The 57671-nt window shown below is 61.8% G+C and carries 55 protein-coding genes and 1 pseudogene (2 of these 56 cut by a window edge); 37 read left to right on the top strand and 19 right to left on the bottom strand.

The genetic code is table 11. The features are described from left to right. Positions 1–371, top strand: partial view of an amidohydrolase family protein gene (locus BGO80_RS07115; protein WP_286720422.1) — the end only. Its footprint begins 670 nt before the window's first position; 371 of the gene's 1041 nt are visible here — the last part of the coding sequence; its start codon lies beyond the left edge, outside the window; the stop codon is at positions 369–371. On the opposite strand, the gene BGO80_RS07110 is transcribed toward BGO80_RS07115, so the two are convergent. From BGO80_RS07110 to BGO80_RS07080, 7 genes are all read right to left on the bottom strand, one after another. Next, the gene (locus BGO80_RS07110) at positions 368–1291 is read right to left on the bottom strand and encodes a dihydrodipicolinate synthase family protein (RefSeq protein ID WP_286720420.1); all 924 of its coding nucleotides are present in this window, start codon (positions 1289–1291) and stop codon (positions 368–370) included. The genes BGO80_RS07115 and BGO80_RS07110 overlap by 4 nt on opposite strands. A gap of 21 nt (positions 1292–1312) precedes the next feature. Then, positions 1313–2353 carry an ABC transporter ATP-binding protein gene (locus tag BGO80_RS07105; protein ID WP_286720418.1) on the bottom strand — a complete coding sequence of 347 codons (1041 nt, stop codon included), beginning with the start codon at positions 2351–2353 and terminating at the stop codon, positions 1313–1315. Beyond that, on the bottom strand, positions 2346–3356 hold the full coding sequence (locus BGO80_RS07100) for an ABC transporter ATP-binding protein (protein WP_126148677.1): 1011 nt from the start codon (positions 3354–3356) through the stop codon (positions 2346–2348). Before BGO80_RS07100 ends, BGO80_RS07105 begins: the two co-directional genes overlap by 8 nt. 4 nt (positions 3357–3360) lie before the next feature. After that, on the bottom strand, positions 3361–4302 hold the full coding sequence (locus BGO80_RS07095; protein WP_286720415.1) for an ABC transporter permease: 942 nt from the start codon (positions 4300–4302) through the stop codon (positions 3361–3363). Positions 4303–4305: 3 nt separating this feature from the next. Further along, on the bottom strand, positions 4306–5268 hold the full coding sequence (locus tag BGO80_RS07090) for an ABC transporter permease (RefSeq protein WP_286720412.1): 963 nt from the start codon (positions 5266–5268) through the stop codon (positions 4306–4308). 81 nt (positions 5269–5349) lie between these two features. Further along, on the bottom strand, positions 5350–6981 hold the full coding sequence (locus BGO80_RS07085) for an ABC transporter substrate-binding protein (RefSeq protein WP_286720410.1): 1632 nt from the start codon (positions 6979–6981) through the stop codon (positions 5350–5352). A gap of 107 nt (positions 6982–7088) precedes the next feature. Continuing rightward, complete coding sequence (locus BGO80_RS07080; RefSeq protein WP_126148673.1) at positions 7089–7949, bottom strand: FCD domain-containing protein; 861 nt, start codon at positions 7947–7949, stop codon at positions 7089–7091. Positions 7950–8167: 218 nt separating this feature from the next. Here BGO80_RS07080 and BGO80_RS07075 point away from each other — a divergent pair, with 218 nt between their 5' ends. From BGO80_RS07075 to BGO80_RS07045, 7 genes are read left to right on the top strand one after another with little or no spacing between them, the layout of a single operon-like run. Continuing rightward, complete coding sequence (locus tag BGO80_RS07075) at positions 8168–9175, top strand: Gfo/Idh/MocA family protein (protein ID WP_286720407.1); 1008 nt, start codon at positions 8168–8170, stop codon at positions 9173–9175. Positions 9176–9183: 8 nt separating this feature from the next. Continuing rightward, entirely contained in the window at positions 9184–9960 is a 777-nt protein-coding gene (locus BGO80_RS07070) for an SDR family NAD(P)-dependent oxidoreductase (protein ID WP_286720405.1), read from the top strand. A 5-nt stretch (positions 9961–9965) separates the two neighbouring features. Then, positions 9966–10925 carry a Gfo/Idh/MocA family oxidoreductase gene (locus tag BGO80_RS07065; RefSeq protein ID WP_206437758.1) on the top strand — a complete coding sequence of 320 codons (960 nt, stop codon included), beginning with the start codon at positions 9966–9968 and terminating at the stop codon, positions 10923–10925. Between the two features lie 3 nt (positions 10926–10928). Further along, positions 10929–11714, top strand: a complete 786-nt coding sequence (locus BGO80_RS07060) for an SDR family oxidoreductase (protein ID WP_286720402.1) — start codon at positions 10929–10931, stop codon at positions 11712–11714. 5 nt (positions 11715–11719) lie between these two features. Then, positions 11720–12532, top strand: a complete 813-nt coding sequence (locus BGO80_RS07055) for an HpcH/HpaI aldolase family protein (RefSeq protein WP_286720400.1) — start codon at positions 11720–11722, stop codon at positions 12530–12532. A 9-nt stretch (positions 12533–12541) separates the two neighbouring features. Beyond that, positions 12542–13822, top strand: coding sequence for an amino acid deaminase (locus tag BGO80_RS07050; protein WP_286720398.1), 1281 nt, complete (start codon positions 12542–12544; stop codon positions 13820–13822). Between the two features lie 15 nt (positions 13823–13837). Beyond that, a complete protein-coding gene (locus BGO80_RS07045; RefSeq protein ID WP_286720396.1) occupies positions 13838–15337 on the top strand; it encodes a M81 family metallopeptidase in 1500 nt (499 codons plus the stop codon). A gap of 68 nt (positions 15338–15405) precedes the next feature. Here BGO80_RS07045 and BGO80_RS07040 read toward each other — a convergent pair whose 3' ends face one another. Further along, entirely contained in the window at positions 15406–16182 is a 777-nt protein-coding gene (locus tag BGO80_RS07040) for a phytanoyl-CoA dioxygenase family protein (RefSeq protein ID WP_206437757.1), read from the bottom strand. A gap of 149 nt (positions 16183–16331) precedes the next feature. Between BGO80_RS07040 and BGO80_RS07035 the strand changes: the two genes are divergently transcribed. Genes BGO80_RS07035 through BGO80_RS07025 form a run of 3 tightly spaced genes read left to right on the top strand, consistent with a single transcriptional unit; the run spans position 16332 to position 20468 of the window. Beyond that, complete coding sequence (locus tag BGO80_RS07035) at positions 16332–17123, top strand: helix-turn-helix transcriptional regulator (protein WP_126148666.1); 792 nt, start codon at positions 16332–16334, stop codon at positions 17121–17123. Between the two features lie 8 nt (positions 17124–17131). Further along, on the top strand, positions 17132–18205 hold the full coding sequence (locus BGO80_RS07030; RefSeq protein WP_286720393.1) for a sialidase family protein: 1074 nt from the start codon (positions 17132–17134) through the stop codon (positions 18203–18205). Positions 18206–18212: 7 nt separating this feature from the next. Further along, complete coding sequence (locus BGO80_RS07025; protein ID WP_286720390.1) at positions 18213–20468, top strand: MFS transporter; 2256 nt, start codon at positions 18213–18215, stop codon at positions 20466–20468. A gap of 2 nt (positions 20469–20470) precedes the next feature. Here BGO80_RS07025 and BGO80_RS07020 read toward each other — a convergent pair whose 3' ends face one another. The 3 genes from BGO80_RS07020 to BGO80_RS07010 are packed head-to-tail and all read right to left on the bottom strand — an operon-like array spanning position 20471 to position 22588. Continuing rightward, positions 20471–20956 (bottom strand): hypothetical protein, encoded by a 486-nt coding sequence (locus BGO80_RS07020; RefSeq protein WP_286720387.1) that lies wholly within the window; start codon positions 20954–20956, stop codon positions 20471–20473. After that, positions 20953–21414: a hypothetical protein gene (locus BGO80_RS07015; protein WP_286720384.1), complete on the bottom strand. Its 462-nt coding sequence runs from the start codon at positions 21412–21414 to the stop codon at positions 20953–20955. The genes BGO80_RS07020 and BGO80_RS07015 overlap by 4 nt, the downstream gene beginning before the upstream one ends. Beyond that, the gene (locus BGO80_RS07010; protein WP_286720382.1) at positions 21398–22588 is read right to left on the bottom strand and encodes an N-acetylglucosamine-6-phosphate deacetylase; all 1191 of its coding nucleotides are present in this window, start codon (positions 22586–22588) and stop codon (positions 21398–21400) included. The genes BGO80_RS07015 and BGO80_RS07010 overlap by 17 nt, the downstream gene beginning before the upstream one ends. Positions 22589–22652: 64 nt before the next feature. Here BGO80_RS07010 and BGO80_RS07005 point away from each other — a divergent pair, with 64 nt between their 5' ends. From BGO80_RS07005 to BGO80_RS06995, 3 genes are read left to right on the top strand one after another with little or no spacing between them, the layout of a single operon-like run. Continuing rightward, positions 22653–23423, top strand: a complete 771-nt coding sequence (locus BGO80_RS07005; RefSeq protein ID WP_286720379.1) for an SDR family NAD(P)-dependent oxidoreductase — start codon at positions 22653–22655, stop codon at positions 23421–23423. After that, complete coding sequence (locus tag BGO80_RS07000) at positions 23420–24415, top strand: GntR family transcriptional regulator (RefSeq protein ID WP_286720377.1); 996 nt, start codon at positions 23420–23422, stop codon at positions 24413–24415. Before BGO80_RS07005 ends, BGO80_RS07000 begins: the two co-directional genes overlap by 4 nt. Positions 24416–24428: 13 nt before the next feature. Further along, a complete protein-coding gene (locus tag BGO80_RS06995; protein WP_286720375.1) occupies positions 24429–24830 on the top strand; it encodes a RidA family protein in 402 nt (133 codons plus the stop codon). 3 nt (positions 24831–24833) lie between these two features. Here the strand turns inward: BGO80_RS06995 and BGO80_RS06990 are convergent, their stop codons facing one another. After that, positions 24834–25619 carry an IclR family transcriptional regulator gene (locus BGO80_RS06990; protein ID WP_286720373.1) on the bottom strand — a complete coding sequence of 262 codons (786 nt, stop codon included), beginning with the start codon at positions 25617–25619 and terminating at the stop codon, positions 24834–24836. A gap of 159 nt (positions 25620–25778) precedes the next feature. Here BGO80_RS06990 and BGO80_RS06985 point away from each other — a divergent pair, with 159 nt between their 5' ends. From BGO80_RS06985 to BGO80_RS06910, 16 genes are all read left to right on the top strand, one after another. Beyond that, entirely contained in the window at positions 25779–27083 is a 1305-nt protein-coding gene (locus tag BGO80_RS06985; RefSeq protein ID WP_286720370.1) for an aspartate aminotransferase family protein, read from the top strand. 1102 nt (positions 27084–28185) lie between these two features. Then, positions 28186–29019: a DUF2189 domain-containing protein gene (locus tag BGO80_RS06980; RefSeq protein ID WP_286720367.1), complete on the top strand. Its 834-nt coding sequence runs from the start codon at positions 28186–28188 to the stop codon at positions 29017–29019. A 152-nt stretch (positions 29020–29171) separates the two neighbouring features. After that, entirely contained in the window at positions 29172–29555 is a 384-nt protein-coding gene (locus BGO80_RS06975) for a hypothetical protein (protein WP_126148653.1), read from the top strand. A gap of 181 nt (positions 29556–29736) precedes the next feature. Continuing rightward, entirely contained in the window at positions 29737–31179 is a 1443-nt protein-coding gene (gene ccoN / locus BGO80_RS06970; protein ID WP_286720363.1) for a cytochrome-c oxidase, cbb3-type subunit I, read from the top strand. 9 nt (positions 31180–31188) lie between these two features. Continuing rightward, positions 31189–31923, top strand: coding sequence for a cytochrome-c oxidase, cbb3-type subunit II (gene ccoO, locus BGO80_RS06965; protein ID WP_126148651.1), 735 nt, complete (start codon positions 31189–31191; stop codon positions 31921–31923). Continuing rightward, on the top strand, positions 31920–32084 hold the full coding sequence (locus BGO80_RS06960) for a cbb3-type cytochrome oxidase subunit 3 (RefSeq protein ID WP_164550188.1): 165 nt from the start codon (positions 31920–31922) through the stop codon (positions 32082–32084). The genes ccoO and BGO80_RS06960 overlap by 4 nt, the downstream gene beginning before the upstream one ends. Further along, positions 32071–32958 carry a cytochrome-c oxidase, cbb3-type subunit III gene (gene ccoP / locus BGO80_RS06955; protein WP_286720358.1) on the top strand — a complete coding sequence of 296 codons (888 nt, stop codon included), beginning with the start codon at positions 32071–32073 and terminating at the stop codon, positions 32956–32958. Before BGO80_RS06960 ends, ccoP begins: the two co-directional genes overlap by 14 nt. Next, a complete protein-coding gene (gene ccoG, locus BGO80_RS06950) occupies positions 32955–34361 on the top strand; it encodes a cytochrome c oxidase accessory protein CcoG (protein WP_286720356.1) in 1407 nt (468 codons plus the stop codon). The genes ccoP and ccoG overlap by 4 nt, the downstream gene beginning before the upstream one ends. Then, the gene (locus tag BGO80_RS06945) at positions 34358–34864 is read left to right on the top strand and encodes a FixH family protein (protein ID WP_286720354.1); all 507 of its coding nucleotides are present in this window, start codon (positions 34358–34360) and stop codon (positions 34862–34864) included. The genes ccoG and BGO80_RS06945 overlap by 4 nt, the downstream gene beginning before the upstream one ends. Then, the gene (locus tag BGO80_RS06940) at positions 34861–37074 is read left to right on the top strand and encodes a heavy metal translocating P-type ATPase (RefSeq protein WP_286720351.1); all 2214 of its coding nucleotides are present in this window, start codon (positions 34861–34863) and stop codon (positions 37072–37074) included. The genes BGO80_RS06945 and BGO80_RS06940 overlap by 4 nt, the downstream gene beginning before the upstream one ends. Continuing rightward, positions 37074–37235, top strand: a complete 162-nt coding sequence (gene ccoS, locus BGO80_RS06935; protein WP_126148646.1) for a cbb3-type cytochrome oxidase assembly protein CcoS — start codon at positions 37074–37076, stop codon at positions 37233–37235. Before BGO80_RS06940 ends, ccoS begins: the two co-directional genes overlap by 1 nt. Beyond that, a complete protein-coding gene (locus tag BGO80_RS06930; protein ID WP_286720346.1) occupies positions 37219–37854 on the top strand; it encodes a hypothetical protein in 636 nt (211 codons plus the stop codon). Before ccoS ends, BGO80_RS06930 begins: the two co-directional genes overlap by 17 nt. Next, positions 37851–38555, top strand: coding sequence for a sulfite exporter TauE/SafE family protein (locus BGO80_RS06925; protein ID WP_286720344.1), 705 nt, complete (start codon positions 37851–37853; stop codon positions 38553–38555). Before BGO80_RS06930 ends, BGO80_RS06925 begins: the two co-directional genes overlap by 4 nt. 14 nt (positions 38556–38569) lie before the next feature. Continuing rightward, positions 38570–39262, top strand: coding sequence for a Crp/Fnr family transcriptional regulator (locus BGO80_RS06920; protein ID WP_126148643.1), 693 nt, complete (start codon positions 38570–38572; stop codon positions 39260–39262). A 32-nt stretch (positions 39263–39294) separates the two neighbouring features. Continuing rightward, entirely contained in the window at positions 39295–39504 is a 210-nt protein-coding gene (locus tag BGO80_RS06915; RefSeq protein ID WP_286720336.1) for a hypothetical protein, read from the top strand. 751 nt (positions 39505–40255) lie between these two features. Further along, positions 40256–41053, top strand: coding sequence for a Crp/Fnr family transcriptional regulator (locus BGO80_RS06910; protein ID WP_286720333.1), 798 nt, complete (start codon positions 40256–40258; stop codon positions 41051–41053). Positions 41054–41108: 55 nt separating this feature from the next. Here the strand turns inward: BGO80_RS06910 and BGO80_RS06905 are convergent, their stop codons facing one another. The 5 genes from BGO80_RS06905 to BGO80_RS06885 form a co-directional block, all read right to left on the bottom strand. Next, a complete protein-coding gene (locus BGO80_RS06905; protein ID WP_286720330.1) occupies positions 41109–41564 on the bottom strand; it encodes a copper chaperone PCu(A)C in 456 nt (151 codons plus the stop codon). A gap of 18 nt (positions 41565–41582) precedes the next feature. Then, positions 41583–42404: a copper uptake system-associated protein gene (locus BGO80_RS06900; RefSeq protein WP_286720327.1), complete on the bottom strand. Its 822-nt coding sequence runs from the start codon at positions 42402–42404 to the stop codon at positions 41583–41585. Beyond that, positions 42401–43426: a methanobactin export MATE transporter MbnM gene (locus tag BGO80_RS06895; protein WP_286720324.1), complete on the bottom strand. Its 1026-nt coding sequence runs from the start codon at positions 43424–43426 to the stop codon at positions 42401–42403. The genes BGO80_RS06900 and BGO80_RS06895 overlap by 4 nt, the downstream gene beginning before the upstream one ends. 136 nt (positions 43427–43562) lie before the next feature. After that, a complete protein-coding gene (locus tag BGO80_RS06890; protein ID WP_286720321.1) occupies positions 43563–44504 on the bottom strand; it encodes an MbnP family copper-binding protein in 942 nt (313 codons plus the stop codon). A gap of 14 nt (positions 44505–44518) precedes the next feature. Next, entirely contained in the window at positions 44519–44920 is a 402-nt protein-coding gene (locus BGO80_RS06885; protein WP_164550186.1) for a c-type cytochrome, read from the bottom strand. Between the two features lie 977 nt (positions 44921–45897). On the opposite strand from BGO80_RS06885, the pseudogene BGO80_RS06880 reads away from it, so the two are divergent. Next, positions 45898–47122, top strand: a pseudogene (locus tag BGO80_RS06880) (IS3 family transposase). On the opposite strand, the gene BGO80_RS06875 reads toward BGO80_RS06880, so the two are convergent. Beyond that, positions 47119–47397 (bottom strand): hypothetical protein, encoded by a 279-nt coding sequence (locus tag BGO80_RS06875; protein ID WP_126148636.1) that lies wholly within the window; start codon positions 47395–47397, stop codon positions 47119–47121. The pseudogene BGO80_RS06880 and the gene BGO80_RS06875 overlap by 4 nt on opposite strands. A 543-nt stretch (positions 47398–47940) precedes the next feature. On the opposite strand from BGO80_RS06875, the gene BGO80_RS06870 reads away from it, so the two are divergent. Continuing rightward, positions 47941–48147 carry a cold-shock protein gene (locus BGO80_RS06870; RefSeq protein WP_126148611.1) on the top strand — a complete coding sequence of 69 codons (207 nt, stop codon included), beginning with the start codon at positions 47941–47943 and terminating at the stop codon, positions 48145–48147. Between the two features lie 77 nt (positions 48148–48224). Then, positions 48225–48473 (top strand): hypothetical protein, encoded by a 249-nt coding sequence (locus tag BGO80_RS06865; RefSeq protein WP_286720314.1) that lies wholly within the window; start codon positions 48225–48227, stop codon positions 48471–48473. Positions 48474–48562: 89 nt separating this feature from the next. Here the strand turns inward: BGO80_RS06865 and BGO80_RS06860 are convergent, their stop codons facing one another. Beyond that, positions 48563–48688, bottom strand: a complete 126-nt coding sequence (locus tag BGO80_RS06860) for a hypothetical protein (protein ID WP_286720311.1) — start codon at positions 48686–48688, stop codon at positions 48563–48565. Between the two features lie 198 nt (positions 48689–48886). Here BGO80_RS06860 and BGO80_RS06855 point away from each other — a divergent pair, with 198 nt between their 5' ends. The 4 genes from BGO80_RS06855 to BGO80_RS06840 form a co-directional block, all read left to right on the top strand. Next, entirely contained in the window at positions 48887–49153 is a 267-nt protein-coding gene (locus BGO80_RS06855) for a hypothetical protein (protein ID WP_286720308.1), read from the top strand. A 193-nt stretch (positions 49154–49346) separates the two neighbouring features. Beyond that, positions 49347–49580: a hypothetical protein gene (locus BGO80_RS06850; protein ID WP_126148614.1), complete on the top strand. Its 234-nt coding sequence runs from the start codon at positions 49347–49349 to the stop codon at positions 49578–49580. A 116-nt stretch (positions 49581–49696) separates the two neighbouring features. Continuing rightward, positions 49697–49831, top strand: a complete 135-nt coding sequence (locus BGO80_RS06845; protein WP_268907369.1) for a hypothetical protein — start codon at positions 49697–49699, stop codon at positions 49829–49831. After that, on the top strand, positions 49828–57671 hold the 5' portion of the coding sequence (locus BGO80_RS06840) for a glycoside hydrolase family 94 protein (protein ID WP_286720302.1). Its footprint extends 634 nt past the window's final position; 7844 of the gene's 8478 nt are visible here — the first part of the coding sequence; it begins with the start codon at positions 49828–49830; its stop codon lies beyond the right edge, outside the window. Before BGO80_RS06845 ends, BGO80_RS06840 begins: the two co-directional genes overlap by 4 nt.

The raw sequence follows: 57671 nt of genomic DNA, 5'->3' as shown, positions 1-57671 counted from the left end.
GCCTGCGCGGCCTGCCCAATGTCTGGTACGACACCTCCACCGTCTGCGAAGCCGATGCGCTCGATGCGCTTTACAATGGCGTCGGCGTCGACCGCGTCATGTATGGCAGCGACGATATGATCGGCCCAATGCGCGGCAAATACATCGCCTTCGGCTTTGCCTGGGCTTTCCTCGCCGAAACCAATCACCAGCTTTCGCTCGGCCATTGCGACGGCCGCATGACCTATATCCGCTACGAACAATTGCGCGCCATGAAGCGCGGTGCCCGCCAGTTGGGCCTCAGCACCGCACAGCGCGAAGCCCTCTTCCACGACACGGCGCGAAGCCTTGTGGATGCGGCGCGAACCGAAGTCCGCGCCGCCCTCAGCTAGATGGCGTCGAGGAAGTTGACGCCGGTAAGGCCGCGTTCCGCCTTGAAGGCACGGAATTCGGCCTTGAGGCTTTCTTCCTCGGCGGCGCTGTAGAAATTGCCGAAGGGCTTGCGGCAATAGCCGGCATCGGCGCCCTGCCAGGCCATGGCCCGCTTGATCGCCGCAATCGGACTGCGCGGCAGGGTGAAGAAGATGATGGCATTGCCCACTTCCTGCAGCGCCTTGGCCTTGGCCATGTCGCCCGCCTTAACCGCCGCATAGAGCGCCAGGTAGATCTCGGGAATGGCGTTGTAGAAGCTGCCGATAATGCCATCCGCACCGAAGGCCAGGCCGGACATGGCCATCTCGTCGGCACCAGAATAGATGACGAAGTCGCTGCCGATCTCGGCCTTGATCCGCATGATGTCGTGATGGGTGGGCGCAGTATACTTGATGCCTTCGACGCCCGGGATCTCGGCCAGCCGCTTGATCATGTCGAAGCCGAACAAGCCTGCCAGCGGCACGTTATAGGCGCACATCGGAAGGCCGGTCGAAGCCGTGATGTCGGTGTAGTAGGAGACGACCTGGTCCTGCGAAAAGCCCCAATAGAAGGGCGGCACCGAGGACAGGGCATCGGCGCCCACCTTTTCGGCGTGCCGGGCGAGGTCGATAGACAGATGCGTGCTGATCGCGCCGATATGGGCGATCACAGGCACCCGGCCCTTGACCTCATCGGTCACCACCTCGAGCACCCGCTTGCGCTCATCGGGAGACATCATGAAGGCTTCGCCGGTGCTGCCGGTCACATAGAGCCCGTCGACGCCCCGCCCGATGAGAAAATCGACGATGGCGCGCATGCGCCCCTCGTCAAAATTCTCGTTTTCGTCGAACGGCGTGACAAGCGCGGGCAACACGCCCTTGATGGTGGAAAGTGCGGACAATTCCGTCTCCGGGTTGAAAGGTCAGGCCGAAAGAGCGGCGGGCTCTTCCGTCGCTTCCGGCAAGTCGATGAGGTGGCAGGCGGCAAAATGCTCGTGCCCGGCAGTGTGATAGCGCTTGAGCGGCGGCACCACGGACTTGCAAACGTCCTTGGCGTAGCGGCAGCGCGGATGAAACGGACAGCCCGAGGGCGGATTGACCGGGCTGGGCACGTCTCCCTGCAACACGATGCGCTCAGATTTCTTGTCGAGGTCAGCCACCGGAATGGCCGAGAGCAGGGCTTCGGTATAGGGGTGGAGATTCTTGGCAAACAGGTCCTCGGAGCGGCACAGCTCCACCACCTTGCCCAGATACATCACCGCCACCCGGTCACAGATATATTCGGTGACCGAGAGGTCATGGGTGATGAAGATATAGGTCAGCTTACGCTCGTCCTTGAGCTTCATCAGCAGTTGCAGAACCTGCGCCTGGATCGACACGTCGAGCGCCGATACCGCCTCGTCGCAGACGATCAGTTCGGGATCGATGCTCAGCGCCCGGGCAATGCCGATGCGCTGCCGCTGCCCGCCGGAAAATTCATGCGGATAGCGATCCATATATTCGCGCCGCATGTTCACCGCTTCGAGCAGATCACCGATGATTTTCCGGCGCTCTTCCCTTGATTTAACGCCATACTTCTTCAGCGGATCTTCCAGCGATCCGAAAATCGTAAAAGCAGGATTGAGCGAGGAATGGGGGTCCTGAAACACGATCTGCAGGCGTTTGCGGAACGGCACCAAACCGTCATTGTCGAGCTTGCTGAGATCGGCCTCTTCATTGTCAGGCGAGCGATAGACGATCTCACCTTCGGTCGAGCGCACCAGCTGTAAAATGGTTTTGCCCAGCGTGGTCTTGCCACAGCCACTCTCGCCTACGAGCCCCAGCACTTCCCCGCGATAGACGTCGATATCGACGCCGTCGACAGCCCGTACATGGCCCACCGTTCGTTTGAACACGCCTGCCTTGACCGGAAAATGCGCCTTCACCCCGCGCAGGCGCAGGATAACGTCCTTGTTCTCAGCCATTGGGGACCAGCTCCTTGTAGCGCCAGCACATGACCCGATGGGTCGGCGTGATATGGGTTTCCTCGGGCATGGTCTGACACTGCGCCACCGCGAAATCGCAGCGGTCGGCAAACTGGCAGCCCTTGGGGCGGTTGAGTGGATCGGGCGTCGAGCCGCGAATGGCCTTGATGTCCTGGTTCTTGCCCTTGCCGAGCACCGGCACCGAGGCGAGCAGCGCCTTGGTATAAGGATGGGTCGGCTGACGCAGAACCTCGTCCACCGTCCCGGCCTCGACGATATTGCCCATATACATCACGGCCACATCGTCAGCGAGTTCGGCCACGACGCCCATATCATGGGTGATCAGCATGATGCCGGTGCCGTGTTCGCGTTTGAGCTTGTCCATCAGCTCAAAGATCTGCGCCTGGATGGTCACGTCGAGCGCCGTCGTCGGCTCGTCGGCAATCAGCACCTTTGGGTTGCAGGCCATGGCCATGGCGATCATGGCGCGCTGCCGCATGCCGCCCGAATAGCGGTGCGGAAAGTCGTTGACCCGCTTTTCCGGCAGGGCGATGCCCATTTCCTTAAGTAGCGAGATCGCTTTGTCATGCGCCGCTCGGCCCACCATCCTCATATGATATTTGAGGCTTTCCTTGATCTGGAAACCCACCGAATAGACCGGGTTCAGCGCCGTCATCGGGTCCTGGAAGATCATGGCGATCTCGGCCCCGCGAATGCGCCGCATGTGCCGCCCATTCTTTTCGAGCGCGTGGAGCGGAATATCGCCGCGGTCAGCGTGATAGATGATCTCGCCCTGCTCGATCCGCGACAGCGTCGGCAGGAGTTGCATGATCGAGGCGGCGGTCACGGATTTCCCGCAGCCGCTCTCCCCCACGATGCATAGCGTCTTGCCCTTCTTGATATCGAAGGACACGCCGTTGAGCGCCTTGTTGCAGCGGTTGTTCGTATAGAAGAACGTCTTGAGATCGCGCACGCTGATGGCGATGTCTTGTGTGGTGCTCATCGCCTCACCCCTGCTGGCTCGGATCGGTCGCATCGCGCAAACCATCGCCGATGAAATTGACGCTGAGGACGAAGAGCGAGATCACCGTGCCCACCGGCAGCCAGATCCACCAATTGTTCTGCAGCACGCGAATATCCTGCGCCACGTTGAGAATGTTGCCCCAGGTGGGAATGGAAAGCGGCACGCCAAGCCCGAGGAAGCTCAACCCCGCTTCCTGAAGAATAAAGGCCGCAGTCGAGAGCGTGATATTGACCATGATCGGCCCAAGGGCATTGGGCAGCATGTGCTTGTAGGCGATCAGCGGCCGGCTGAGCCCGAAACTGCGCAGCGCCAGAACATATTCTTCCTCGCGCAGGCTCAGCATCCGCGCTCGGGCCATGCGGTAGATGCCGCCCCAGCCGGTCAGCGTGAAAATCAGCATCAGGTTGACCAGCGACTGGCCCATGATCGAGACCAGCATGAGCACAAGGATGATCTGCGGAAACGACATGAAGATTTCCGAGACGCGCATGGCAAGCGCATCGAGCCACCCGCCGACATAGCCGGTATAGACGCCGATCAGCACGCCGATGATCGCAGCCAGAATGGCGCTGCCAAGGCCCACCAGAATGGAAATCCGGCCGCCATAGAGCACACGGGCAAAGAGATCGCGCCCCGTCCGGTCCGTACCGAACCAGTGCTCCCAACTCGGCGCCTGCAACATGCCACGCAAATCGATCTTGTTGGGATCGTAGGGGGTCAACAGCGGCGCGAAGACCGAAGCCAGGATAATGATGGCAAAGACGATAAGGCCGAAGAGTGCCAGGCGGTTGTTGAGGAATTTCTTGACGGCGCGCGAACCGCCACCGGACTTGGCCAGACCTGCTTCTTCACGGGAACGAATGCGGTCGAACTGCGCGTCGAGCCGGGTGCGGCGGCGGGTGTTCGGATAGTTGGGGCCTGACATGAACTATTCTCCCAGCCGCACGCGCGGATCGATCACCGCGGTCAGAATATCGACGATGAGGCTGGCAATGAGCACCGCCATGACCGAGAGCAGTGCGATGGTCATCACCACCGGATAGTCCTGCGAACGGACGGCGGAGATGAACTCATTGCCGATACCCGGCCACTGAAAGACCTGCTCGATGATCACCGACCCACCGATCAGCACTGGCAGGCGGAAGCCGATCAAAACCACGACCGGGGTCAGCGCCACGCGAAACCCATGCAGCAGGTTGACCCGCCATTCCGGCAGCCCCTTGGAGCGGGCAGTCTTGATGAAATCGCGGCTCAAGGCATCGAGCATGGACGAGCGTGCATAGCGCATGACGCCCGCCGTGAGCATGATCGAGAGCACCATGGCCGGCATCACCATATGCGGCAGCCGGTCCCAAAGCGTCACATAGCCGGGCATGGAACGCCCACCGACCGGAAACCACCCCAGGTTCAGCGCAAAAATGGAAATGGCGACGAGGCCGAAGAAGAATTCGGGGATCGACACGCCCAGCATGCCGACCACCGTCAGCGCGCTATCGGTCTTGCTGCCGCGCTTGAGGGCGCTGACGACGCCCAGAAGACTGCCGACGACGGTGGAAAAGACCAGCGCCACGGCAGCCAGTTCCAGTGTCGCCGGAAGGCGCGTTGCGATGATGTTGGAAATGGGCACTCCGCCACTCATCGAGTAGCCGAAATTGCCCTGCAAGAGATTGGTGAACCACGCCCAGAACCGCACATGAAACGGCTGCCCAAGCCCCAGCGATTGACGCAGGGCTTCGAGCTGGGCCGGATTCATGCTGCCCGCGGCATCGGGATTGATCATGTGGGAGACGGCGTCTCCCGGCGTGAGTTCAAGTCCCAGATAGACCAGGAAGCAGATGACAAAAGCCATCGGGATCAGGATCAGGACGCGCCTGATGATGTAGGTCAGCATGGTGTCTGGCCAATCCCCGTCGATAAATGGAAAAGAGCCGCGGGAGCATCGGCAGTGCTGCCAATGCCCCCGCAGTTGGGGTCAGTTCGTCGGATGCGGGAACTGGTTGATCCAGAGCATGCGGGTATAGGGAATGTCGATCGGGTGGACATGCATGTAGTCGAGGGCTTCGAGACCCGGCACGTCGCCTGCCGCCTTTGTATAGCCGAAGTCCGCCTTGCGGGCCTGGGCATTGACCAAGAGGTTACCGTCATTATCGCTCGAGGGACGGGCGATGATCTGTTCGATCTTCGGCGCGCCCTTGTGGTAGCTCTCGAAGGGGACCAGCGTGGTGTAGTCGTTCATCACCACTTCATCGATCTTGAACGGGCCCGAACCGATTGGCTTCTGCCAGAACGGCGCCTGCTGCAGCGTCACCGGGTCGACACCCTCGAAATACTTGGCCGGAAGCGGGGCGAACTGGCTGAAGGTCAGCAGCACATTGGGATCGATCGTGCTGAACTTGATGGTGACCGTGTTGCCCTCTGCCGAGACACCGGCCAGCGAATCCGCCTCGCCCTTGATGAAGGCATCGGCGCCCTCGATCTTGTTCAAGGTGGTCTTGACCACCGGATGGGTGACGGGGAACTTGGCTGCGGCACCGATCGACCACACGACATCCGCTGCCGTGATCGGCTCGCCGTCATGCCAGGTCAGCCCATCCTTGAGGGTGAAGCTGAAGGTCAGGCCATCTTCGCTGATCTCATAGCTATCGGCCATTTCGCCGCCGATCGGGGTCAGCGCGCCATCGGCTTCGAGCACGGTGTCGAAGGCGAACTTGTTGGCCACCCAGATACCCAGGTTCTGCCATGGCACTTCGAAAAACTGCGCCGGGCCGGCATTGGTATAGAGCACAGCCTTGCCCGAGGCATCGGGATCGATCGTCCAGTTCTCGACGCCCCAGTTATAGTTGTACTGCTCGTTGCCATAAGGTGCGTCGTTGCGGTGCAGGCGGTCGCTCTCATAGGTGTAGAGCTGTTGGTAGTAGAGCGGGATCTGGTACACATTCTCATTGATGATGTGTTCCATCTCGAAGTAGCCCTCGCGCTGCACCTCGGGATCGGTCGTGCCGTTCACCTTGGCGACGAGCTCGTTCATCCTCGGAATGTTCGGGATCATCGGCTTGAGGCCATAGGCGTAGCGGTTGAAATATTCCTGCAATGCCAGCGCGGCGCGGGCGCCGTAGAGCATGTCCCAGGTCACCTTGGACGGTCCGTTCACCGGATCATCCGGGACCACGGAAATCTGTGAAGCGACATCGCCTTCGACGAGGCGATAGTTCATGGTGATGCCGACATCGGCGAGATAGGCCTGGAGCGCGGCCATCAGGTCAGCAGTGGCCTGGTCGGTATAGTAATAGACCATGTCGAGCTCGCGGCTCGAATCCCAGCCTGCTTCGGCCAACAGCGCACGCGCCTTGTCCGGGTCGTAGTCGTAGCGGATGAGGTCGGTGGGCTTGTTCGGGCCATCGGGCAGCATGCCGACGGCGCGAACCGCCTGACCTTCGAAGATGGTCTCGATGATGGTGTCCATGTCGATGGCATAGGCGATCGCCTTGCGCACGCGCGGGTCGGACAATGGGTTTTCATTGATCGGCTGGGCCAAGGCGGCACCGATCGCGGTGGTCGACATCAGCGCGGCAAGGCCGACGGCGATGAGCTTCTTGAATTGCATCTGCGTTCCCCTGTTATGAAACTTGTTCAATGGGTCCGGGCCGAATCCCCACTCGGTGACGCCGGACGGTTGCGGTCTCCACACCGCGTGTAGTCAGTCGTTCTGGCTCAAACCTCCGGGCTCTGATTGCTGTCCTCGAGTGGGGTCAGCACGTGATTGACGTAGATCGCGTAATTACGCGTCAGGTGTTTGGTGAGGATGGTCACGGCGGCCTCCGCGTCATGCGCGATGATGGCCTGGACCACGCCCTTGTGTTCGTCATTGCTGCGCCGATTGTGGCTCACGACATCCTTCGGCCCCGGCCGCGACATCATCAGCCCGCCCACGAACGCATCGTGCAGCGCCACGAAGATCGGATTGCCCGGCACCTCGGCCAGCGCCCGATGAAATTCGACATCGGCGATGCGGAAAGCCGGGAGGTCGTCGAGGGCTTTGTCTCCCCGCTCGATGGCGGCGACCATCTTGCCGATCTGCGCCGCCGTTGCCGATTGCGCGGCATAGCGTGCAAGACCCGTCTCGAGAAAGAGCCGGGCCTGTTCCATATGCGCGCCGCCCTCGGTGCCGCGGAAAAACAGCTGGGACGCCGCAGAAATGCTGCCCAGAAGCTGCGTCAGTGTTGGATAGGCGACCCGAGGCCGATATCCCTTGCGCAGTTCCACCAGCCGCATGGCCTCGAGCCGCTTCACCGCCTCCCGGATCGTCGTCCGGCCAACCCCGAAGCGATCGCAAAGATCGCGTTCGGATGGGAGCATCGCCCCCGCACCCAGAATTCCGCCATGCACTTCCTCCGCCAGCATGCTGGCGATCTCCGCCGCCCCCAAAGCCACCGTGTCCTCCTCTTGATCGCGCACTACACGCAACCACGATCCAGAATTTGGTGTCAAATTTTCCATTTTTGGTCGACCAAACTGACTAAGGACACTGAAAGAACTGGTTTTTAGCGCTTCAGGAGAGGCTGATTTCGACATAATCGGCGGATCTCCTGAAAATCTGTTTCGCAAAATTGCCTATTCAGCGCTCAATGCGAAAGATTATTCTATCTTTCTTGACCTTCGGAGCCCAACGCCCTTGTTTGGCCCCGAAAACCGTTATTGACACCTTAAGCTATCTCATTAACATAACAACATAGTTTTTCGAGGTGTCAAGCGGCATTCATCATTGCGCTTGGTTGAGGGACGGGGACGGGATGAAGAGGGTTCTGATTATCGGGAGCGGCGGCATCGGCCGTCGGCACCTGCGCGGCTATGCGGCAACGGGGCGCGCCAGCCTCTCCATTGTCGAGCCTCATGCAGAAAGACGTGCGGAGGCCGAGGCGATGTTCGCTCTTGCGGGCAGCTATGCCGATCTCGATGAGGCCGACCTCTCGTCCTTCGATCTTGCCGTCATCTGTGCCCCTGCGCACCTGCATGTCCCGCTCATGCTCAAATGTGCTGCGGCAAAGCTCGCCTTCATGGTCGAAAAGCCGCTCGCCGTGACCATGGAAGGTGTCGATGCGGCGCTCGAGGCTGTCGAAAAAGCCGGGATCCTGGCAAGGGTGGGCTATATCCGCCGCATCGCTCCCGAAGTGCTGGCGGTCCGCCAACAGATCCATGACGGAAAAATCGGGGCGCTAAAGCTCGCCTACGTCAATTCCTCGCAGGAATTTCCAAAATACCGCCCCGACTTCCAGCGCACCTACTATGCCCGCCCGGAGATGGGCGGTGGCGCCATTCTCGATGCCGCCAGCCACACTTTCGATATGCTGGTCTGGCTCATGGGCCGGCCCGTTGCCGTTGGCGCCATGTATGATCGGCTGGTTCTGGAAGGCACGGACACCGAGGACACCTGCCTCGTGAACATCTGTTTTGCGAACGGCGCCATGGCCAATGTGACCATCAACCAGTTCCAGAAACCCAATATAAGTCAGGCCTCCTTCATCGGTACGGAAGGCAATCTCTTCCTCGAACACTCCGTCCTCAGCTTTGCCGACGACGACAGTGGCCACTGGAAAGATCGCCACGACTATATGGATGGGCTGGTGCCAACCGAGGCCCATCAGGCCCGCTTCACCCTCCAGGCCAATGCCATGCTCGACGCGCTGGACGGCAAACCCTGCCATCTCGCAACGCTTGGCGAAGCCCGCCAGAACCTCCAGATCGCTCTTGCCGCCAAGAAATCCTGGCAAGACCGCGTCATTGTCTCGATCAACGACTGAGGCCGAACATGTTTTCTCTTGATGGCCGCAGTGTGCTCGTCACTGGCGGCGCCGGATATCTCGGCACTCCCGTCTGCCTGCTGCTCAAGGCACAGGGCGCCAATGTCATCATCGCCGACCGCGACATCGAGCGTCTCGAAATCGCACGCGCCACCATCGCCGCGGCACCCGGGACGGGCGGCGTCGCCACCCTGCCCCTCGACATGGCCGACGAAGCCTCGATACTCGCCTGCATCGATGGCGCCACCATGGCCTTCGGCAATCTCTCGGGCCTCATCGCCGCCACCGCCTTCAATTCCGGCAAGGCCTTCGATGACCTCGACGCCGAAACGTTCGATCTCGCCAACCGCGTCAACCTGACCGGCACCTTCCTTCTCGCCCGCGCCGCGGCCGACAAAATGCCATCCGGCGGCGCTGTGGTACTCTATTCCTCCATGTATGGCGTCGTTTCGCCCGACCCGAAAAACTATCCCGGCAAGATGACCCCAAACGCCATCGAATATGGTGTCGGCAAAGCCGGGCTCAACCAGATGGTCCGTTACATGGCCGGGCATTACGGGCGGAAGACTATCCGCTTCAACGCAGTCTTTCCCGGCCCCTTCCCGCATGCGGCGGTTCAGCAGTCCCATCCCGATTTCATCGCCAATCTCGAAGCCGAGACCATGCTGGGCCGCATCGGCCGCCAGCATGAAACAGCCGGCGCCGCAGTCTTCCTCGTTTCCGATGCCGCCTCCTACATTACCGGCCAGGTGCTGGGCGTAGATGGCGGCTGGACCGCCTGGTGAGAACCATGACCTTTCCCTTTGCCGACCGCACCATCCGTCTCGCCATGCTCGGCATGGTCGAAGGCAATGGCCATCCCTATTCCTGGTCGATGATCATCAACGGCCGTTATGATGCCGAAGCGCTAAAGACCTGCCCCTATCCTGCGATCATCAACTATATCGGCAAGCAGCCGCCCGAGACGCTGGGCATTCCCGGCGTCGAAGTCACCCATGTCTGGACCGACAACCCTGCCGAAGCGTCGCAAGTGGCCGCGGTCGCCAAGATCGCCAATGTCGTCACCCGCGCCGAAGATGTCATCGGCCAGGTCGATGCCGTCGTCATCGCCACCGACAAGGGCTTTGAGCATGTCGAGCGCGCCCGCCCCTTCGTCGAAGCCGGGCTGCCCGTCTTTGTCGACAAGCCGCTTTGCGACAACCGCGCTGACCTCGAAACCTTCTCGACCTGGATCGCTGAAGGCAAGCCGATCATCTCGTCCTCCGGCATGCGCTTTGCCAAGGAATTTGCGCCCTATCACGGCGCCACCCACGAATTCGGCCCGCTGCGCACCGTCTTTGCCACCATGGCCAAGAAATGGGAGACCTATGGCATCCACGCGCTGGAATCGATCTATCCGATCACCGGCCCCGGCTTCGTCTCCGTCCGCAATACCGGCACCTATGAGCGCAATGTCGTGCACCTGAAGCACTCCAAGGGCATCGACATCGTCATCACCGTCACGGCGGACCAGATCGGCGGCTCTGGTTTCATTACCCTTGCCGGCACCGAAGGCGGCGTGACCCTGCGCAGTCAGGACACCTACACCGCCTTCAAGACCCAGCTCGAAAGCTATGTCGGCTTTCTGCGCACCGGCGTGCCGCCCGTGCCTTTCGCCCAGACGCGTGAATTGATGCAGCTCGTCATCGCCGGTATCGAAAGCCGCGAGGCCGGCGGCGCTGAAATCCTGCTTTCCAGCTTCGGAGCCTGACCCATGGGTGTACTCGATAGTTTTTCGCTCAAGGGCAAGGTCGCCCTCTGCACCGGCGGCGCGGGTCTTTATGGCCGCCAGATCGTCGCTGCGCTCGCGGGGGCCGGCGCCACGACCTATCTGGCCGCGCGCGACCAGACCAAGCTCGAAGCCGTCGCCGCCGAAGAGCGCGCAGCCGGCAATGACGTCACGGCCCTCTCACTCGACCTCGACTCCGACGCCTCCATCGAGGCCCTGCACAAGACTATCTTTGAGCGCAGCGGCCGCTGCGACGTGCTGGTCAACAATGCCGTCACCCGCTCGGCCACCGATGGCTGGGACCACGATCTAGAAGCCTATGACCGGAGCCTTCGAGTCAATGCCTCCGCGCTCTTCAAGATCACCTCGTTGTTCGGCAAGTCCATGGCCGCCAACAAGTCTGGCTCAATCATCAATATCGGCTCGATGATGGGCATGGTTGGGGTCGAAATGGGCAATTATGCCGGCACCGACATGAACCCCAATCCCTCGCCCATCTATTTCTACGAAAAGGGCGGCATGATCAACTTCACCCGCTGGGCCGCCAGCATTCTGGGCAAGGACAATGTCCGGGTGAACTGCCTCTCGCCCGGCGGGCTCTTCTCCAACCAGCCCGCGCCCTTCGTGCAGAACTATTCCGATCGCACCCAGCTCGGCCGCATGGCCAATGACACCGATCTCATGGGTGTCATCGTCTTCCTCGCTTCCGATGCATCCGCCTACATCACCGGCACCAATATCCCGGTCGATGGTGGCTATACCGCAAAGTAACAGCCATGACCGAAAAGCAGCTTTATTCCGCCACCCCAGCCACCCAGCACCGCATGCGCAGGAGCCGCGTCCTGCGCACTATCGCCGCCGGCGGTGTCGCCAAGGTGCTCAAGCTCAATACCTTTGACGCAAAGGTTGCGGAGATTTTTGCCCAGGCCCAGCCCGATGCCCTCTGGCTCTGCCAGGAGCACACATCGGCCAGCATAGAGGCCATCGAGCACCAGATCCGCGCGGCAAAGATCTACGATGTCGACAGCCTCGTGCGCGTTGCTCGCGGCAGCTATTCGGACTATGTGCGCCCCCTCGAAGCTGATGCCACCGGGCTCATCGTCCCGCACGTCATGGGCGCAGCCGATGCCCGCGCCGTGCGCGACATGACCAAGTTCGCCCCGCTGGGCCGCCGTGCCGTCGATGGTGGCAACAATGACGGCATGTTCACCCGCGTCGGCTTCCTCGATTATCTCGAAACCGCCAACAAGGAACGCTTTGTCTGCCACCAGATCGAAGACCCCGAGGCGCTTGAGGAGATCGAAGCCATTGCCGAAATCGACGGCGTCGACGCCCTCTTCTTCGGTCCCGGCGACTATTCCGTCCGTCTCGGCATTCCCGGCCAGATCCAGGCGCCCGAGATCATCAAGGTGCGCGAGCGCGTCGCCGAAGTCGCCCGCAAGCACGGCAAGATCGCCGCCACCGTCGCCGGCAAGGCTAATGTGAAGGACTATGTCTCGATGGGCTACAACCTGCTCAGCGTTGGCGCCGACGTGGTGGCCCTCGCCACCTATGCCGACGATGTCCTTTCTGCGTTCGACGCGATCTAGGACGGAAACATGCTCCTCGACGCGCTGCAGAAAACCCTGCTCGACGGCCGCACCAAAGGCATCCCGGCCACCGCCGAACCCTTCGCGATGCAGGACATTGCCGGCAAAGGTTGGAACGTCCTCCGCGAAGACCTGCCCATGCCGCTCATGCTGCTCAAACGCAGCGCGCTCAACCACAATGCCAGCGTCTTTGGGCAATATCTGACGAGCCACAACCTGTCGCTGGCGCCCCATGGCAAGACCACCATGAGCCCGCAAATCTTTGCCGAGCAACTAACGAGCGGCGCTTGGGGCATGACAGCGGCGACCGTCCAGCAGGTGCAGGTCATGCACCACTATGGCGTCAAGCGCATCATCCTGGGCAATCAGCTCATCGGCAAGGCGCATCTGGCAGGCATTGCCGCCTTGATCGATGCCGACCCGGAATTCGAGTTCTCCTGCTTCCTTGATTCCGCCGCCCAACTCGACAACATGCTGGTCCATCTCCAGGTGCTGGCGCCAAAGCGGCCGATAAAGGTCCTCTTGGAAATCGGCGCCAAGGGCGGCCGCACCGGTCTTCGCACCGAGGCCGAGGCCCTGTCTCTGGCCGACAAACTCGCTTCATCGGACCAGAGCCTTGTCCGCTTCGCCGGCATCGCCACCTTCGAAGGCGTCGTCCCCGGCATCGACAAGAACCCGATGCTGATCGAACCCTTCGCCCAAGCCATTGTGGACATCGCCCGTGCCCTACCGAAAAGCCTCTATGCCGGCCTCGACGAATTCATCCTCTCGGGCGGCGGCTCCTCCTATTTCGACATCGTCGCCGACCGCTTTTCGACGCTCGACCTGCCCCTACCTGTCCGCGTGCTGCTGCGCTCGGGCTGTTACATCACCAATGATTCCGGCGCCTACAAGAAGGCCCAGGACGAGGCGAAGTCCGATCCGCGCCGCTCGTGGAAATCCGATCTGCAGCCGGCGCTAGAAGCCTGGGCCTATGTCCAGTCCATGCCCGAACCCGGCCTCGCCTTCCTCTCCATGGGCAAGCGCGACGTGCCCTATGATGCCGGCCTTCCCGTCCCGTTCAAGCGCTACCGTCCCGGCACCGGCTTCTTGCCCGTCGGCGAGGCCACAATCTTCGCCACCAATGACCAGCACGCCTATGTCCGCCTTGGCGCTGACACCGATTGGCAGGTGGGCGATCTCGTTGCCTCCGGCGTCTCGCATCCCTGCACCGCCTTCGACAAATGGCGCTTCCTGCCCGTGGTCGACGATGACTACACGGTCATCGACGGCGTCCTCACCTTCTTCTGATCTCGGAACAGCGTCATGTCCAAGACCGTGCTTTTCGGCGGCCTCTATCACGAGACCCACACTTTCCTCGCCGACAAGACCGGCATGGCCCAGTTCGAGGATGGCGGCATCCGCATCGGTCAGGCGGCCCTGGACCAGAACCGGGACAATGGCTCTCCGAGCGCCGGCTTCATCGACTATGCCGAAAAGGCGAGTTGGCGCATTCTGCCTACCATTCAGCTGGCCGCCCAGCCCGCCGGCAAGGTCACCGACGATGTGGTGGAGCTGTTCTTTAGGCATTTCCTCGCCGGGCTCGATCGGCACATCCACGAGATCGACGGCATTTTCCTCGTCCTGCACGGCGCCATGGTCAGCGAAGGCTCGGATGACGTTGAAGGCCTCGTCATCAAGACCATTCGCGACCGTCTGAAAGCCGCTGGTCGCGGCGACCTGCCGATCGGCGCCGTTCTCGACCTGCACGGCAATATTTCGCAAGTCATGGTCGAAAACGCGACGGTCCTTCGCGCCTATCGCGAAAACCCGCATACGGACGCCTATGAAGCCTCCGTAGCAGCCGCCGAACTGCTGGACCGCGCTTTCGGCGAACCCAACATCCGGGCGCTGCACCGTTCGACCAAATACGTGATCTCACCCGTAGGCGTCGGCTCCGCCAGTGAGCCGATGAAGAGCGTCCTCGCCGCTGCCCGCGCCATTGAAGCCAGCGATCCCAATATCCTCACCATCAACGTCATGGCCGGCTATGCCTATTCCGACATTCCCGATTGCGGCTTCAGCCTCAATCTCGTTACCAGGGGCCCGCTCGCCAACGCAGAAAAACATCTCGACGCATTGGTCGGCGTGCTTGAAGCCAATATCGAAGCCGGTTATCCGCACGAAGACGATCTTGCCACCGCCCTCAAAAAGGCCGACGCGCTGCCACCGGGCAATGGCCCGATCCTTCTCATCGAACCCGCCGATAATATTGGGGGCGGCACGCCGGGCGACGCGACGGGCCTCCTCGGTCCCCTTCTCGACACCGGCCGCACGAACATCCTCGCGGCGCTCGCCGATCGCGAAGCGGTCGCGGCGTGCTTTGCAGCCGGAAAGGGCGCGACACTATCCCTGATGATCGGCGGCAAGACCGACCAGCACCACGGCGCGCCCATCGCTTTCACCGGCACCGTCGAGCATCTCAGCGACGGCGTCTTCCAGCTCGAAAACCCAAAATCGCACCTGGCGTCGATGGGTGGCACAACCATCCGCATGGGCCGCTGCGCCGTCATCGCCAATGACCAGGCGAAAATCCTGCTCTCGGAGCGCAAGACCGCCCCCATGGATCTCGGCCAATACCATTCGCAGGGCCTCCGCCCCGAAGACGCCACCTATGTCGTGATCAAGGCCGCCGTTTCCCATCGCGCCGCCTATGACGCGATCCAGCGGGCCAGCTTTTATGTCGACAGCCCCGGCCTCTGTACCAGCGACCTGCGCCGCCTGCCCTTCACCAAGCTCCGCGGCAAGGTCATTTCCCTGAGCTGACCATGACCAGCGCCCCGCAAGATCGGCAAGATTGGTGGCGGAGCCCTTCAAGGCTCCGCCGATGCCGTTCAGATCTTGCCGGCCGCCCGCAGGTCGGCCTGGAGCTTGGCCTGGTAGGCCGCCCGCGCCGCTTCATCCACCTTGGCGCTCTCGCCGAAATAGACAAAGCCGAGCGCCCGCCTTGCCCGCGTCGGCGAGGTATTCGGCCCGGCCCAGTGGATAGTCTTGGAGTGGTGCATCAGAAAGGTGCCCGCATCGCCCGGAAAAGCCACCGTATTGGCCGTGTCGTCCGGCGTGCCGAAATCGGTAATGCCCTGCGAAAAGCCAAGGATTTCCGATCGCCCATGCGGGCGGTAGCCATCGATCTTGTGCGACCCGCGCACATAGTGGATGCAGCCATTCTCCGGGTCGACCCGTTCCAGCGCGAGCCAGCCGGTCACGGCCGCCGGCGGGTTGAAATGGAAGTAGTACCCATCCTGATGCGGCGGGGTCGGCTTGCCGATGCCGGCGGGCTTGTTGAAATATTCAAGGTTCACCGCCCGGGCCTTTTCCCCCAGCATGGTCTCGGCCAGATCTCGGATCGTGTCGGTCTCGAGCAGGTCGCGAAAATACGCATCATAGTGCTGCATGTTCTGCATCTGCTTGAGCGTGCCCTTGGCGCCCTTCTCTTCGTAGAACACCTCGGTGTCTTTCATCCCGGGCACGCAGCTTTCGACATAGCGGTCGAACTCGCGATTGATCTCCGCCATCTTGCTGGCATCGAAAAGCGGCTTGATGGCGATGAAGCCATCCCGGTCGAAATCGCTCTTGAGGCTGATGAGCGGGTCCTGCATTACAGCGGACATCGGCTGTCTCCTTGTGGGTTCCCTCTGCCACCATCAGAGCCCAAGCTTTGCCATCCGTCTGTTGAGCAGTACGGCAGGCGATTAGGAAATCCGATTGCGCACACCACACGGCAGTGGCAGCGTCCGCCACTTCATGCTGCTGTGCCGACATGACACAAAGCCTGGACCCAGCTGGCATCATTCTGCGCGAGCACCGTCTCGGTCGCTTCGACCGCCGTATGCCCATCGGCCCGGCGCAGTGGGAGTTTCATGACCTTCTGTGGATTCACGAAGGCAGCGTCCGCCTCAGCGTCAATGGCGACGACAGCGTCACGCTCAGCGCCCCCGGCGGAATACTGATCCTGCCGAACACACCTTTCTCCGGCACCACCATAGGCGGCTTCGCAACCGCCTCGATCTGCCACTTCACCATGGCCAGCGCGCAAACCAGCGATCCCGGCTATCTCCTGCCCCGCCCCGGCGAAGCCATGCACGTCCAATCCATGCTGCGCCTGAGCCTCGATCTCGCCAACACGACCACGACGGTGGACCTGCAACGCCGCCATCGGCTCCTCCTCGCGATACTCGATTGTTTCGATCACCCAGCCGCCACGTACAACGAGCCTGCACCCAGCGATGACGGCCTCGACATGGCCTGGGGGCAGGCAACAAAGTCACTCCACAAGATGCGCACCCTCAGCGACGTCGCCGCGGTAATGGGCGTCCATGAAAGCGCTCTGCGCGCCCGACATCGCCGCCAATACCACACCTCTGCCGGCAGCCACCTGCGCGAAATGCGCCTACGCCGTGCCGAGGACCTGCTTTCGACCACCCGCTACACGCTGGGCGAAATCGCCCGCCTCGTCGGCTATGGCCACGCCGAGACCTTCATCGCCGCCTTTCATCGCAGCCGTGGCTGCACCCCCGGCGAATTCCGCCACCGCTCCAATCCCTTTGCCTGAGAGCCCCAATGCAGCTCCTTGAGACGGGCATACTCTATGCCAACCCCGACCCGCTTCTCGTCAGCCGCCAGGCCGCCTTCCCAGGCCTTGCTCGCCTTGCCAGTGGCGATATCGTCGCGCTCTTCTCCATCGGCCAGGCCTTCGACGCTGCCGACATGCGCGCGCATGTCAGCAGGAGCACCGACAATGGCCGGACCTGGAGCGCGCCCAGCCCGCTTCACACCCGCGCCTTCACCCCCGAAGAATCCGAAACCTTCAAGCCGGCCGCCCTCGCGGACGGCACCCTGCTTGCCACCGGTTATGTCTTCCTCCGCCCCACGTCGCTGACACCCATTGTCGATCCCAAGACCAACGAACTCCTGCTCCTTCACAACAAGCTGTCCCGCTCTCACGACGGCGGCCACACGTGGACCGCGCCGGAGCGCTTCATCGTCGAAGATGCCGGCCTCGAACTCTCAGGCCCCATCGTTCAACGCGCCTCCGGCGAATTGCTTGGCTCGGGCGCCCCATTCCATCTCGGCCCCGACAATCACGAAGGCTGGCTGATCTCCAGCGTCGACAATGGCAAAACCTGGCAGAAGAAATCCATTTTCTTCCGCGCCGAACCCAGCATCATCGCCCCTTGGGAAAGTCGCCTGATCGATTTCGGCGGCGAGCGTATCGGCGTCCTCTTCTGGGCCTTTGACATCGCCGCTGGCCACAACCTGACAAATCGCCTGGCCCTTTCCGACGATGGTGGCGAAACCTTCCGCATCCTCGACACCGGCATCCATGCCCAGGCCTCCAACGGTCTGGCGCTCGGCCAGGGCGAAATGCTCAGCATCCACGCCCACCGCGAGTCCCCGGTCGGCCTCAATATCTACCGCTCCCGCCTTCACCACGACCGTGTCGACGTGCTGGACACGCTGCCGCTTTTCGCCGACGAGAGACTGGGACAAGGAACGGGGGAGGCCGACCCTTTCGCCAACCTGCGCTTCGGCCAACCGAGCCTTCTGGCGCTGGGCCGTGACGAATACCTCGCCTGCTGCTGGCAGGTCGAACACGGCCAGCACGTCATCAAAACTTTCCGCATCCGGCTGTGAGGCAATCGTGTCGACGACACCAGAACTGACCGACTATGCCAAGCTGAGAAAAATGCCGTTCTACTACGGCTATTCGGTACTCACAGGCACTGCGGTGCTCTGCACCGTCGGCGCGCCGCTAGTGCTGTTTTCGGCAGAACTGGGCATCGACAAGGATCGCATCGGCCTTATCGGCGGCATCCTGCCTTTCTTTCAGGTCCTCGGCATCGCCGCCTTGCCGGTCATCCTGCATTTTGGCACCAAGCGTGTTGCCGCCCTTGCGCTCATTGCCCGCTATCTCTTCCTGCTGCCGCTTTTCATTGCACCTCTCTTCATCGCCACGCCCAACGTCGCGTTCGCGCTGATCTTCGGTGCCATCATCTGCTTCGCCATCTGCCGCACCCTGTCCGAGGCTGCCGTGGTCCCCTGGTCGCAGGAGATCATCCCCCGTCTTGTGCGCGGTCAGGTCAGCGGCAAGAACGCACTGGCCTATCTGCCCACGGCGCTGATCGGCTCCTTCCTCATCCAGCTCTGGCTCGACGGGCGGGATGGCATCGAGCGCTTCTATCCCGTCTTTGCCATAGGCATTGTCATCGGCATTGCTGGCGGCCTCTTCCTCTTCGGGCTCGGAGGCGGCGGCCCGCGCAAGTCAGCGGGCAGCAGTCTCGAAGGATTCCGTCAGCTCCGCGTACCGTTGCGCGATCGCAATTTCCTCGCCTTCCTCTATTCCTCCGGCAGCCAGTATCTCGTCTTTTCGGCGCTCAACATCTTCCTGCTGCTCTTTTTCCGTGAGCGCCTGGGCATATCGAGCGGCCAGATCGTGCTCATGGCAGCGCTCATCCCCGTCGGCTCGGCCGCTGGCAGCTATGCCGCCGGCTGGTTTATCGACCGCCACGGCACCCGGGCCATCCGCATCACCCTGCAGACCCTGCAGGTCGTCATGCTGCTTGCCCTCCCCTTCCTCCACGATGGCATTCCCGGCGTCGAACTGCTCGCTGGCCTCGTCTTCTTCCTGTTCGGCTTCCTCGTGCAGGGCGCCATGGTGGGCGGGAGCGTCTATATGCTCAATTATGTGCCGCCCACCGAGCGCGAGAGCTATATGGCGCTCGCCTATTCCAGCGACGGCATCTTTGGCGGCGGCCTCACCGTGCTCGCCGGCATTCTGGTGCAATATTTTGAGCACAATGGCACAAGCATCGGCCCCGCCGACATCGGCGGCTACGAAGCGCTCTTCCTCGTCGCTGCCTTGGTGACCGCCAGCTCCGCCGCGGTGTTCGCTCTCCTCAAGGAGGAAGGCGCCACCGGCGTCCGGGATTTCCTTGGACAATTTTCGACCGGCAATCCCCTGCGCGCCCTCTGGGGCATCCAGCGCTTTTCCAGCTTCACCTCCGAGCAGCGCCGCCGCGATCTCGCCTATAGCTTTGGCGGCTCCGGCAGCACCCTGGCCAAGGACGAACTGATCTCCGCCCTGTCCGATCCCAGCTTCGATGTGCGCCACGAGGCCATCCGCGCGCTCGGCCGCCTGCCGCCCACGCCCAAGGCCATCCAGGCGCTTGAGGGCATTCTCACCTATGACGGCCTGATCGAACTGCAATATGCCGCGCTCGACTCCCTCGGCCAGCTCCGCTCGCGCGCCAGTGCCGGCAAAATCGCCCGCTTCCTCGATGACGGCAATCGCCTCCTGCGCTCGCGCGCTGCCCGTTCGCTGGGCGACATTCGGGCAGAAGACTACCTGCCCGCGATCCGAAAGATGCTCCTCGAAGACGCCGATATCGATTGCCGCCTCGCCGCCGCCTCTGCCCTCGGCAAGTTCGGCGACCGGCAAAGCGTGCCCGCTCTCGTCGCCATCTATGTCGACCAGGCCCGGGACGACAACCCAATCAGCGAACCCCGCAGCAAGGTCGTGCTGCTGGCCATCTCCAAAATCCTCGGTATCGAAGAGCAGTTCGCCCGCAACTGGCGGCGCGAACAGCGCATGCCTGGCTACTGCCTGCCAGCTCTGCTGAGCCGCCTCGCCAAGGCGCTCGACGCCAGGGACAAGCGCACGGAAAGCATCCGGGCTGCGCTGGTCCAGTCCGCCGCCGGTCTCGGCACCGGCCCGACGGCCGAAAGCTTCGCCGCCCTGCATGCCATGCGCGCACTCATCGCCGCATCGCCTCATGGCGACGCATGGCCCGTCGTCGAACTCATCGATGGCACCCGAGACATCACCGAGGCCCACCCGGCCCTCACGGTGCTGCTCGCCGTGGCAGCACGCCACGTCCTACGGCCAGCAAAGGACTGAGTTCAGTCCTTCTTGCCCGGCCAGCCCATCAAAAGCTGCACCGACTTCTCCGCCTCTTTCGCCTTGTCCGCATCCTTGAAGATGCGCATGACGCAACGGGGCTCGCTGCGGCTGATCACGTCATAGACGAGGTGATAGCCAGTCTTGTCCATGATCGGACCGATCCAGCCAGCGCAATGGTCGCAATAGCGTGTCATTGGCGCAGCATCATTGTCCATCACCTTGGCCAGGCTCGGACAACCATGCATGTGCAGTTCGAGATGCTCGTCATCGACCATAAGGTCGAGCTCGCAATTTTCCTCTTCCTCGATCACCGACCAGTATTCATACATGCCCTGCAGACCCTTGGTCTGGATCAGCTCGAGAATGTGTTTTTCCTGGTTCTTGCTGATTTCGAGCCAGTAGAGGTCGAGATCTTCCTGCCCCTTGCTCTCGAGGAATTTGAACACCTCGTTGTAGAAGCGGGTGAAATGGTCGCTCGGGATCATGCGCGCCTCCGGATGATCTGCCGGCACGCCCCCGGCCCGGTAATCTCGGTATCAATCCGATAGGCCGTGCCCTCGGCGATCGCCTCGTTCACCTTGGTTGTCTGATCGCAGAAATGCGGCGAAACCGATGGCGAAATCTTCGCGACATGGTGCCAGGCCGTGCAGCGGCGCACGGTGAGCACGATCTCGTCCTCGCTGACCGCAATGTCATAGTCGGCATTTTCGCGGGTAAAGAAATACCGCCAGTGCCGCACCATCTCCTCGGGATGGCCGTCCAGCATATGCCGCCGCAGGTCGACATAGACATCCTTGCCGACCTTGGCAAAAATCTCGTGCAGCACCTCGACGCCATAGCGCTCGACGATGAAGTCGATGGTCGTGTTCACCGCCCCATGGAAATCGAGGTGAACATTGCCCTCTTCCTGATAGCGCAGGGGTGTTTCAGGCTGCTTTTGCATGGTCGCGCTTAAAATACGATTTGCCACCGACAATGGTCTCCACAACCGATAGATCCGCAGCATCGAGCAGCACGAAATCGGCCAGTTTGCCGGCTTCGATACTGCCCATATCTGCCTCTCGCCCGACAACCCGCGCCGGCACCAGGCTCGCCGCATGCGCCGCCTGCACCAGGTCGGCGCCGGCCATCGACACATAGTTTCGCATGGCCTCGTCCGAGGTCAAAGATGAACCGCACAGCCCCCCATTGCGATCGCGTACCGCCTGGCCGGGCGCGCTGGTCACGAAATAGCCGGGATAGAACTCGAATTCCGTTCCCGGCAGGCCCGCATATTTCATCGAGTCCGTTTCGAGAAACACCCGATCCACCGGCAATTGCGCCAGGATACGCAGAAGTTTGGGATGGGCATGAATGCCATCGGCGACAACGCCCAGCGCCAGATGGCGCTCGGCCAGCAGCGCATCGGGCAGCGAAAACACGTGCACCCCCGAATTGTCCGGCGGGATGGTCCGCATGACGTCATACATATGCGTCACCGCGTCGATGCCCCAGCCCACATAGCGCGAGACATCGTCTGGCGCCGCCTGGCTATGGCCGAAATGGATCGATACTCCCGCCGCCTTCATCCGGCGGATGAACGGCTCCGCGCCCGGCAATTCCGGCGCAATGGTCACCGCGGCCAGCCGCCCTTCGGCCTTGTCGAGCATCATCTCCGCCAGTTCGACCGACGGCAGCTGAAGGTTCTGCGGATTATGCGCGCCCGGCGAATTGAAGCACGGCCCTTCGCTGTGAATACCGAGCGCCCGCGCCCCCTCGGCACGGCCACAAGCCTCGGACAACCGCGACAGCACCGAAGAGAATTGACCGGGCGGCTGGCAACCGATCGAGGGCAAGAACGCCGTTACCCCGCGCGCCGGCAGCTTGGCCGCAGAATCTGCCACCCCATCCGGCGTCGCATCGGCATAAAGGTTTATGTCGAAGCCGTGCTGCAGCAGGTCGATCATACCCGGAAACAGCAGTTTCCCGCTCGCATCATGCACCTGCCAGTCTGCCCCGGTCGTCATTTCCGGTGCGACCAGCCCAACAATCCGGCCATCTTCCACCAGCAGGTCATGGCGCAGAATCCCCGCCGGCGTCACGACGAGACCGCCTGCCCACTTCTGCTTGACACCCATTGGGTAACCTCTATTACCATGTTATTATGCTAATGAGTTAACTCACTTCGTTTCGGGTGTAAATATGGATCGCCGCACCGTCTGCATTACCGGCTCCACGCATGGGATAGGCCTCGGAATTGCCAGGGCTTTTGCCGCTGACGACTATCGCGTGGTCCTCAATTCGCATATCCGCGACGACCATGCGGAGCGTGCCATCGGCGAACTTTCCGCCCTCACCGATGTGCACTTCGTGCAAACCGATCTGGCAAGGCCCGGCGGGGCCGAACGGCTGGTGGACGAGGCCTACGCACACTGGGGCAGGCTCGACACACTGGTCAACAATGCCGGCACTTTCCTCGACGCCCCTTTTGGCCAGCTCACCGAAGACATTTTCGAGCGCACCTTCGCGCTCAATGTGCGCGCCTATCTCTTCGCGAGCCAGGCCTTCGCCAATCGCGTGGCAGAGGGCCAGGCCGGCGCCAGCATCATTTGCGTTGGCTCCACCAATTCCATGGCCGCCGAACGCGACAGCGTCGCCTATGACACCTCCAAAGGCGCGGTCCTCATGCTGGTAAAGTCCCTCGCGGTGACCCTCGCCAGCCGCGGCATCCGCGTCAACGGTCTCGGCCCCGGCCTGGTGCGCACACCTCTCACCGCCGCTGCCCTCGGCTCCGAGGATTTGAGAAAATCCCTTGCGCGTCAGATTCCACTCGGCCGTATCGCCGAGCCCGAAGATATCGGTGGAGCCGCGGTCTTTCTTGCTTCCGATGAGGCGCGTTATATTACAGGACAGATGTTGTTCATCGATGGCGGGATTCTTGCCAACCAACTGTCCTGGGGTGCCGAGCCGTGAATGTTGAACTGACACCGCGCCACCTGCAGTTGCGGGACCTCTTGTTCCGCCGTTGGAAAACCGCAGGTCTCAAGGCGGGTGACAAGATCGAGTCACAGAACGAGATCACCAAATTCTGCGATTTCTCCCTGATCACCGTCATCAAGACGCTCAAGGATCTGGAAGCCGAAGGGGTCATTCGCCGCCAGGTCGGGCGCGGCTCCTTCCTCGAAAAGGCGCCTTGGGCCGAAGCCCATCACCGCGTCGGCTTCTTCTACAATCGCAACATCGTCGGCGGCGGCATCTTCAACAACGAGTTCTATACCCGCCTCGTCATCGCGCTCGAACGCGGCATTGTTTCGGATGGCCATGAATTCGTCATGGGCAGTTTTACCCACGAGAAAATGCCTGTGACCTTCTGGGATCGCCTCGACATGGTAGTGCTTGCCGGCATCACCGACGAAACCGACATTTCCTCCCTCGGCCAGACCACGAGCCAGATCAGCGTCCTCGACGCCACGCTCGACCTGCCCGGCGTTCACAGCTATGGCCTCGATTATGGCCCGGCCTTCAAGGAAATGTTCGACCGGCTCGGCAACAGGCCCAATCGGGTGCTCTATCTCGATACGGTGCACCTCTCGCTCGAACAGGCCACGCGCCTCAAGAAATTCAAGGCTGCCTGTGCCGCCAGCGAGGCGGTCCAGATCCTGCGCGTCACCGAAGTGAACCAGGAAGACCCGACAGCCGATATCGCGCCGCTCGAGGCCACCATCGCCGAATTCCAGCCGGACCTCATCTGCGGCTACATGCACCACCGCTGGCATGCCCGCTTGGCCGAGGCACTGGCCAAGCCCGTGCGCATCTACCCCTATGGCCTCGATTCCCACCGTCCCGGCTTCGTCGTCGAAAGCGGCGCATGGCTCAAGACCGTGCTGCCGACCATCTATCAGAACCTCGATGATCGCCCCGGCACAGGCGGCGTTCACACCTTCCCGGCCCATTTCGTCTACTGATCAGGACCTTTTCATGCTCAAGCTCGTCGATAGCGGTGCGCGCTCGCACCTGCCGTTCAGCCCCGCCTTCATCGCCGGTGACCTGATGTTCGTCTCCGGCCAGGCCTCGGTCGACAGCGCCAGCGGCGCCATCATCACCGACACCTTTGAAGGCGAAATGCGCCGTTCCATCGAGAACCTGCGCGCAATCCTCGAAGCCGGCGGCCTCAGCCTCGACCACGTGGTCAACGTCAAATCCTACGTCGCCGACGAAGCCGACCTCGCCCTCTACAACCAGATCTACCCCGAATATTTCAGCGAGCCCCGTCCCAGCCGCAGCACGATTGTCGGCGTGCTCGGCACCAAGCTGAAATTCGAGCTCGACTGCGTCGCCTATGCCAGGGCCACCCGCCAGCAGGCAGAACGGATCGGCTGAGGACTAGCTCAAACCTGTTGGCGTGGTCGGCGGCAATGCTTGGGTAATCCGGCGCGCCGCATCCTGCAGCGCTTCGGCGGCCCGGTCGGCCAGCACCCGCATGCGGTTTTCCGGCGCCGAGAGGCTCATGGCCGCAATGGCGAAACCGTGCTCGTCGAGGATGGGCACGCCGATGCAGGTGACCCCGTCCTCGTTCTCGCCCGTTTCCATCGCAAAGCCGCGTCTGCGCGTCTCCACCACCTGCCGCCGAAAAGTCCGCGGATCGGTCAGCGTCCGGAACGTCCGCTGTTCGAATTCGGGGCGAATAAGCCGTTCGACCGTTTCCTCCGGCAGAAAGGCTGCGATAGCCTTGCCCAGCGATGTCGAATGCACCGGATGGCGATGGCCGATCCGCGCCTGGAACCGCTGCGAGCGCGTTGCCTCGCGAATATCGACATAGACCACTTCATCGTCGGCCAGCACGCCCAGATTGACGGTCTGGCGAAAGCCGTCGACGAGCTGATCCAGTTCGGCTTCGGCAGAGCTGCGGATGCTGTGATAGACCGCATCCTTCTGCGCCAGCCTGCGAAACTGCTGGCCAACCCCGTAGCGATCCCGCTCGATGTCATGCGCCAGCATGCCCGATGCCGACAGCGTCTGCAGATAGCGGAACACCGTGGTCTTGGGCAAAGCGAGGGCCTGCGCCACCTCGGCCAGCGTTGCCGCATGGGGCTGGCTTGCGACATAGGCAAAGACCTGCATCGCCTTTGCCACCGGCAAAACCGAATACTGATCCGAACCCTTCGCCATGGCCGCCCTCGCTCTCTTCGTGGCGATTGGAGATCATGGCAATGGCGGTGTCAACTCGGCGCAGCACGTCCCAAACTATTCCGTCTGGCGAAACGGCACCTCGTTTACCGCGGACGCGCACTGGTGTGTCCTGCACCCACAGAATTCGAGGAGCAGCACATGCTGAAATTTGAAGAGTCCGCACGCATCATCGCGTCCGAGTCTCGCTATGTGGCCGGCGGCGTGAACAGCAATTTCCGCCTGGGCATGGGCCACGGGCCCCTGGTGTTCACCCATGGCGAAGGCGCCTATCTCTATGACGTCGATGGCAACAAGATCATCGACTATTATTGCGGCATGGGCGCCATGGTCCTCGGCCATAGCCCCGCAGGCGTGCAGGCAGCCGTCAAGCAGCAGGTCGAAAAGGGCATTCTCTTCGCCGGCCAGTCGCCTGTCGAATACGAGGCCGCCCGCATCATCTGCGAACGCATCCCCAGCGCCGAGCGCCTGCGCTTCGGCTCGTCCGGCTCCGAAGTCGCCCAGGCCGCCATGCGCCTCACCCGCGCCGCCACCGGCCGCCGCACCATCGTGAAATTCGAAGGCCACTATCACGGCTGGTTCGACAATATCCTGTGGTCGACCGCCCCCTCCCTGGCCGATGCCGGCCCTGCCGAAGACCCCAATCTCGTTCAGGGCAGCAAGGGCCAGAGCATGGCGGATGCCGAAGGGCTCGACGTGCTGCAGTGGAACGATCTCGCCGCCGTCGAGGCGCGCCTGTCGCGCGGCGACGTCGCAGCTGTCCTCATGGAAGCAGCCATGTGCAATCAGGGTGCCATTTCGCCCATGCCCGGCTATCTCGAAGGCGTGCAGGCGGCCTGCCGCAAATACGGCACCATCCTGATCTTCGACGAAGTCATCACCGGCTTCCGCCTGGGCCAGAAGGGCGCCCAGGGCCGCTTCAACGTCACGCCCGATCTCTCGATCTTCGCCAAGGCCATCGCCAACGGCTTTCCCGTCGCCGCCATTGTCGGTCGCGCCGACCTGATGGACATGTTTGCCACTGGCGGCGTGCTGCATGGCGGCACCTTCAACTCCCAGCCGGTTCCCATGGCCGCCATGGTCGCGACCCAGCAGGCGCTTACCCCTGAGCATTATGAACGGACCTCGGTCTATGGCACGCGCCTTCGCGAGGGCATCAAGTCGATCTTTGCCGAAACCGGCATCAAAGCCCAGGTCACCGGCTACGAACTGATGTTCCACATCGGCTTTGGCCTCGACGCCCCGGCCCGCAACTATCGCGACCTCGCCCATGCCGACAAGGCCGGCTATGCCCGCTTCGCCCAGGCCCTCCTCCGCCATGGCGTCCGTGTCCTCGAACGTGGCGCCTGGTTCGTCTCCTCCGAGCACAATGACGATGTCGTAGACAAGACCCTAGAAGCCGTTCGGGTGGCCGCCCGTGAAGTGGCCCCGACCCTGCCAGCCTGACCCACCGCCGAGCCGGCGCAATGCACCCGCGCCGGCTCCCAGCACCATACGCCGCTACCGTCCCCACGAAGACCAAGGTAGTCTAGGTGTGGAAGCTATGAAGGCAGCGGAGGAGCAGATATTCGCTCCTGATCGCCTCATTCCCATCGTGCAGGCTATGACCGACCGGACCGACGACACCCGTCAGCAGCTAGAGTCCGAGATTGACCGCCAGCGCGCCGCTGTGGCTGACATACAGTCCCGCCTCGGCCTCCGCTGTGACGCCATCGAAGCTGGATTGGCCGAATTGGGCGGCGCCCGCGTCAAACAACGCATTGACCTAGCCAAGATTCAGATACGCAAGGCTCAGCAAATCTCGGTACACTGCGCCAGCGCAATAAAGCAAAGGCGGAGATTTCTCCGGCGATGGTGAAGCGCTTCTCGTCCGAAATTCGTCGCCGGTTGCGCGACGCCGATCCCGCGTTCCGTCGCAATTGGCTGCACCTCTTTGTCAGCAAGGTCGTGATTGGACGTGATTGGGAAAGGATCTAATCCAGATTAGCGGACCCAAGGATCAGCTATTGAAAGCCATTTCTGAAGAGGGAAATTTCGCGTGGTCAATCTTGGGCCAGTGACGGCCAGACAGCTTTGGGGCGATTAGCGCAAAAGAGCTGGCGGAGTTGATTACCCTTGAGGCTTTCTACCGGAGCCGAACTATGCCCGCGCAGGTTGCAGCGAGGTCGTCAATGAGGCGAAAATGGGAAGCGCTCTTCTTAACGAGCATCACCCTCGACGTGCGTGAGATACATGCCCTGCAATTCGGTCTAAGCTAATTACCAGAAGAGCGCCGCATAACAGCCCTGGCATGCCAAAGTGAATGAAACCCATCGTTCCGGCAAGGACTTGGTTGAGCAGCAGCCATGGCGCGGCCTGTTTCTCGACCCAGCTTGGTGATTGTGCTGACATCGGGCACCTCCTAGCGGTAGTTGAACCGCCGGTGAGCCTGACTCAACTCTGCGTTTGCCGCAAGTCATTGTGAGTTTCCGCTAAAGGAGTAGTCTTGATCTCTCGATGCGTTGTGACGGCGGAGATCGTCAGGCGCTCCAGTTGAGGAGGAGCAACCGTGTCTCATTCGGGATTATCCAGCCAGCTCATCGACTTGGACGCCGCGCCACCCCTCATCCCGGCTGATTATCGTGCGCCGGCGACGATCCATTCCATTTCCCCCGCAATTGTCCTCGATTGCTTACGGGCGGGTTGGTCCGACTACCGGCAAGCGCGGACCTACGGCTTACTGTTCTCGGCCTTTTACGTCGTTTGGGGCATCTTGCTGGTCAGCAGCCTGTTCGCGTTAAACGTCGCGTTTCTGGTCTTTCCGGTCATTGCGGGTTTTTTGCTCGTCGGACCGATCGTCGTGGTCGGGCTATACGATGTCAGCCGCCGCATTGAGACCGGAGAAGCCCTCGCGCTCAAACCTGTCCTATTCTCGTTCACCCGCCATGGCGCTACGCAGCTTCTGTTGTTTGGAGCGCTGCTCGTCTTCATCATGGTTGTCTGGCTCAAGGCCGCCGCCCTGCTCTATGCGCTGACCTTTGGGCTCAGCCCGATTCCCGCCGGTGAGATACTGGTGCGAGCCTCGACCGATACGCGGGTTTTGACTTTCCTTCTCGCGGGTAATGCCATTGGTGCAGGTCTGGGGGCTTTGGTCTTTTGCATCAGTGTTGCCGGTATCCCATACCTGTTGGACAAGGATGTCGACTTCATCACCGCCGCAACGACCAGCATAAGGGCCGTCATGCAAAACAAGGGTCCAATGGTGGTCTGGGCCATCATCCTGGCCGCGATGCTGCTAGGTTCGGTCGCCACAGGCTTCCTCGGACTATTGGTTGCGCTGCCCGTGGCGGGACACACCACTTGGCACCTCTATCGCAGAATGGTGGAAGACCAGGCGCAATAGAGGCGGCACCAGAGCCGCTATTTGCGCCAGCGCAAATAATCCAGCCGAAATTCGACAAACTAATCCGTGTCTTAGCTCAGAGGTGCGACAAAACGGGCAGTTGTGGACTCCGCTTGGGCGCGAATAGCTAAGGCGACGGAGTATTCGGGCCCTTGCAACACTATCGGGAGTTTGCAGCAGAGACAGGCAGGGCGCTTGCGCTTCTTGCCGTGTACCTGCTCGTGATTCTTGTGCCTTTGCATCAGGCCGCCGGTATGCAGCGCGACTTCGCCAAGCTCGGTTACGAGACGGAAGCCAGCTGGAGCATCTGTGCGCCTCTGGGCAGTGATGGCGACCAGAGCGCCCCGCAGATCAAATGCCCGGCCCATAGCATCGGCAAGAACGACCTTGCCCTGCCAGACACGGATCTCGGGTTTGCATGGACCGAACCAGAATCGCAACTTGTCGGCAGTCTTTTTTCCGACGCAGGCCGACATAACCATTCCTCCATCAATGTCCGGCTCTCTGGACCGCGCGCCCCTCCAGCCGACGCGTAATCCTGCCTGCCAGATGATCCGCCAATCCGGCCCTTGGGCACGATTGCGCCTATCGTTACGGCTCGCACCCTGATGTTTCCGAAAATCCCTGGGCATGTGCGTGCCCGCAGTACCGGCTTTCGTGCTGCCGGCGGCTGACGCCGTCTGGCGCGTCTGTCCGGCCCTATTGGAATACAAGTGCATGTCGCAAAGCGCCGCGCAGCCGATCGCCTTTGACGAGGCCATCGTTCGCAAATTCGTCGTCGCCACCGTGGTCTGGGCCATGGCCGGCATGGGGGCCGGGGTGTTCATTGCCGCGCAACTGGCCTTCCCGCTGCTCAACTTTGCCGAGTGGGTCAATTTCGGGCGGTTCCGGTCGGTGCATACGAGCGGCGTCGTGCTGGGCTTTTCAGGAAATGCGCTCTTTGCGGCGGCGTTCTATGTGGTGCAGCGCACCTGCAAGACGCGCCTTTGGGGGCCACGCTGGCTGAAGGACGCCGTATTCTGGGGGTTCCAGTTCTTCATGGTTCTGGCCGTCACCGGCTACATGATCGGCATTACCCAGTCCAAGGAATATGCCGAGCCCGAATGGTATGCCGACATTGTGCTGCTTCTGGTCTGGATCGGCTTCTTCCTAATCTTTACCGGCACGATCGTGACGCGGCGCGAGCCGCATATCTATGTCGCGAACTGGTTCTTCTGGGCCTATATCGTCACTGTGGCGGTGCTGCATATCGTCAACAATATCGCTATTCCGATCGCGCCCCTTGCAGCCAAGAGCTACACGATCTTCGGCGGCGTGCAGGATGCGCTGATCCAGTGGTGGTATGGCCACAACATGGTGGGGTTCCTGCTCACGGCAGGCTTCATCGGCGCCATGTACTATTTCCTGCCCAAGCAGGCGGGCCGCCCGGTCTATAGCTACCGGCTCTCTATCGTGCACTTCTGGGCGCTGATCTTCCTCTATATCTGGGCCGGGCCGCATCACCTGCACTACACCGCGCTGCCGGACTGGACGCAGACACTGGGCACGGTGTTCTCCATCATGCTCTGGATGCCCAGTTGGGGTGGTATGATCAACGGCATCATGACGCTCTCGGGCGCGTGGGGGAAACTCCGCACCGATCCGATATTGCGCTTCATGATGGTCGCGGTAGCCTTTTACGGCATGGCGACGTTCGAGGGGCCGCTCATGGCCATCCGCCAGGTCAACGCCCTCTCGCATTTCACCGACTGGACCGTGGGCCACGTGCATTCAGGCGCGCTGGGCTGGGTGGGCTTCATGGCCTTCGGCGCGCTCTACTACATGGTCCCGCGGCTCTGGAAGAAACCCCTTTATTCCATGCGTTTGGTGGAGGCCCATTTCTGGCTCGCGAGCACCGGCATCATTTTGTACGTGACCGCCATGTGGGTAGCCGGGGTGACTCAGGGTCTGATGTGGCGCGCCTACAACGCGCAGGGTTTCCTTGAATTCTCCTTCAGCGACACCGTCGCCATGCTGCATCCCCATTATGTGACGCGGCTTCTGGGTGGACTCTTCTATCTCTCGGGCGTTCTCGTGATGGCCTATAATTTCTGGCGCACCATCCGCCAGCCAGTGCCGCAGAAATCGCCGGTCCCGACCGCCATCGTGGCAGCGGAATAGGGGGCGGGCATGTTCATCAATCACGGCAAGATCGAAACCAGCGCGGCGCTGCTGATCCTCCTCACCCTCGTCACCATCGGCATTGGCGGGATCGTCCAGGCCGTTCCGCTATTCACTGTGGAAAGTACCATCGAGCCCGTCGAGGGCGTTCGGCCCTACACGCCGCTCGAGCTCTATGGCCGCAATATCTACACGCGCGAAGGCTGCTACACCTGCCACAGCCAGATGGTCCGTCCCTTCGTGGATGAGGTCGAAAGGTATGGTCATTTCAGCCTGGCGGCGGAAAGCCAGTACGATCACCCCTTTCTTTGGGGCTCTAAGCGCACGGGGCCTGACCTCGCACGCGTGGGCGCGCGCTATTCCAATGCCTGGCATGAAGCGCACCTGATCAATCCGCGCGATCTGCTGCCATCCTCGATCATGCCGCCCTATGCCTTCCTGCGGTTGCGCGAACTCAAGACCGACGACATCGGCGACCACATGCGCACCTTGCGGCTGTTAGGCACGCCTTACACCGACGCGCAGATCGGCAATGCCCAGGCAGATATTCTGGCCCAGGCGCGGCCGGACGAGCACGACACCGAATCTTTCCTAGAACGATGGGGCAAGGCGCCGCTCGGGCGGTTCACCACGCAGGACCACTTCGTCTCCGAAATGGATGCTTTGATCGCCTATCTGCAGGTCCTCGGGACCATGGCTGACCTCTCCACCTATGACCCCGCGACGATGAGCCAGCAGCAATGAACGAAGCCATGATCGGATATTTCGAGGGCGCTTTCCTGACACTGGCAATTGTCGCTTTGTGCCTTGTCGCCTGGTTCAGCTTCAGCCCGCGTCGCAAGGCGGGAATGGAAGAGGCTGGCCGCATCCCCTTCCAGACGGAGGATGACGATGGGCAAGCCTGAAAAAGATGAAATCACCGGACAGCATACCACTGGCCACGAATGGGACGGTATCCGCGAGCTGACGACGCCGGTGCCCAATTGGTGGCTTCTCACCTGGTTTGCCTCGATCGCTGTAGCCTTGCTCTATGTCGTGTTCTTTCCAAGCTTTGCCGTACCTGGCTGGGTCGTGCCCGGCGCGCTGGGCAATAGCGCACGCAACGAGCTTGCCGCGGAAACCTCGCGTATCGCCCAGTCGCAGGCTGGAACGCGTGCGGCACTGCTCGAAACCCCGATCACCGACCTCGCCGGCAATGCCGACCTCTATGCATTTGCCTGGTCGGGTGGGCGCGCCGCCTTTGCGGTCAACTGCATCGCATGCCATGGCGCGGGTGCTGGCGGACAGATTGGGCAATTCCCCTCCCTCATCGATGACGACTGGCTCTGGGGCGGGACGCCGGAAGCGATTGAGCAAACGATCTTGCACGGCATCCGCTCTCCAACTGATGAAGATACGAGACTGAGCGAAATGCCGCCCTTCGCCGACGCCCTCAGTGCCGAAGAGATATCGGATGTGGCCGATTATGTCCTCTCGCTCAGCCTTGCCAATGCGGGAGACGCGGAGGTGCTGGCGCGCGGACAGGCTATCTATTCAGCCAATTGCGAGGGTTGCCACCAGCCTGGCGGTACCGGTGGACGCGATTTCGGCGCACCACGCCTCGACGACGCCATCTGGCTCTATGGGGGCAGCAAGGCCGACATCATCAGGCAGATCAACGCGCCCAGGATGGGCGTGATGCCAGCCTTCGTAAATCGGCTCGACCCGGCCACGATCCGCATGCTGGCCGTCTACGTCCACAGCTTGGGCGGTGGCGAGACATCGGAGCCCAGTCCATGAGCATGGCCAGTGCTGGAATGGCTGGAAAAATCTATCCGCGCTCGGCCAAGGGCCGCTGGCGCAACGTCAAGACAGCTTTGGTCTGGACGATCACGATAGCGCTGCTCGCACTGCCCCTGATCCGCTGGCCGCGGGCCGGCAGCAGCGATCAGGCAGTACTGTTCGATTTCGCCCAGGCCAGAGCCTATGTGTTCTGGTTGGAATTCCTGCCGCAGGACCTGTTCCTGCTGGTCTTGGTGCTGATCGCCGCGGCCCTGACGCTGTTTCTCACCAATACGCTGGTGGGCCGCATCTGGTGTGGCTTTGCCTGCCCGCAGACGGTGTGGACCGACATCTTCATGTATGTCGAGCGCAAGCTCGAAGGTGAGCCGGGCGAGCGGGCGAAGCGTCTCGCGAAGGGCGGGCTGGGTCTCGCGCCCTTGCTCAAGCATGCCATTTGGCTCGCCATTGCCTCGGCTACGGGGCTCGCCATAATCGGCTACTTCACCGATGCGCCGACTCTCTGGCAGGGCATGTTCACAGGAACGGCCGGGCCCGTAGCAACGGTCTTCGTGCTGATTTTCACCGCGCTGACCTATCTGCTCGCCGGCTTCGCACGGCAGAAGGTATGCACGCATATGTGCCCCTGGCCGCGTTTTCAGGCGGCCATGCTCGACGCCCAAAGCCTCTCAGTCGCCTATCGCGTCGACCGCGGCGAACCGCGCGGCAAGGGCGTCAGGCGCGACGTCGCGGCCGAAGCGCCTAAGGGAGACTGCGTTGATTGCGGTCTCTGTGTAGCCGTCTGCCCCATGGGCATCGACATTCGTGAGGGGCTGCAGCTCGATTGCATTGGCTGCGGTCTCTGCGCCGATGCCTGCGATGGCGTCATGGAAAAGGTCGAGCGACCCAGGGGGCTGATCGGCTTCTACAGCGAAGCCGAGCTGTCACCGCAGCCTGTTCCCAAACCGAAACTACGGTTCAGGCCCTTCGGCTACGGGGCAATTCTCCTGCTGGTTGCGGCCCTGCTGTGCGTAATGCTGGTTGGTCGCGAGACGTTCAGCCTCGCTATTTCGCCGGAGCGTAACACCCAGTTCGTGCGGCTCTCCGACGGCAGCATCCGCAACCTATACACGATGCGGATAACCGAGCGCGGGGCGCAGGAGGGAGATCTCATCGTTGTCGTGGATGGACTTGATCATGCCCATGTTCTGGTGAGCCGCGACGGGGTCTCGGGAGACAACGGCAATCGGATCGCAGCCTCCGGAGCTGGCCACAACGGCTCCTATCGGCTGGCTGTGGATGTGGCGCCCGATCAATTGGCTGCCGGACGCAGCACCATTGTCGTCAAGCTTACAGACGCAGACGGCAATCTTTTGGCCGCCACAGAAAGCTATTTCTGGGCGCCGGAGGGGGTGCGGCCATGAACGCGCTCTACAACCGATTCATTGCGAAGGACCGCTGGATCGGGTGGCTGTTCGTGCTCTTTTTCGTGGTGCTGACACTGGTGGAAATCCGGCTCATCACCTTCGCGGTCGGCAGCTACAACGGTCTCGTCACCGAGCGCGCCTATCCGGTGGAAATGCCGCAGGCCGAAGTGCTGGAGCGGGACGCGGATATGGCGACGCGAGGCTGGCAGCTCGAAACGCGCTATGAGGGCATTGCGGAAAAGACCAGTCTGCTCGAACTGGTGCTGACGGACGCAACCGGGGCCCCCCTCAGCGGCGTCAGCATCGGCATCGTGGCCGAGCGCGTCACCCGCCATGGACAGGCCCTGCCGCGATTTCCCACGGAGACATCACCAGGCCTTTATACCATGCCCCTGCGGCTGCCACTGGGGGGCGCCTGGACGCTGCGGCTGACGCTGAGCAAGGACGGGGTGACCGAATATCGTCTTGCGCCCATCGATGTCGGAGCCAGCGGATCATGAGCACGATAGATCTCGGCGCAAATCTGGAACGGGCCGCTGCACCCAGCGATGCCAGCCTCGTCGGATATGTCTCGCGCGAAGAGCACGGGACCAATGCGCTCTCACTGCTGGTCGCGGGCGCCCATTGCGGCGCCTGCGTGGCACGCATCGAGAGGGGCCTTTCCCAAATGGATGGGGTGACCAGTGCCCGGCTCAATCTCTCGACCCGGCGGCTCGAGGTCAAATGGCGCGGGCCTGCTGCCGCGGCCGACGCCATCGTGCGCGGCGTCGAGCGGCTCGGCTATGACGCGGTGCCGTATCTGCCGGAAACCCTGACGGAGCGAGACGAAGCTGCAGACAAGGCGCTGATGAAGGCGCTGGCAGTTTCCTTCTTTGCCACCGCCAATGTGATGATGCTGTCGTGGGCCGTCTGGCTCGGCCATGGCGGCGGGATGGGAGAAGGTACGCGCAGTTTCTTCCATTGGCTCTCGGCGGCAATTGCCCTACCCGCCATCGCCTATTCCGGCAGGCACTTCTATCGCTCGGCCTGGATGGTATTGCGGCGCGGTCGCACGAACATGGACGTACCGATTTCGCTCGGCGTGCTGCTGACCACGATCATGAGTCTCGTGGAGACGGCATTGGGCGGGGTCTATGTCTATTTCGACGGCGCGCTGATGCTGCTGACGGTCCTGTTGCTCGGGCGCTTTCTCGACCATCGCGCCCGTGCCAAGGCGCGTTCCGCCGTCCAGCAATTGATGACGCTGACGGCACTGCCAGTGCATGTGCGCCGCGAGGACGGAAGCATGGAGGCCATGCCCGCCGGGTCGGTGCGCCCGGGCGACGTGGTTCTGGTCGCGGCGGGCGAGCGCATCGGCGTCGATGGCATCGTGCTCGAAGGCCAGTCCAGTGTCGAAACTGCCCTGATTGACGGAGAATCCATACCCAAGCCGATCAGCGCGGGAGATGCGGTCATCGCCGGCGCGGCCAATATCGGGCAGCCCATCTCGGTGCTGGCGCGGGCGACGGGCGGCGGCACGGTTCTGGCGGAGATCATCCAGCTGCTGGAAGCGGCAGAACAGAAGAAGGGGCGTTTTGTGACCATCGCTGACAAAGCGGTGCAGGTCTATACGCCGGTCATTCATATTCTCGCCGCCGCGACATTTTTCGGCTGGCTCGCTTTTGGGGCGGGCTGGCAGGTAGCGCTGGTCAATGCGGTCTGCGTTCTGATCATCGCCTGCCCCTGTGCATTGGGTCTGGCCGTGCCGGTGACGCAAGTGGTGGCGGCCGGCCGGCTGATGAAGACCGGCGTGCTTTTGAAGTCGGCCACGGCGCTGGAACGCTTCGCAGCCATCGACACAATCGTCTTCGACAAGACCGGGACGCTCACGCTGGGTCGTCTGGTGCTGGATGCCTCTGGCATCCCCCAGGAGGCTCTCGCGCTTGCCTCTGGCATGGCCGCCCGCTCGACCCATCCGGCTTCCGTCGCTATCAGGCAGGCGCTTCCCGACCAACCGTCCCTCGACGATGTCACCGAACAGCCGGGCGAGGGTTTGCTTTGGGCCTCAGCCGCGGGCGATGTGCGGCTCGGTTCCACGCGCTGGTGTAGACTTGCCGATGAGGGCTCAAGCGGCATCGCCGTATGGCTGACACGGCCAAATCACGCGCCGCAGCGGTTTGCGCTGACCGACAGGCTACGCTCGGACGCCGCGCGCACCATCGCAGCGCTCAAGACGAAGGGCTACGCCATCGAGATGCTCTCAGGCGACCGTGGCAGCGTGGCCGAGAAGGTTGCCGATGCGACCGGCATTGCAGACTGGCGCGCCGAGGTTTCCCCGGCAGACAAGATCGCCCGCGTCGAGGCTTTGCGGGCTCAAGGCCGAGCTGTGCTGATGGTGGGTGACGGACTAAACGACGCCCCGGCGCTGGCGGCGGGCACGGCATCCATCGCCCCTGCCCGCGCCGCTGAAGTCAGTCGCCGCGCGGCTGATGCCGTCTGGCAGGGCGAGGCTCTGGCCCCGCTGCTCGATGTGCTGGGCGTGGCCCGCAAGGCGCGCACCATCGTGGTGCAGAACATCGGCTTTTCCTTTGTCTACAACGCCGCCTGGGTTCCCGTTGCGATGGCAGGCCTCGTGACACCCTGGATCGCGGCGATCGCCATGTCTGCCAGTTCCATGCTGGTGACCTTCAATGCCATGCGCCTCGGGCGCCTGCCGAAAGGACCACGCTGATGCAGGTCCTCGGATTCCTCATTCCGGTCGCCATCTTTCTCGGTTTCATGGGCCTTCTCGCCTTCTTCTGGGCGGTGCGAACTGGCCAGTACGAGGATCTTGACGGGTCCGGAGAACGCATTCTTTTCGACGAAGAGCAGAACGATGACCAAGCACGCTGACGACTCCACCGACATCGCGTTCACCACACCGATCATCAGCGCGTTTGTGCCTTTGGCGATCTGCTTCATGGGCTACCTGTTCGGCGGCCGAATGGGCCTGGCAATCGGCATGGCAGTCTCGCTCAGTCTCATAATTATCGGCTTTTGGCTGGATGCGCGGTGGCGTCCGGGTTTCGCTATTCCGGGTGTTAGTTTGCTCGTACAGACCGTTGCCTTTTTCCTGCGGGCCATTGTGATCGCAGCCGCAGCAGCAGTCACACTGCTTGTGGCCTCGCTTTGGATCATCGGCGGGTGGGTCGGCGTGTTGTTTGCCAATCTCACAGGCCCCATCCGACGCCTGCTTCCCAAACTCTTGCCTACTTTCAGGATTGAGCGCCCGCGTCTGAACTGGGAGCGAGTTTGGGCCGACTTCGTCAAGGCCGACAACCTCGCCCTGTTCATTCTCAACATGCTGCTTTTGCTGGCTATCGCCTGCATTTTCATCGGCATGGAGGTCGCACTCTATGTGGCTATCGTCCTGACGCCCATCTGGCTCCTGGGGCTGGTCCTGCTCGCTATACAGGGCAACGATCCTCAGTTTGTCTTTGACGACGAGCACGGATTGGATGTTGAGGAATGAGCCTGCACTTCGAGTATACGATCGTGGGAGGCGCACTGGTTGGGCTGGCCTCGACGCTGCATTGCGCAGGTATGTGCGGCCCCATCGGATCGGGCCTTCTTTTCACCGTCGCCCCTGACCGTTCCCCGCGCCAGCGACTTAAAGCAATTTTGATGGCGCAACTCGGCAAGGCTGGCAGCTACGCCTTGGCCGGTTTCGCGCTCGGAAGCCTGGGGTCAGGCTTTTTTGGGCTCTTCAATCGCGAAGCGGCCTTTCTGGTCGCGCAGTGGGCGGCGGCGGCAACGCTGTGCTGGGTAGGCCTTTCGGTCGCCGGCTATGTTCCTTCACTGGCCGCGCTGGATAGACTGAGCATGCCGATCACGGAGCTCGTCACCAGTATACGGCGCGCCAATGCCGCTCATCTTTACGACAATGCGGCCCTTGCTGGCGTCTTCTGGGGTCTGGTGCCATGCGGCATGGTCTATGCGGCCCTCCTCAGTTCAATGCTGACAGGCGATGCCATTGCCGGCGCATTTTTCATGGTCGGCTTTGCCCTTGGCACCGTGCCCTCTGTGACACTGGCATCCCTTGGCATCACGAGCCTCAAATCTCTATCCCGTTCAGACAATGCGCGGCTGGCCGTCGGGCTCACCATCGCTGCCACAGGCATTCTGGGCGCCATACTGACAGCGCCAGGGGGGCCATTTTGCTACACCCCTTAGAAGCGGTGCAGCGCATGCCGCCCAGCACTAAAGCCGGTCATGCTCTGTTTGCGGCACCGCACACGGAGCGCCTGCTGCTGTTCACAGGTATGAGCGGGCGTGCGGTACAAATGGTCCTGCGCAGGGGGCAGGTCCATGAATTCGCGCCAACTGAGGCCATGTCTCTGGGCGCCCATACTTCTGGCCATTTCGGCCTGGTGCTTGATGGATATCTCACGCTTAAGCGTTGCGGTCCTGCGGGCAAAAGCATCGCTCTGAGCTTTTTCGGCCCCGGTACATTTCTTGATCTGGCGACGGAGCAGGAGTTTCTGGTGGCATCAACACCCAGCGTCCTTGTGTCATGGGATCAGGACGCGTGGGAAAGTTTGGGGCGAAGACACGCAAACCTTGTCCAGAATGCTCTTCACCTGCTCCGTGCGCGTCTTCGTGACGCCCGGGAGCAAGTCCACGAGATCACCACTCAGGATGTCGAACGGCGTCTGGCGCGCCTTCTGCTGCGGATATGTTCTGACCTGACTGCGTCTGGGGACATCGCGACGACAGGCCATCCGGTGTCTCGAAAGGACCTGGCGGATCTGGTTGGCACCACTGAGCATACCGTATCGAGGATGATCCGCGCCTGGCATGTCGGCGGCATCGTCGATGCGGGCCGGCGAAGGGTTGCAATCACGAACCTGGCCGCGCTGAACGAGCGCGCCCGATCCTGACACCTGCCGCCCATTTACGGAAAGGCTCCGACTTGTTCACCACACGTATCTGGCTATCTCTCCTGATCTATCCCATGGCCGCTGCCGTGCTCTTCGGCGCGGCAGTCCTACCAATCATGCTTGTGCCTTGGCTGGATGAGCGCGCAGCGGATTTCTTCCCTGTCGCTGTGGCGATCAGTGTCCTGGGTGCCGCGCCGATCGCTTGGCATCTCGGCGGGCGGATCCGAAAGAAAGAGCGGTAGATGTTGCCACGTCACCGAACGGATCAGGGTTGCCGCAGCGCGCTTTTGCCGAGGTGTAGTCCGAAGGCTAAAACCAGCCAGCGCCATCGGCGCCCACGCATCCCCAGCACATGCCGGAGGCACGTTGTCTTTTCCGTGGCCCCCTTACCGATCCGGGACCATTTATCCGGAACGTTGAATACGATACGCTTGCCCAGCCGTTTAACAAACGACACAAGGGTCCGCACTCGAGCTCTCGGGGACTAAGTCTTGATGTCGGGTAACAAACAGATTGTGACAGAGATTGGCAGGGCATTCGCCTTGCTTGGTCTGTACATCCTGCTTCTGCTTACGCCGCTCCATCAGGCTGCGGGATTGCAGCGCGACCTGGCTGCTCTGGGCTATGAAACGGCCGCCTCCTGGAGCGTTTGCGCGCCGCTTGCCGAAAAGAGCGGCGACGAAGCGCCTTTGCTGGTCAAGTGTCCGGCACAGCATCTGGGGTCGCACTATACACCGCCTGCCGGCGCCACAGATCACGCTCCAGACCGTGTCTGCCTTTTTGTTGGCACTGGCACCCATCCAGCCCCCATCCTCACGCCCCTTTCTGCGACCGGTTCAGGCGGCTCACGAGCACCACCCGCCCTCGTGTGATCGGGCGTTCCATGCCGCAATGCGGATCGAAGCGCCTGTCGCTGCGCGCACCCATGAACCTCTGAGGCATGGGGCGCAATGTCGTTGACCTTAGCCCAACCGGGCTTACGGAATCGAACCGATGGCCGAACACCATATTTTTCTTCGCTCCGCCCAAACTTCTATGGCGAATTACCCTGAAGCGTATGATGATGCGCTCCGCCGAGCCGCGATCTTCGACGCCATGTCCAACACACATAGGCATGCCATTTTGGCTCAGGCTACCGTTCTTGAACTCGGTGCCGGTCAGATCTGGCAGAAAGACGACACGTCGCAGGACTTCTGCTTACTCGTCAGCGGGCGGCTTCGAATGCAGCAGGAGACCAGCGATGGCCTTCGTCATATCGCCCGCTATGTTCTTTCGGGTGATGTCTTCGAAATGCCGCATGACCTCGACGCCGAGCCACAAATTGCTGCGGTCGCCTGCGCGGACAGTACGGTGCTCATCTGGTCCAACCCAGTCTGGACGTCCCTACTTGCACAGGACGTGCTTCTCAGCAGCAACACCGCACGTGCCCTGACGCACATCCTGCGCGAAACGCAGACGCGGGTTCGTCAGATCGCCACCCAGGACGTCGAACAGCGGCTGGCCAATGCAGTGCTCGGTTTGCTCGATAGGGCGTCACAGCCGGTCAAGGGCGGCCTTGCAATCGACTTCCCGATTGGCCGCAAAGACTTTGCAGACATGATTGGCACGACACAGACCACGGTATCACGCATCGTCTCCACCTGGGAAACCAAGGGTTTCTTGCGCACCGGCAAGTTCAAGTTCGAGGTCACCAACATTGCCCAGTTGCGAGCCTATGCAGCCGGGCTTGACCGCAATTCTCCGGCCCGGTTCGCCAACCAGCGCAAGCAGGCAAGGCTCGCTCTGGCCTGAGACAAATTACGATGCCGCGACCTGTGCTGATCTGGTCGCGGCTTTCAAATTGGAGTTATGGTGCCTTCCTTGCGGCAATCGAGCCGATTGGAACCTCCAGGTCGATCGTCCCTGCCTTTTCGAAATTAAGGGTAAGGGGGAGCGTGTCGCCCTCCTTGAGGGGCTGCTTGAGCCGCACAAGCATCAAGTGCAATCCACTTGGCTCGAGCACCACTGTGCTGCCGGCCGGAACCGGGATGCCGTCCGGCATCTGCCGCATGCGCATCACATCGCCATCCATCGCCATGGAATGGAGTTGCACCTCTTCGGCCACCGGTGTCTCGGCAGACAGCAGAATGTCATCTTGGGTGCCGAGATTGGCAATGCTGAAATACGCGCCGCCAGTGCCGGCATTGGGCAATGTGGCGCGAGAGAACGGTGTAACAATCTGTATTGAACCCGACTGCTGTGCAAACGCAGTGGGTGCCGTGCACATCATCAAGGCCAGAACACCAACACGAAAGAACTGCATGCTTGATCCTTCCAGAATTCAGTTCAGCGGAACGGTGCCGGCGAAGGCATCGAAACGCGTGATGTAGTCGCGGCCAAGGGCCGTTTCGCCGGTCGCCAGTTCCTTGCGCAATTGATCCGCGGTCTGCACGCCAACGCCCAGGCTGGTCAGCGTGGCCGGCAGCAGCAGACTCGGACCCGACCATAAGACGACCTGCCATGAACCTTCGCGTTTGCGCAGAAAGGCGCGCGCGCCGATGTCACCGCGCGTCCACCCGGCAATGGCGACATCCCCCACGATTGCCAGCGGCGCTATGGCCGTGTCCTCGCCCAGCTCCGCGCGCAGGGCCGCCGCAATGGCCAGTGTCGCCTCCGACGTGTCGGCGCGCTCGCTGGCCTGCATGGGCAATTCCTCGATCGGCTCGATCGGGTCGATCGGGTCGATCATGAAAAACATCTTGAAGCGGCCTCGTTTCTCGAAAACGAAAGCGCCATCAAGTTCGCCGCCTTCCACAAGCGGTTCTTTGAGGCCCTCTACGCGACCACGGAATTCGCCCTGGATGAGCAGCACCGTCTCACCGGGTGGAATGTCAATCCAGGCCATTTTCTGCTGCGTGGCGACCCCATTTGCGTCAGTGACCTGGCGTTCGAGAACGGCTTTGCCATAGGCGGTCTCGATGGCGAGCAGCCGCTCAGGCTCCGTACCATTGTTGACCAGCGCCATATAGATATGGGCCGTGTCGCCATCCAGCGGTGTCGCTGGGATCGCGGGATGGATGATCTGCAGGTCGCCGAGCAGGAACTCGTGTGCGGCTGCAGGCTGCGCCATAAACAGGAGCAGAAGCAGAACGAACCGTTTCATGGCATGACCCTGTTGATCGAGGCAGCATGGCCCTCGGGCCATGGATCAGCGTAGTCGGGATTGGTGAGGAAGGTCTCGTCGGTCAAGCTGTTCAGAAAAGCGATGATATCCGCGATCTCCTGGTCGCTGGCCTTGAAGCCCACGATCATCGTGTCCTTGTAGGGGTTCTTCGAGCCATCTCCCGCGTATGGGCCCTCCGCGATGACGCGCCCGGCATTGGCATAGTGATCCAACACGTCTTCAAGCGTGGCCGCCGAGCCATCGTGAAAATATGGCGCCGTAACCCCGACATTGCGAAGGCTCGCCGTGCGGAAGCGGCCCATGTCTGCGGGATTGCCGGTGAATTCGATGAAGCCGGTTGCCTGCGGCGGATATGCCCCTCTGCCATCGATATTGTAGAGGCCATTATTGTGGTTGCCACGCTCGGCGACGGGGCTGCGAGAGGTCTGCAGGTTGTCCGAGAGCATGATGCCAGTGTGGCAGTGATAGCATTCGAACCGGTGTTCGAAGAAAAGTTGTTCGCCGCGCTTTGCAGCATCCGAGATCGCGTCGGTCTCGCCCCAATACTTGAACCGGTCATAGGGGCTATCGAGGGAAATAAGGGTGCGCTGGAAAGCGCCAAGGGCCCGTGTCACCGTGAACAGATCAATCGCCGGCCGTTCGGGAAACGCCCTGGAAAAGGCCTCTGCATAATAGGGGTCGTCAGCCAGTGCGGCGAAGATCCGCGCTTCCTGCCCCGCCGATCCCATTTCCAGAGGATTGTCGCCGAACAGGGGCACGAGGGCCTGAAATTCAGGCGTCGTCATATGTGGGTTGCCCCAGGTCAATTGGGGCATGTAACCGACATTTGCCAGCGACGGCACATTGCGAACGCCGACTGTAGAATCAATACCAACGGACAACTCCCGCCCGTCGGTGAACGCCTTTGACTGCTCGTGGCAGGATGCACAGGCAACCGTGCCGTCACGTGAGAGGCGGGAATCGTAGAACAAAGTGCCGGCCAAGCTCGACCTTGGCGGCACTCATCGGGTTGTCTTTCGGAACGGGCGGCGCCGGCATCCACGCCGGAATAGGCCAAGCGAAATGCTCCGCGGCATCAGTGCCGAGCATGGCGACACCCATGACCAGAATCAATGCGACGCTGCCCTTCAACATGGCTTAGCGCACCGTTGCGAACAATTGCTCGCCCGCTTCCACGCCGTCATATTCCAGACCCAGCTTGGTCATCACGGTCAGGCAATCTGCGTCGCCGGGGAAGGACATGCAACCCGGGGCGGTTTCGGGTGCATTCACCGTCATATCGGCCTCGGCCACCACCGGACCGGGATCGAGCACGACGACATTGCTGGCTGGATCGAATTCGGGAAACAGCACAGTGACCAGATTTGGATTGGCGCAGGGCGAGGTGGGCGCCTCGGTTTGCGAATTGGCGGCGCATAGCGTGGAGCCGAGATGCAGGAACCAGCCCATGGTCCCAGCCTCTCCGCCACCGTGACCAGCATGGGCGTCGCCCTCGCCGTGGCTGGCATGGGCCTCACCTTCGCCGTGGCCAGCGCCCATCGCCTCCCCGGCCATTGCCGTCTCGGCAACGACCGGCACCATATTGACCTGCATGAACCGGAAACCGAACTGCCAGTTCCAGAACATTCCCGTAGTGTTTAGCGGCGCGGGCATGACCGTGGGGTCGACATGGTTCAGCTCGAAAGGCAGACCTATGGTAAAGGCCAGACCCACATATTCGCCGTCCTCGACCGTCCCGCGCAGGCTGGTATTGGTCGGTGAATTGCCAGAGCTTGAGCAAGCTGCGGTGCCATCCTCAAAATCAAGCAGAGCGGCATTTTCATACTGCCATTGCCCATCCTGCTCGAGGCTGATCGGCGCGAGGCTGCCATCTGCGCGCACGAGTGCGGCATCATGCACGAAGAGCCGGAAATCGGTGACCGACATCGTGGTTTTGCCCGACCCGATATCGGGGAACGTTTCGGCACAAGAGAATGGCTTGCCGCCGACATCCGCAGCGAAGTTGATCGTAACGGCCTCATCTGCGATCGCTGGTGAAACCAATAGAGCGAACGCTGAAGCAATGATAGAAAAACGCATTTATATCTCCAGGTCTATTGTGGCGCCGCAGTGCCGTCGGCACTGAAGGTCGCGAGGTAGGCAATCAGATTGTCTCGGTCTTGCTGCTTCTTCAGGCCGCCAAATGCCATCTTGGTGCCGGGCACCTTGTCCTTGGGGGCTTCAAGAAAAGCGTTCAGGTCCTCAGCCGTCCAAACCAGGCCTTCAGCGCCTGCAGTTTGCATCGCGCTGGAATAATTGAAGTTGACGGCGGTGCCCGCTGGACGCCCCACAATGCCGTTCAGTTCCGGACCAGATTTGTTGCGGGCATTTTCGCCCACGGCGTGGCATGCCTGACAGCGGTTGAACACCTTCTGCCCGGCCGCAAGATCATCTTGCGAGACTGATGGGGCGGCCATCAACAGCATGGCTCCCAGGACCAGTACGTACCTATTCACTTCAAACTCCTCCTATTATTTTGTTTTCATTGACGCGCATGACGCCCGTCAAAAACGGTCGTGGGTCGGCGGCTACTGCGGACCAAAGCCAATTGTCGCCACGAGTGGTGCTGTCAAATGAGGGGCCGCCGACACCGTCGTCTTACCGAGAATCGTGCGGCCCAGCTCCCCGGCCGGACGCAGCCGGCCAAAGCAATGGGCTGCTCGCGCTCTGAAATAGAGACGCTCACGAAAAACGGGGCGACGTAAACGGGAGCACCTGCTCAGGCAGTGCTGCAAGATGTCAGACGAAAAGCGGGGGACCTCGGCTGCGATGCGCAGCGGATACGGTCGCACTAGGCGCTGTATCGTTCGTGTAGCTGTAATAAAGTAAAAAGACGTCTAGCTTCAGTGGCTCGGCGACGTTCGGTGGCGCAGGCAGGATGATGTCGGCACCGACCCGACAGGCATGGCACGGTATGTGGTCGTTTCTGCCGGAATCGTCGGGGAGCCCGCAATTCTCAGTTCCAACCACAGTGAAGGACAAACCATCGAAAGCCACCGATGGCAGCGGCTGCATGCCAAGATTGAGCATGACAAGCGCCAGCACCAAAAGTGCTCGCGTGACTTCGCTCAAATATGGCCGAAGCTTTTGCATCTATCCCACCCTGCCCTATTGGTTAGCAGACGGCGTAGGTTTGGCAATGGTACGATTGGTCACATCATACAAGCGATGCCGCGAGCAATCGTGACGGGACCGCATGGCAAGAGTTCGGCGATTGCTGTTGTCCCTTGTTCCGCTCGGCCAGGAGTGCATCCGGAAGTGTTCCTGGTTCAAGTGACCCCAGATCAGGACTCATGCTCATGTCCATGCTGACACGTCCCTAAGGCCGCAGGCGCCCCCGGGACAGGGATGAGTTCCATATAGCCATGCGCACTGAGCTGCTGCCGGTTTTGAGGACACCGAGTTAAGGTGTTTTTGGAACTGGAGAGTTTTGATGGAGAGACGCAAGTTCAGCCGGGAGTTCAAGCTCGAGGCTGTTACGCTGGTCAGGGAACGGGGCGTTGCGGTGGCGTAGGCGGCCCGTGATCTGGACCTGCATGTGAACGTGTTGCGCAAATGGGTGCGCGAGCAGTCCGCCGATCCACAGCAGGCCTTCCCCGGCCATGGTCAGATGAAGCCCGAGCAGCTCGAGATCGAGAAGCTGCGCCGGGAGTTGGCCAAGCTCAAGGCGGAGCGCGATATTCTAAAATAAGCCGCGGCCTACTTCGCCAGGGACTCGATATGAGGTTCTGTTTCGTGGCGAAGCACCGAGGGATCTGGCCGGTCTCGTGGATCTGCGAGGCGCTCGGTGTGTCTCGCTCGGGCTTCCATGCCTGGCTCAACCGCTCGCCGAGTAGAAGGGCTCAGTATGATGAGATGCTCATCGCCGGGATCCGATCCAGCTTTGCCGGCAGCGATCGCACCTATGGCGCTCGAAGGGTCTGGCACGACGTGCTGGCCGAAGGGCTCGATGCGGGTCTCCATCGCATCGAACGGCTGATGCGCCAGGAAGGCCTGCGGGCACGTCCCCGCCGGCGGGGCTTGCCCAAGGATGGCGGGCAGCGCCATGCGGTCTCGCCCAACATCCTGGACCGGGCGTTCGTGGCGTCGGCGCCGAACCAGAAGTGGATCGCCGAATTCGCTTCGCGGACCTTCGGTCCACCTACATCTGGACGGCCCAGGGCTGGCTCTATGTGGCGGCAGTGGTCGACCTCTACTCCCGCCGGGTGGTGGGCTGGTCGATGAGCTCATCGATGGTCGCTCAACTGGTGACCGATGCGCTGATCATGGCGATCTGGCGTCGCGGCAAACCCGACAGCCTGCTGCACCACTCCGACCAGGGCAGCCAATATACATCCGAGCAGTTCCAGCGGCTGATGGCCGATCATGGCATCACCTGCTCGATGAGCCGGTCCGGCAATGTCTGGGAGTTCAAGCCAATCCGCGACAGCGGACAAAACGATCCTGTGAATCGTTTTGAGGGGCAGAACGCGGCGATGGAGAGCTTCTTCTCCTCGCTCAAAACCGAACGCACCGCCCGCAAGGTCTATCGCACCAGGGACGATGCCAAGGCCGATATGTTCGACTATATCGAGCGCTTCTACAACCCGAGGCGCCGACACTCGACGCTGGGCTATCTCAGCCCCGTGCAATACGAAGAGCAAGCTAAGCTAGCCTAACTTCGTGTCCACCGAACCGGCAGCAGCTCATTGTCATCAAGCGAACGGCCAATGTCTTTGGCCTCTATGTAGCCCACATCCACTGCCGTCTTTTGATCGGTAATAATGTAATCGGGCGCGCCACACGCGATCCTTGCGGGCTCGTTGGTGGTGAGAGTGTCCGGAGCCAAGGCCTGAAGCAGGTTTTGCAAGTCGCCCCGATAGCTATGCTCTCGCGCGATTCCGGTCTGAAAGCGCTTGTCGAGATTGGCGACGTATGCCGAAAGATCCATCAATGCACGCCCTCGAGCAGGTGTGGTTTAGCCGGAATTGCTTTTGATACCAGATAAGCGCCCGCCATCCGGATGATATATGCCGCCCACTTACCCGTTGATGACACCATCTGCTCCCCCCAACCTGTCGTTCACAATGGCAGGTGTCAGTGACATCCTAGGTCGACGTGAATGACCACAATGGGGTCGAGAACAGACCGGCGGTTACGCGCCCCGTTCCGGCCGTTCGAACATCTACTTCGTTTCGACAAAGGCGGAAGTGCTCCTAGGCAGCCTAACGCTTCCGTCTCACAATGGTCGGGCGACGTTGGCGCTGCGTTGTCGTCGGTAAATTCCTGGAAATTCGACCTTGGCATGGCGCCTCCTTGTAAAGGGCGCTTTGTGTACCTATGTATAGAAATACGTTTACAGCCTCCAAGGCGACCTGATCCCCCCGGCACAGCCGGCTGCTTGGCGATCCCCCGATTTTGCAAACGTTTATTCCCTTACGCATTCCGCGACGGGGCATTGACACCTGCAATCGGCGGGACTTTGAAAGACCAAGACATGATCAGCGGCACTGTCAAATTCTACAATACCACCAATGGTTTCGGCTTCATTGCGCCAGATGATGGCAGCAAGGACGCCATTGTTCAAGCGGGCGCAGTCGAGCGAGCCGGCCTTTCGAGCCTCGGCGAGGGACAGAAGATTTCCTACGACATCGAAAATGGCCCGGATGGCCGCATGGCGGCGATCAACCTCAGATTGCCCTGATGGGCGCTTGCCTCCGCGTGGCTTCAAAACTGAAATCGTTCAGAGCCACACACATATACTCACAAGGAGAACTGGACATGACGCAGTTCGACTATGCCTCCGCCGCCGAGCTCTTTCCGAGCAAAAGCCCTTATAAATCGGGCCGGGTGAGCTACCGGCGCTTCACCACCGCCGCCGAGGCCGTGCGCTATGCCATTGAGGACATGCCGGCTCCCCTGCTGCGCGGCTCCTTGCTGGAAGTCGACGAACAGCGGTTCGACGGCATTCAAATTCGTGGCCTCTATGATGCTGCAGCTTTCCCGCTCGCCAGGACTGAACGCCCATGAAGAGCGAGCCGCGATCCAACGCGGATGCTCCGCCACCGGGTGGCTCGGTACTGACTTACGGTGTGGTGGGATCGGTCTCAGCCATTCTGCTACTGGCCGCAGTCGCCGGCTTTTACGAACTCGACCTCACGCGTCACGTCGTGCCAGTGGCCGGCATGATGGCACTGGCTGCTGCCGGTGGGATTGCCCTGCATGTTGTGCGTACACAGCGACATCTGGCGGCGCTCGTCACGAAATAAACGTCCACTCCAGGAGAATATCGATGACTATTCCGAGCAAGATCATTCCCTTCAGACGCAGTGCCTACCCCGCCCTGGTTCCGTCCGTGCGAGTCTCGGCCTATCCACGCTTCAAGGCGGAACGCGCCCGTAGCGCACCAGCGCCAAGGATATTGCCAGGCTCGGAGGGAAAGCATGACCAGCGCCCCCTCAACTAGCAGGTCCGTGACGTTCCTGTTCCCCTTCAAGCTGCCGGGTATGCAGGAGCCGCATGCGCCGGGCACATTCGAGGTCCGCTCGGAGGTGGAACATTTAGACGTGATGTGGGACGCGCACCGAACGATGTCGAGCATTCTGTTGCGCTATCCGGGGCGCATCGAAGCCTTCCCTGTCACCGCCGGCGATCTTGAGGCGGCGATCCTCAATGACCGCAATTCGGGCATCGAGCCGACGCTGCCCTGACCCGCATGATCGGCAGCAAATGCCCTCGCATCGGCGGAAGAATTGAAGGCGCAGGTAAAGCCCGCGCCCCAAGATATGGCGTGCCCAACCGCGCCCTGGCTCAGACCATGAGCTTACCCTGCACGCAGGCCGATGATCGGTCCGCAAGCGCAAGGGCGGCAATGGCACATGATTTTGGAGTTTAGAGGCAGGCATGGCGACGATGTATCTGGTTCAGGCGTTCAAGCAGGTCGGTCGGAAACTCGTTGCCGATCCGGTCCAAACCACCAAGACGGCTGAGAAAGCAATGGCAACGGCGGAGCGGCTGGCGCCGACACGCGCTGGCGTCATCGCCTTTTCCCAGGAGGTGGACGTGGAAACCGACGCCTATGACGAGCCCCGCATATTGCTTAAGCTGGGCGATTTGCCTCCAGGGCTGATGGAATAGCCTGGCCGCGGGAGCAGACGGTAGTCACCAGTCCTGCTCGCCATGGCTGCTCGACATAGAACCACTCCGGAGCTTTCCGGACGGCCGTCCGGCCGTATCCGGGCCGAGGATCAATCATGGCCAAGGAACAGAAACGCGGCAATCGCGAGATCAAAAAGCCCAAAAAGGTGCGAGAGCCGGTGGCCGAGGCCGCAACGCTATCGAGCAAGGCGGTGCTGGAACGGATCGCGGTACCAAAGAAGCAACGATGACCGAAGCGGCCGCAGCGGCCGGCGGTCAGGTGCGGCCCGCCAGTCCCTGGCTCGATACCGCTCCGGTGCGCGAGGAATTGTTCGGTGTCGAGCGGCTCGAACAACATGCGAACAGCCTTGCTTCGGCCCAGCGCATAACCGAACGTCCGCCTGCCGTTCTCTCGCTGCACAAAAGGCTGAAAAGCAATGCTGCCGTCCTTCTGGCTGCCTATCGTGCCAGCGCCATGGAGATGGACAGCGATCGTGGCGTCGTGCCGGCAGCTGAATGGCTCCTCGACAATTATCATCTGGTCGAGGAGCAGATCCGCGAGATCCACGACGATCTGCCGCCAAATTACTACCGGCAATTGCCCAAGCTTGCCGATGGTCCGTTCGCAGGCTATCCGCGGGTTTTCGGGCTGGCCTGGGCGTTTATCGCCCATACCGATAGCCATTTCGACCCGGAAACGCTGACCCGGTTCATCGCCGCCTACCAGCAGGTCCAGCCACTGACCATCGGCGAATTATGGGCTGTGGCGATCACTTTGCGCATCGTGTTGGTGGAAAATCTGCGCCGGCTGGCGGACCAGATTACCGCCGGACGCAAGGCGCGCGCCGAGGGCGACGCACTCGCCGACCTGTTGCTCGCCTCCGGCGGTGAAGCAGCAATGACGCGCATGTCGGACGAGCCCCTGAATGAGCTGTTTGCGGCGCAATTGGCCAAGCGACTGCGCGACCATGATCCGAGCACCACCCCGGCCCATGGCTGGCTCGAAGCCCGTCTTGCCCGGCAGAGCACCTCCATCGAGACAGTGGTGCAGCACGCCCAGCAGCGCCAGGGCGCATCCAATGTCACGGTGCGCAATGTCATCACCAGCATGCGGCTGATTTCCGACATAGACTGGGCAGACCTGTTCGAAAGCGTCAGCCTGGTCGATGCAAAGCTGGGCGAGGCAGATGGCTTCACCCGCATGGATTTTGCCACGCGCGATCTCTATCGCAGCGCCATCGAACATCTGGCGCGCGGTTCGCGGCTTTCCGAGCTCGATATCGCCCAAACGGCGCTGTCGGCAGCCCGACAAGTTGATACGGGTATAGACGCGGACCGGCAGGGCGATACGGGTTATCACCTGTTGGGGCGCGGACGGCCGGCGCTTGAACAGGCCATCGGCTTTCGCGCGCCAGCCCGGCTGCGTTTCGGGCGACTGGCCGGCCGCCTCGGGATCGGCGGATATGGTCTGTCCATAACCGCCACCACCTTCGCCCTGCTTGCGTTGACCGGCTGGACCCTGGCGGGCCTGGGGCTTCCCATGGCGCTGCTCTGCACGTTTCTGGCATTGGCGTTGCTCCCAGCCAGCGAGCTGGCGACCGCGCTCGTCAATCGCGCCATTGGCTGGGGATTGGGATCGGCAAGCCTGCCTGGTCTTGAACTGGCCGAGGGTGTGCCGCCGGAGCTGCGCACGCTGGTTGTAGTCCCGACGCTCTTGGCAGATCACACAGCGCTTCTCGAAGACATCGAGCGGCTCGAAGTGCATTACCTATCCGGCGCAGGCGGCGATATCAGTTTTGCCCTGCTGACGGACGGGCTGGATGCCAAGGCGCAAATCCTCGACGGCGATGCCGCGCTTCTCGGCCTCGGCCGGCAGGCCATCGCCGCGCTCAACGCCAGACACGGTCCGGGTCCTGCTGGCGATCGCTTCCTGCTCCTCAATCGCGATCGCTGCTTCAATCCCAGCGAAGGCGTGTGGATGGGGTGGGAGCGCAAGCGCGGCAAGCTGCATGAGCTTAACCGCCTGCTGCGCGGGGCGACCGATACCAGCTTTGTTACCGAGACAGGCGAGATTCCCGCAGTGCCCAAAGATGTGCGCTACGTCATTACCCTCGACGCGGACACGCAATTGCCACGCGATGCGGCGCTGCGCCTGATCGGCAAGATGTCCCATCCGCTCAACCGGCCCCGCTTCGACACGGCAGGCCGCCGTGTCATCGACGGCTACGCCATCATGCAACCGCGCGTCACGCCATCTCTTCCGCTCGGGCGCGAGGGCTCGCTCTATCAGCGTGTCTTTTCGGCGCCCGGCGGCATCGATCCCTACGCGGCGGCTGTCTCCGACGTCTATCAGGATCTGTTTGGCGAAGGCTCCTATACCGGCAAGGGCATTTACGATGTCGATGCCTTCGAGACGGCGCTGGCCGGTCGCATTCCCGAAAATACATTGCTGAGCCATGACCTGTTCGAGGGCGTTTTCGCCCGGGCCGGACTGGCCTCCGACATCGAGATGGTCGACGACTTTCCCGCGCGCTACGACGTGGCCGCACGACGGCAGCATCGCTGGACGCGCGGTGACTGGCAATTGCTGCCCTGGATCGGCTCGGATCGCACCGTGCCGGCAGTGGGCCGCTGGAAGATGGTCGACAATCTGCGCCGGTCGCTGCTTGCACCGGCCGCCTTTCTCGCATTGGTGATCTGCTGCCTGATGCCGCTTCGGATCGGTATTGTTGCGGCCGGGGCGATCCTTGCCACGCTGGCAATCCCGGCACTGCTGCCAGCTCTGTTTGCCATCATTCCAAGGCGACCGGGTCTGCAATGGCGCGCCCACCTGCGCGGCCTCTTCGGCGATCTCAGGATGGCGGGATTGCAGATCGGGCTTGGTCTTGCCCTTCTGCCCGATCAGGCCTGGCGCAATGGCGACGCCATCGTGCGCACGCTGTTCCGCCTCGCAGTGACGCGCCGGCATCTGCTCGAATGGACGACTTCGGCCAGTTCGGGCGGCAGGGCGCGCTTGGCCCTCTACGGTTTCTATCGCGACATGGCCGGCGGTACTGGTTTGGCGTTTCTCATGTTGGCTGCGGCTTTGATCGTCGCGCCGCTCACCTGGCCGCTGGCCCTAGCCTTTGGCACGATCTGGCTGGCTGCGCCTTCTATTGCCCTGCGCATCAGCCGTGCGCCGCAGGCCCGGCTGGATAGGGCACTCACCGCCACCGATGCCGACTATTTGCGCCTGGCAGCGCGGCGCACCTGGCGGTTCTTCGAGACCTTCGTCACGCCCGAAGAGAACATGCTGCCGCCCGACAATTTCCAGGAAACGCCAAGGCCGGCAGTTGCCCACAGGACCTCTCCGACCAATATCGGGCTCTATTTCCTGTCGGCCGTGGCCGCACGCGATTTCGGCTGGGCCGGCACACTCGAAACCATCGAGCGGCTGGAGACCGGCTTTGCCACGCTTGATAAACTCCCCCACTATCGGGGGCATTTCTTCAACTGGTACGATACGCGGGACTTGAGGGTGCTCGACCCGGCCTATGTGTCGTCGGTCGATAGCGGCAATTTCGCGGGTCATTTGATCGCCCTTGCCAATGCCTGCGAAGACTGGGCGCAAGCGCTGCCGGCATCCTCGTCGCAGGGGCTTCTTGATACGCTGGCGCTTGCAAGGGTGGCGAGCAAGGACAGCCCCGGCGAAGGCCATGGCCTCGTTTCCTCCGTTCTTGACGAAATCGCCGTCCTGCTCAAGGGACCGCAATCGCCTGACCTCGTCACTCCGGCACTTTTGCGGCTGACGGACAAGGCGCTCAAGGCAGGGAGTGTATCCCGCCCGGTCTCGGACAAAGCAGGCCCTGACCTTTTCTGGATATTGGCCCTGCGCCACGCCCTGACCGAAGGCGCACGGGACCGGCAGTTGATCCAAGACAATCCTGCGGCGCTTGGCAAGCGCCTTGTCGCATTGGCGCAGACCGCGCGCCGCATGGCGCTCGGCATGGATTTCGCCTTTCTGCTCGACCCGGACAGGAAGCTGCTGTCCATCGGCTATTCGCTGGCCGAAAATGGCCTCGATAGCAATTGCTATGACCTGCTGGCTTCCGAGGCGCGGCTGGCCAGCCTCTTTGCCATCGCCAAGGGCGATGTCGCGACCAGGCACTGGTTCCGGCTCGGTCGCACGGCCACCCCGCTAAGGGATGGTTCGGCCCTGATCTCGTGGTCGGGCTCGATGTTCGAATATCTCATGCCCTCGCTGGTCATGCGTGCGCCGGCCGGCAGCCTTCTCGACGACACCAACCGGCTGATCGTCGGCCGCCAGCAGGCCTATGGCAGGGCGCGCAACGTGCCCTGGGGCATTTCCGAGTCCGCCTACAATGCGCGGGACTACGAGTTTACCTACCAATATTCCAATTTCGGCGTGCCCGGATTGGGGCTCAAGCGCGGACTGGCGAGCAATATGGTCGTCGCGCCCTATGCGACTGGCCTCGCCGCCATGGTCGACCCGCAGGAGGCGGCGGAGAATTTTCGGCGCTTTGAGAAAATGGGCGCTCTGGGCGTGCATGGTTTTTACGAAGCGCTCGATTTCACCCGCTCAAGGCTGCCCGAGGGCGAAGATGTCGCCATCGTGCGCTCCTATATGGCGCATCACCAGGGCATGACCCTGGTCGCCCTCGCCAATGTGCTGGACAATGGACGCATGCGAGAGCGGTTTCACCGCGATCCGATCATCAAGGCGAGCGAATTGCTGCTGTCCGAGCGCATTCCGCGCGATGTTGCCGTTATCCGGCCGCGCGCCGAGGAGGTCAGGGCGTCCGTCGGCGCTGCGATCAACGCAGCCCCTTCAGTCCGCCGCCTGACCCTACCGCGTGATGCAGCGCCCGCTACCCATCTTCTGTCGAATGGGCGCTATGCTGTCATGCTGACAGCCTCGGGCAGCGGCTACAGCCGCTGGCGCGACATTGCCATCACCCGCTGGCGCGAAGATGCCACAAGCGACAATTGCGGGGCCTATATCTTTCTCAAGGACACGCAAACAGGCCTCGTCTTTTCTCCGACCGCGCAGCCGATGAACGAGAAAACCGAAGCCTCGGTCGTGTTCGGTGAGGATCATGCCCAGTTCCGGCGTCGGGATGGAACGCTGGCGAGCGAAATGGATGTGCTGGTCTCGGGCGAGGACGATGGCGAGGTGCGGCGGGTTTGCCTGACCAATAGCGGCCGCCGGGCACGGGAGATCGAGCTGACCTCCTATTCAGAACTGGTGCTGACCGCGCCGGCCACCGAAAATGCCCACCCCGCCTTCGCCAAGATGTTCGTGGAGACCGAATATCTCGCCGAATTCGACGCTCTGATCGCAACGCGCCGCCGGCGTTCACCCTCCGAACCAGAAATCTGGGCGGCCCATTTCGCTGTCGTCGAAGGCGACGTCATCGCCGATCCGCAGTATGAATCCGATCGTGCCCGGTTTCTTGGACGCAACCGTGCCATTGGCAATGCCGCTGCCATCCATGATGGAAAGGCCTTGTCAAATACGGCCGGCACCGTGCTCGATCCGGTGTTCTCGCTGCGCCAGCACGTGCGCATTCCACCGGGCAAGGTCGCCCGGATCGCTTTCTGGACGCTGGTGGCCTCATCGCGCGCCGAGCTGATGGAACTGATCGACCAGCATCACGACCGCAGTGCCTATGGTCGCGCGCGCACCCTGGCCTGGACGCAGGCTCAGGTACAGCTCTATCACCTTGGCATCGCGCTGGATGAAGCTGCCGACTTCCAGCGGCTGGCCGCGCCCATCCTCTATGCCGATCCGCGTTTCCGGCCCGGCTCCGACATCATTGCCAGCGGCATGGGGCCGCAATCGGCCCTTTGGCCGCAGGCCATTTCGGGTGACCTGCCCATCGTGCTTCTGCGCATAGATGCCATGGAAGACATGGCGCAGGTGCGGCAAATCCTGCGGGCACACGAATATTGGCGCATCAAGCGACTGGCCGTCGACCTGGTGATCGTGAACGAGCGCGGCTCCTCATATGTGCAGGATTTGCAGAACGCCATCGAAGCGGCTGTGCGCTCCAGCCAGTCCAGGCCGCGCTATGACGACAGGCCGGCCGAGGGCTCGGTGCATGTGCTCCGCGCCGACCTGATGACTCTGGAAACGCGCAACCTGCTCAACGCTACCGCACGAGTGGTACTCGCGGCCCGTCGCGGTCCCATCAGCGACCAGCTCGCCTACCATGCCGGTCTGGACAAGACCTCTGTTCTCCCCACGGCGGCGCCAGGTGTCCCCGTCTCGGCCGAAAATGTCGAACAGCCCGACCCTCTGGAATTCTTCAACGGGTTGGGCGGCTTTGCCCGCAACGGCACGGAATATGTCACCGTGCTCGAAAATGGCGTCACGACCCCCGCGCCCTGGATCAATGTCATCGCAAACGATGGGTTTGGTTTTCAGGTATCGAGCGAAGGCAGCTTTCATGCCTGGGCCGGCAATAGCCGCGAAAACCAGATCACGCCCTGGTCGAACGACCCGGTCGCCGACCCGACCGGTGAGGCGATCTATATCCGCGACGAGGACACACTGGCGCTGTGGAGCCCCACGGCACAACCCATCCGCGACCACGGGCGTTATGTGGCGCGCCACGGTTTCGGCTATAGCCGCTTTACCCATCGGGCTCACGGCATCGAAAGCGACCTGCTGTCCTATGTGCCGCTCGCCGACCCGATTAGGATATCGCGGCTCACCCTCACCAATCGCTCGGGGCGGCCGCGTCGGCTGTCGGTCACCAGCTATGCCGAGTTCGTTCTCGGTACGCAGCGCGGCACGACCGCACCATTCCTTACCATGGTCAGTGACCCGCAGACGGGTGCGCTGTTCGCGCGCAACAATTGGGCGATGGCATTTCCCGGCCGAGTCGGTTTTGCCGATATGGGCGGAAGGCAAACCGCCTGGACGGCCGACCGCACCGAATTTCTCGGACGCAACGGCGATGCCGCGGTGCCGGAAGCGCTTGTCGGCCACGCCGCACTGTCCGGCAAGACCGGTGCCGGATTCGACCCTTGCGCCGCGCTGCAGACCGGGATCGAACTGGCGGCGGGCGAAAGCATTGAACTGGTCTGCCTGTTGGGCGAAGCGGAATCCGAGGCGTCGGCGCGCGACCTGATCGCGCGCTATCGCGCGGTCGACCTCGACGCCGTACTGGCGGAAGTGAATGCGCATTGGCAGTCAGTGCTGGGCGCAGTGCAGGTCAACACGCCCGATCGCGCCATGGACATCATGCTCAATGGCTGGCTGCTCTATCAGACCATGGCCTGCCGCATCCAGGCGCGCTCCGGTTTCTATCAGGCCAGCGGCGCCTATGGTTTTCGCGACCAGTTGCAGGATGGCATGGCGCTGACCCTGTCGAGGCCCGGGGACACCCGTGCCCATATCCTGCGCGCTGCCGGACGGCAATTCATTGAAGGTGACGTGCAGCACTGGTGGCTGCCCCATTCCGGCCAGGGCGTGCGCACGCGCATCTCCGACGATCGGGTGTGGCTGGCCTTTGCCACCGCCAGCTATGCCGGCACGACAGGGGACGAAACCATCCTGGATGAAACCGTGCCGTTTCTTGAAGGCCAGAAACTGGCCGAAGGCGAGCACGATGCTTTCTTCCAGCCCATGGTGTCCGAACGATCCGCATCCTTGTTCGAGCATTGCGCGCTCGGCCTTGACCAAGCGGTCAGGCTCAGCGGCGACCATGGTTTGCCGCTCATGGGCACCGGGGATTGGAACGACGGCATGAACCGCGTCGGCGAGGGGGGCAAGGGCGAGAGCGTCTGGCTGGGCTGGCTGCTGATCAGCGCCATCGATCTCATCATGCCTTTCGCCGAACAGCGCGATCCCATGCGTGCCAAGCGCTGGAAAAACCATGCGGCCCGCCTCAAGACCGCGTTGGAGCGCGAGGCTTGGGATGGTGCCTGGTACCGCCGCGCCACGTTTGATGACGGGTCCTGGCTGGGTTCAAAAGACAATGACGAGTGCCGCATCGACGCCATCGCCCAATCCTGGGCGGTGCTGTCGGGCGCGGCCGATCCGATCCGCGCGCTCAAAGCCATGTCATCGCTCGACCAACACCT

Source organism: Devosia sp. 63-57 (genome assembly GCF_001899045.1).
Classification (GTDB): domain Bacteria; phylum Pseudomonadota; class Alphaproteobacteria; order Rhizobiales; family Devosiaceae; genus Devosia; species Devosia equisanguinis.
This window is presented reverse-complemented; position numbering and strand designations above follow the sequence as displayed.

Excerpts from the sequence above, each read along its gene's own strand:
- BGO80_RS06870 (WP_126148611.1), top strand. The coding sequence starts at position 47,941 with ATGATCAGCGGCACTGTCAAATTCTACAATACCACCAATGGTTTCGGC.
- BGO80_RS06995 (WP_286720375.1), top strand. The coding sequence starts at position 24,429 with ATGCTCAAGCTCGTCGATAGCGGTGCGCGCTCGCACCTGCCGTTCAGC.
- BGO80_RS07080 (WP_126148673.1), bottom strand. The coding sequence starts at position 7,949 with ATGTCGAAATCAGCCTCTCCTGAAGCGCTAAAAACCAGTTCTTTCAGT.
- BGO80_RS07105 (WP_286720418.1), bottom strand. The coding sequence starts at position 2,353 with ATGGCTGAGAACAAGGACGTTATCCTGCGCCTGCGCGGGGTGAAGGCG.
- BGO80_RS07020 (WP_286720387.1), bottom strand. The coding sequence starts at position 20,956 with ATGATCCCGAGCGACCATTTCACCCGCTTCTACAACGAGGTGTTCAAA.
- BGO80_RS07040 (WP_206437757.1), bottom strand. The coding sequence starts at position 16,182 with ATGTCCGCTGTAATGCAGGACCCGCTCATCAGCCTCAAGAGCGATTTC.
- BGO80_RS06990 (WP_286720373.1), bottom strand. The coding sequence starts at position 25,619 with ATGGCGAAGGGTTCGGATCAGTATTCGGTTTTGCCGGTGGCAAAGGCG.
- BGO80_RS06930 (WP_286720346.1), top strand. The coding sequence starts at position 37,219 with ATGACCAAGCACGCTGACGACTCCACCGACATCGCGTTCACCACACCG.
- BGO80_RS06925 (WP_286720344.1), top strand. The coding sequence starts at position 37,851 with ATGAGCCTGCACTTCGAGTATACGATCGTGGGAGGCGCACTGGTTGGG.
- BGO80_RS07030 (WP_286720393.1), top strand. The coding sequence starts at position 17,132 with ATGCAGCTCCTTGAGACGGGCATACTCTATGCCAACCCCGACCCGCTT.
- ccoG (WP_286720356.1), top strand. The coding sequence starts at position 32,955 with ATGAGCATGGCCAGTGCTGGAATGGCTGGAAAAATCTATCCGCGCTCG.
- ccoP (WP_286720358.1), top strand. The coding sequence starts at position 32,071 with ATGGGCAAGCCTGAAAAAGATGAAATCACCGGACAGCATACCACTGGC.
- BGO80_RS07095 (WP_286720415.1), bottom strand. The coding sequence starts at position 4,302 with ATGTCAGGCCCCAACTATCCGAACACCCGCCGCCGCACCCGGCTCGAC.
- BGO80_RS07085 (WP_286720410.1), bottom strand. The coding sequence starts at position 6,981 with ATGCAATTCAAGAAGCTCATCGCCGTCGGCCTTGCCGCGCTGATGTCG.
- BGO80_RS06940 (WP_286720351.1), top strand. The coding sequence starts at position 34,861 with ATGAGCACGATAGATCTCGGCGCAAATCTGGAACGGGCCGCTGCACCC.
- BGO80_RS06945 (WP_286720354.1), top strand. The coding sequence starts at position 34,358 with ATGAACGCGCTCTACAACCGATTCATTGCGAAGGACCGCTGGATCGGG.
- ccoN (WP_286720363.1), top strand. The coding sequence starts at position 29,737 with ATGTCGCAAAGCGCCGCGCAGCCGATCGCCTTTGACGAGGCCATCGTT.
- BGO80_RS06855 (WP_286720308.1), top strand. The coding sequence starts at position 48,887 with ATGACCAGCGCCCCCTCAACTAGCAGGTCCGTGACGTTCCTGTTCCCC.
- BGO80_RS07055 (WP_286720400.1), top strand. The coding sequence starts at position 11,720 with ATGACCGAAAAGCAGCTTTATTCCGCCACCCCAGCCACCCAGCACCGC.
- BGO80_RS07035 (WP_126148666.1), top strand. The coding sequence starts at position 16,332 with ATGACACAAAGCCTGGACCCAGCTGGCATCATTCTGCGCGAGCACCGT.
- BGO80_RS07005 (WP_286720379.1), top strand. The coding sequence starts at position 22,653 with ATGGATCGCCGCACCGTCTGCATTACCGGCTCCACGCATGGGATAGGC.
- BGO80_RS06985 (WP_286720370.1), top strand. The coding sequence starts at position 25,779 with ATGCTGAAATTTGAAGAGTCCGCACGCATCATCGCGTCCGAGTCTCGC.
- BGO80_RS07045 (WP_286720396.1), top strand. The coding sequence starts at position 13,838 with ATGTCCAAGACCGTGCTTTTCGGCGGCCTCTATCACGAGACCCACACT.
- BGO80_RS06845 (WP_268907369.1), top strand. The coding sequence starts at position 49,697 with ATGGCCAAGGAACAGAAACGCGGCAATCGCGAGATCAAAAAGCCCAAA.
- BGO80_RS06860 (WP_286720311.1), bottom strand. The coding sequence starts at position 48,688 with ATGTCGCTGTGTACGCACAACATGCAGGGCAATCCCACCGGCAGCAGC.
- BGO80_RS06920 (WP_126148643.1), top strand. The coding sequence starts at position 38,570 with ATGCCGCCCAGCACTAAAGCCGGTCATGCTCTGTTTGCGGCACCGCAC.
- BGO80_RS07015 (WP_286720384.1), bottom strand. The coding sequence starts at position 21,414 with ATGCAAAAGCAGCCTGAAACACCCCTGCGCTATCAGGAAGAGGGCAAT.
- BGO80_RS06850 (WP_126148614.1), top strand. The coding sequence starts at position 49,347 with ATGGCGACGATGTATCTGGTTCAGGCGTTCAAGCAGGTCGGTCGGAAA.
- BGO80_RS07060 (WP_286720402.1), top strand. The coding sequence starts at position 10,929 with ATGGGTGTACTCGATAGTTTTTCGCTCAAGGGCAAGGTCGCCCTCTGC.
- BGO80_RS07050 (WP_286720398.1), top strand. The coding sequence starts at position 12,542 with ATGCTCCTCGACGCGCTGCAGAAAACCCTGCTCGACGGCCGCACCAAA.
- BGO80_RS06890 (WP_286720321.1), bottom strand. The coding sequence starts at position 44,504 with ATGCGTTTTTCTATCATTGCTTCAGCGTTCGCTCTATTGGTTTCACCA.
- ccoO (WP_126148651.1), top strand. The coding sequence starts at position 31,189 with ATGTTCATCAATCACGGCAAGATCGAAACCAGCGCGGCGCTGCTGATC.
- BGO80_RS06910 (WP_286720333.1), top strand. The coding sequence starts at position 40,256 with ATGGCCGAACACCATATTTTTCTTCGCTCCGCCCAAACTTCTATGGCG.
- ccoS (WP_126148646.1), top strand. The coding sequence starts at position 37,074 with ATGCAGGTCCTCGGATTCCTCATTCCGGTCGCCATCTTTCTCGGTTTC.
- BGO80_RS07100 (WP_126148677.1), bottom strand. The coding sequence starts at position 3,356 with ATGAGCACCACACAAGACATCGCCATCAGCGTGCGCGATCTCAAGACG.
- BGO80_RS07075 (WP_286720407.1), top strand. The coding sequence starts at position 8,168 with ATGAAGAGGGTTCTGATTATCGGGAGCGGCGGCATCGGCCGTCGGCAC.
- BGO80_RS06900 (WP_286720327.1), bottom strand. The coding sequence starts at position 42,404 with ATGAAACGGTTCGTTCTGCTTCTGCTCCTGTTTATGGCGCAGCCTGCA.
- BGO80_RS06865 (WP_286720314.1), top strand. The coding sequence starts at position 48,225 with ATGACGCAGTTCGACTATGCCTCCGCCGCCGAGCTCTTTCCGAGCAAA.
- BGO80_RS07010 (WP_286720382.1), bottom strand. The coding sequence starts at position 22,588 with ATGGGTGTCAAGCAGAAGTGGGCAGGCGGTCTCGTCGTGACGCCGGCG.
- BGO80_RS07090 (WP_286720412.1), bottom strand. The coding sequence starts at position 5,268 with ATGCTGACCTACATCATCAGGCGCGTCCTGATCCTGATCCCGATGGCT.
- BGO80_RS06960 (WP_164550188.1), top strand. The coding sequence starts at position 31,920 with ATGAACGAAGCCATGATCGGATATTTCGAGGGCGCTTTCCTGACACTG.
- BGO80_RS07070 (WP_286720405.1), top strand. The coding sequence starts at position 9,184 with ATGTTTTCTCTTGATGGCCGCAGTGTGCTCGTCACTGGCGGCGCCGGA.
- BGO80_RS07065 (WP_206437758.1), top strand. The coding sequence starts at position 9,966 with ATGACCTTTCCCTTTGCCGACCGCACCATCCGTCTCGCCATGCTCGGC.
- BGO80_RS06905 (WP_286720330.1), bottom strand. The coding sequence starts at position 41,564 with ATGCAGTTCTTTCGTGTTGGTGTTCTGGCCTTGATGATGTGCACGGCA.